This window comes from Streptomyces sp. NPDC107538 (assembly GCF_055657445.1).
The window spans coordinates 113,382-171,052 of the sequence record NZ_JBVKAY010000009.1 but is presented as its reverse complement, the minus strand read 5'-3'; the positions used below and the strand labels follow the sequence as shown (position 1 = coordinate 171,052).

Below are 57,671 nucleotides of genomic sequence, written 5' to 3'. Positions count from 1 at the left end.
GCCACCAGGACCCGGCGTATCTGGCCCGGACGATCCGCGAACAGGCCGTGACCACCTGCCACTTCGTGCCCTCGATGCTCCAGGTGTTCCTCGCCGAGCCGCAGGCCGCCGGCGCAACCGGCCTGCGCCGGGTGTTCTGCTCCGGCGAGGCCCTGCCGCGCGAGGCGGTACGGGAGTTCGGGCGGCTGCTGCCGGGCGTGGAGCTGCACAACCTGTACGGCCCGACCGAGGCCGCCGTCGACGTGACGTACCACCCCTGCGACACCGGCGCCGACGGTCCCGTACCGATCGGGAAGGCCGTGTGGAACACCCGGCTGTACGTCCTCGACGCCGAGCTGCGGCCCGTCCCGGCCGGCGAGTCCGGGGAGCTGTACCTCGCGGGCGTCCAGCTGGCCACCGCCTACCTGGGGCGGCCGGAGATCACCGCCGACCGGTTCCTGGCCGACCCGTTCGGGCCGGCGGGGGAGCGGATGTACCGCACCGGCGACCTCGCGCGGTGGACGGCGGACGGCGAGGTCGAGTACCTCGGCCGCACCGACCACCAGATCAAGCTGCGCGGGCTGCGCATCGAGCTGGGCGAGATCGAGTCCGTGCTGCTGGCCCACCCGGCCGTACGGCAGGTCGCGGTCGTCGCCCACGAGGGCCGCCACCTGGTCGCCTACCTGGTGGCGGACGGGGTCGAGGCCGCCGAGCTGCGGGCCTCGGCCGCCGGGCGGCTGCCCGGGTTCATGGTCCCGGCGGCCTTCGTGTTCCTGGACGCGCTGCCGCTGTCGCCCAACGGCAAGCTCGACCGCAAGGCGCTGCCCGCGCCCGTCTTCGACGGCGGGGAGTACCGGGAGCCGCAGGGCGAGCGGGAGTCGATCCTCGCCGAGGTGTACGCCGAAGTGCTGGGCCTGGACCGGGTCGGCGCCGACGACGACTTCCTCACCGTCGGCGGTGACTCGCTCCGCTCGCTCAAGGTGATCGCGCTGGCCCGCGCCCGCGGCCTGGAGATCACCCAGCGGCAGGTGCTCACCCACCGCACCGTGGCCCGGCTCGCCCCGCACGCCGGCACCGCCGCGCCCACACCGTCGTACGAGGAGTACGAGGAGGTGTCGGGGCCGCTGGTGTCGCTGAACGACGAGGACCTGGCGGCCTTCCGCGAACGCCACCCGGGCCTGTCGGACGTCTGGCCGCTGACGCCGATGCAGTCCGGAATGCTGTTCGAGTCGATGCTCAGCGACGGCGACGGCGACGGCGACAGCGACAGCGACGGCCACAGCGGCAGCGGCAGCGGCAAAGGCAACGGCAAAGGCAACGGCCACGACACCTACCGCATGCAGTCGGTGTTCACCTTCGCCGGCCGCGTCGAGCCCGCCCGGATGCGGGCCGCCGGACAGGCCCTGCTCGACCGGCACTCCGCGCTGCGGGCGGCCTTCGCCCCCGACGCGTCCGGCGATCTGGTCCAGCTGGTGGTGGACGGCGTCGAACTCCCCTGGCGGGAGCTGGACTTCAGGACCCTGGTGCCCGAGGACCGGGACACGGCCCTGGAACGTCTCCTCGCCGAGGACCGGGCCGAGCCCTTCGACCTCGCCGTCCCGCCGCTGCTGCGGATGACGCTCGTCCGGCTGGGCGCCGAGCAGGCCGCGGTCGTCCTCACCCTGCACCACGCCCTGCTCGACGGCTGGTCCGAGCCGGTCCTCGCCCAGGACCTGCTCCGCCTGTACGCGACCGGGGGCGACCCCGCGGCCGTCCCGCCGGTCCGCGGTTTCCGCGACCATCTCGCCTGGCTGGCCCGGCAGGACGAGCCGGGCGCGGCCCGTGCCTGGGCCGCCGAACTGGCCGGTGTGGACCGGCCCACCCTGCTCGGCGGCTCGGCGTTGGCCCGCGAGGAGCTGTCCGGCTCCGAGGCCGCCACGGCGGAGGTGCCGCTCACCGGCGAGGACGCCGAGCGGCTCGTACGGCGGGCCGCCGGCCTGGGCGTCACCCTCGGCACGCTCGTCCAGGGCGCCTGGGCCGTCACCCTCGGCCGGCTCACCGGACGCGACGACGTGCTGTTCGGCGCCACCGTCTCCGGCCGGCCGCCGGGGCTGCCCGGGGTCGAGTCGATGGTCGGGCTGTTCATCAACACCCTGCCGGTACGCGTGCGGTACACCCCCGAGGACGGTCTCGGCACCCTGCTGGCGGGCCTCCAGGAACGGCAGACCGCGCTGCTCGACCACCACCACCAGTCCCTGAGCGGTCTGTACGAGGCCACCGGACTGGGCGCCCTCTTCGACACCCTCCTCGTCCACCAGGCGTTCCCGGTCGACGAGTCCGGCCTCGCCGAGGCCTCCGCCGCCGCCCGCCTCACCCTCACCGGGACGCGCTCGCTCGGCGGCTCCAACTACCCGCTGACGCTGATCGCCGAGGGAGGGACAGGGGCCCGGCTGCGCCTGACGTTCCAGTACCTGCCGGCCGTCTTCGACGAGGACACCGCCGGCCGGATCGCCACCGGCCTGGGCACGGTACTGCGGGCCCTGGCCGACGACCCGGCCCGTCCGGTGGGCTCGCTGGACCTGGGCGCACCGATCGTCGCCGACGAGGCAGCCGGCGCGCCGGAGCCGGTGGCACCCACCGGACAGGCGTCCACCAAGGACACGGCCCCCCTCACCCCCCAACAGCAGTCCCTGTGCGCCCTGTTCGGGGACGTCCTCGGCGTCGAGCCCGACCGGATCGGCGTCCACGACAACTTCTTCAACCTGGGCGTGACCTCGCTGCTGGCCACCCGGCTCAAGAGCCGGATCCGCAAGCAGCTCGGCGCCGAGGTCTCCATCAAGACGATCTTCTCCAGCCCGACGGTCGCCCAGCTCGCCGACCATCTCGCCGCCGCCCCCGCGTCACCCGGATCCGCCGGATCTCCCGGATCCCCCGCGTCCAGCCCGAGCAGGCCCCGTCTGCGCAGAATGAACAAGGAGTAGTCCGAAGTGATCCCGTTGTCGTTTGCCCAGCGTCGGCTCTGGTTCATCGACCGCTTCGAGGGCCCCTCTGCCACCTACAACGTGCCCCTCGCCCTGCACCTCACGGGCGAGCTGGACACCCGCGCGCTCACCGCCTCGATCCGCGATGTGATCGGCCGCCACGAGAGCCTGCGCACGATCCTCTACGACGAGGACGGCGTCCCCTACCAGCGAATACTTCCGCCGGAGGAGGTCCGGCCCGACATCCCCGTGGTGGACGTCGAGCCCGGCCGGCTCTCCGAGGCGATCGCCGAGGCCGTCTCGTACACCTTCGATCTCTACGCCGAGATCCCCGTGCGTGCCCGGATCCTGCGCCAGGCCCCGGACCGGCACGTCCTGCTGCTGCTCTTCCACCACATCGCCGCCGACGGCGAGTCGGGCGCCCCGCTGCTGCGGGACCTGAGTCTCGCCTACACCGCCCGGCGCGTGGGCCGGGCCCCGGAGTTCCCCGAACTCCCCGTGCAGTACGCCGACTACGTGCTCTGGCAGCGCGAACTCCTCGGCGACGAGAAGGACCCCGACAGTCTGGTCTCCCGCCAGCTCGCGCACTGGGAGGGCGAACTCGCGGGCCTGGCGCAGCCGTTGCAGCTGCCCGTCGACCGCACCCGCCCCTCGGTGGCCAGCCATCGCGGTGACACCGTCGAGTTCACGCTGGAGCCCGAACTCCTCGCCCAGGTCGAGGAGCTGGCGACCGAGCGCGGGCTGAGCGTGTCGATGGTGCTGCAGTCCGTCCTGGCGGTCCTGCTCCAGCAGCTCGGCGGCGGCGACGACATCCCGATCGGCTCCCCGATCGCCGGCCGGGGCGACGAGGAACTCGCGGACCTGGTCGGCTTCTTCGTCAACACCTGGGTGCTGCGCGTCCGCCTCGACTCCAACCCCACGTTCGAGGACGTCCTGGAGCAGGTCCGCGAGCGGGCCCTGAACGCCTACGACAACCAGGACGCCCCCTTCGAGATGCTGGTGGACCGGCTCAGCCCCGAGCGCTCCACCGCCTACAACCCGCTGTTCCAGGTGCTGTTCGCCTGGCAGAACCTCACCCGCCCCGAGGTCGACCTGCCCGGCCTCGAAGCCCGGCTCGACTTCGAGCAGCTCGACACGAAGACCTCCAAGTTCGACCTGGAGTTCAACATCGCCCGGCACCACGACGGGCAGGGCGCGCGCGGCACCATCGAGTACGCCCTCGACCTGTTCGACCGGTCCACGGCCGAGGCCGTCGGCGCCCGCTTCGTCCGCGTCCTGCGGCAGCTGATGGCGGACCCGGCCCTGCCGGTCGGCGCCGTCGACACCCTGGACCCGGCCGAGCGCATGCGCCTCCTCGTCGACCTGAACGCCACCGCCGAGCCGATCCCGGCGGTCACCCTGGCCCGGCTGGTCGAGGAGCAGGCCGCCCTCGCCCCCGACGCCGAGGCGGTCGTGCACGAGGGCACCTCGCTGACGTACGGCGAACTCGACGCCCGCGCCAACCAGTTGGCCCATGTCCTCGCCGAGCGGGGGGTGGGCCCGGAGACGGTCGTCGCCGTCGCCCTGCCCCGCACCCTCGACCTGCCCGTGGCCCTGCTGGCCGTGCTGAAGGCGGGCGGCGCCTATCTGCCGATCGACCCCAAGTACCCGAGCCACCGCCTGGAGTACATCCTCGGCGAGGCCCGCCCGCAGCTGATCGTGACCGACTCCGACACCGTCGACGTCCTGCCGGAGACGGACGCCCCGAAGCTGTACCTCGACACGCTCGACCTCACCGGACGGCCGACGGAGACCCCCGACGCCGGCACCCACCCGGACAACCTCGCGTACGTCATGTACACCTCGGGCTCCACCGGCACCCCCAAGGGCGTCGCGCTGACCCATCACACCCTCGTCAACGGGGTGCTCCAGCTCGCCGAGACCGTCGACCTGGGCAAGGACTCCCGGACCCTCGCGGGCACCTCCGTCAACTTCGACGTCTCGGTGTTCGAGATCTTCACCACGCTCACCCACGGCGGCACCGTCGAACTCGTCCGGGACGTCCTCGTCCTCGGCGAGCGCGCGGCCCGGGGCGAGGGCTGGACCGGCACCCTCATCAGCACCGTCCCGTCCGTCTTCGCCGAGCTGATGGACCAGATCGCGGGCACCACGACCGTCGACACGCTCGTCTTCGCCGGCGAGGCCCTGTCCTCGACCCTGGCCGCCCGCGTCCGCGAGGCGTTCCCGGGGGTACGAGTCGTCAACGCGTACGGCCAGACCGAGAGCTTCTACGCCACCGCGTTCGCCATCGACGACAGCCGGCAGTGGCACGGCGAGGGCAGCGCGCCCATCGGCACCCCGCTGGGCAACATGCGCGTCTACGTCCTCGGCCCCGGCCTCACCCCGGTTCCGCAGGGTGTGGCGGGCGAGCTGTACGTCGCCGGCCAGGTGGCGCGCGGCTACCACGGCCGTGCCGAGCTGACGGCCGACCGTTTCGTGGCCGACCCGTTCGGCGAGCCCGGCTCCCGGATGTACCGCACGGGCGACCTCGCGCGCTGGAGCGCCGAAGGCCGCCTGGAGTACCTCGGCCGCGGCGACAACCAGGTCAAGGTGCGCGGCTTCCGCATCGAGCCCGGCGAGGTCGAGGCCGCGCTGACCGCCCACCCCGGCATCGCCCAGGCCGCGGTCGTGGCCCGGACCCACGGCACCACCAAACAGCTCGTCGGGTACGTCGTGCCCGCCTACAGCAGCGACTCCGCGAGCACCGACCTCCGGGCGGGCGTCGAGACGGCCGAGCTGCGCGCCTTCGTGGCCCGGCGGCTGCCCGACTTCATGGTCCCCTCCGCCTTCGTCGTCCTCGACCGGCTCCCGCTCGCCCCCAACGGCAAGCTCGACCGCAAGGCGCTGCCCGAACCGGAGTTCACCGGAGGGGAGTACCGGGCGCCCGGCAACGAGCGCGAGCGGATCCTCGCCGAGGTGTACGCCGAGGTGCTGGGCCTCGAACGGGTCGGCGTCGACGACGACTTCTTCGCGGTCGGCGGCGACTCCATCCGCTCCATCCAGGTCGTCTCCCGCGCCCGCGCCCAGGGCGTCGAGGTCACCCCCCGGCAGATCTTCGAGCACCGTACGGCGGCGGAGCTGGCGTCCGTCGTCACCGAACAGTCAGCGGCCTCCGTCGTCCTGGAGGAGTACGAGGGCGGCGGCACCGGCACGTTCCCGCTGCTGCCGATCGCCGAGTACATGCTCGAACTCGGCGGCTCCCACGACCGCTTCTCGATGGCCGTCCTCGCCGAACTGCCCGTCGGTATCGACCGCGCCGGACTCGTCGCCACCCTGAACGCCGTCCTCGACCGGCACGACGTGCTCCGCGCCCGCCTCGACGGCCACCGCCTCTCGGTGCCCGCGCCGGGCACGGTGGACGCGGGCCCGCTGCTGCGCCGGGTCGGCTACGACGGCGTGTGGGACGAGACCTGCGACGCCCGGGTGGCCGCCGAACTCGACGCCGCGACCGGCCGGCTGGACCCGGCCGCCGGGATCATGGCCCAGTTCGTGTGGTTCGACCCGGCCGACTCCGGAACCCCCGGGCGGCTCGTCCTCGCCCTCCACCACCTGGTCGTCGACGGCGTCTCCTGGCGCATCCTGCTCCCCGACCTCGCCGCCGCCTGGCAGCAGGTCCGCGACACGGGACGCGCGAAGCTGCCGGCCACCGGCACCTCCGTACGCCGCTGGACGCACGCCCTGATCGAGGAGGCCAACTCGCCCGAGCGGCAGACCGAGCTGGGCCTGTGGAAGCGGATCCTCGACGGCCCCGACCCGCTCCTCGGCCGCCGCCCGCTGGACCCGGCCGTCGACACCCGGGGCTCCCTGGACTTCGTCCGCGTCCAGCTCCCCGCCGACACCACCGAGGCCCTGCTCACCAGGGTCCCGGCCGCGTTCCACGGCGGCGTCAACGACGGCCTCCTCGCCGCCCTCGCCCTCGCCGTCGCCAAGTGGCGGCGCGCCCGCGGCGTCTACGAGCCCTCGACCCTCCTCAAACTGGAGGGCCACGGCCGCGAACAGGACACCGTCCCCGGCGCCGACCTCTCCTCCACGATCGGCTGGTTCACCAGCCTGTTCCCGGTCCGGCTGGATGTGGCGGGCATCGACTTGGACGAGGCCTTCGCGGGCGGCGCAGCCGTCGGCGGCGCGGTCAAGGCCATCAAGGAGCAACTGCTGTCGATCCCGGACAAGGGTTTGGGCTACGGCTTGCTGCGTTACCTGAACGAGAGCGCCCCGAAGGGGCGCGGGGAACTGCGCGACCAGCCACAATCAGCCCGCACCCAACAGACGGCAGGCCAGATCGGTTTCAACTACCTAGGCCGCTTCTCCACAGCCGACATGCCCGAAAACCTCCGCGGCCTCGGCTTCACCCAACTCTCCGAACTCTCCGCCCCCCTGGACGCCGACATGCCCGCCATGTCCGCCCTGGAGATCAACTCCCTGGTCATCGACACAGAAAACGGCGCCCAACTGGACGCCAGCATCGGCTTCCCCGCCACCCTCTTCGCCAAGGAGGACGTGGAAGAACTGGTCGCCCTCTGGTTCGCGGCCCTGGAGGCCCTGGCCCAGCACACCGCCCACGAGAACGCCGGCGGCCTCACCCCCTCCGACCTCCCCCTCGTCCAGGTCACCCAGCAGGACATCGAACGCTGGGAGCAGTCGTACCCGGGTCTCGCCGACGTCTGGCCGCTCACCGCACTCCAGTCCGGCCTGCTGTTCCACACGATGCTGAACGACGGCTCCTGGGACGCCTACCAGATGCAGATGTCGTTCCACGTCACCGGCCAGGTCGACGCGGACCGCATGCGCACGGCGGGCCAGGCGCTCCTGGACCGGCACCCGAACCTGCGGGCCGCGTTCGTCACCGACTCCTCCGGCCGCCAGGTCCAGGCGGTGATCGACGGCGTCGATCTCCCGTGGCGGGAGATCGACCTGACCCCCCTCCCCGAGGCCGAACGGGACGAGGCCTTCGAACGCTTCCTCGCCGAGGACCATGCCGCGGCCTTCGACCCGGCCGTCCCGCCGATGCTGCGCATGACCCTGGTCCGGATGACCGGCGAGACCTCCGAGCTGGTCCTCACCGCCAACCACGTCCTCTTCGACGGCTGGTCCTTCCCCCACCTGATGAAGGACCTCCTCCACCTGTACGGCTCCGGCGGCGACCCCGCCGTCCTGCCGAGGGTCCGCGGCTTCAAGGACTTCCTCGGCTGGCTCGCCCGCCAAGACCACGAGGCGTCCGCACAGGCCTGGGCCCGGGAGCTGGAGGGCGTCGAGGAGCCCACCCTGCTGGTGCGGGGCGGCGCCCCGGCGACCGGCAGCCACGGCATCGGCTCGGTCGACGTCCCGCTGCCGCTCGACGAGGTCCGCGCGCTCACCCGGCGCGCCGCCGAGCTGGGCGTCACCGTCAACACCCTGGTGCAGGGCGCCTGGGCGGTCCTCCTGGGCCGGCTCACCGGACGGCAGGACGTCGTCTTCGGCGCGACCGTCTCCGGCCGGCCCCACGCGGTCCCGGACGTCGACTCGATGGTCGGCCTGTTCATCAACACCCTGCCCGTCCGCGTCGAGTACGCCCCTGGCGACTCCCTCGCCGACGTGCTGACCCGGCTCCAGCGGCGGCAGGCCGCGCTGCTCGACCACCACCACCGGGGCCTGGGCGAGATCCAGCGGACCACCGGACTCAGCACCCTCTTCGACACCCTGGTCGTCTTCGAGTCCTACCCCGTCGACCGGGCCGGCCTCGACGAGGCCAACGCGGCGGCCGGGATCGCCTTCACCACCATCCGCCCCTCCACGGGCACCCACTACCCGCTCACCGTCATGGCGGACGCGGACCCGCATCTGCGGCTCGCCCTGCAGTTCCAGGAGCACGTCCTCGACCGGGCGACCGTCGAGGCGTTCGCGGCCCGACTCGCCCTCGTCCTGCGGCAGTTGGCGGACGACCCGACGCTGCCGATCGGCCTGGTCGACCTCCTGGAACCGGCCGAGCACGAGCGGCTGCTGGAGCTGAGCGGCTCCACCGCGCCCACCCCGGAGACCACCGTCACCCGGCTCTTCGAGCAGCGGGCCGCCGCCGCCCCGGACGCGGTCGCGCTCCTCTTCGAGGGCGCGCGCATGACGTACGAGCGGCTCGACGCCCGTGCAAACCGGCTGGCCCATGTCCTCGCCGAGCGGGGGGTGGGCCCGGAGACGGTCGTCGCCGTCTCCCTGCCGCGCACGCCCGAACTGGCGGTCGCCCTGCTGGCGGTGCTGAAGGCGGGCGGCGCCTATCTGCCGATCGACCCCAAGTACCCGAGCCACCGCCTGGAGTACATCCTCGGCGAGGCCCGGCCGACCCTGGTCCTGACCGACTCCGGGACGGCGGCCGTGCTGCCGGAGACGGACGCGCCGACGCTGTACCTCGACGAACTCGACCTCACGACCGGGCCCACGACGGCCCCCGGCGTCACCGTCCACCCGGGCAACCTCGCCTACGTGATGTACACCTCCGGCTCCTCCGGCACCCCCAAGGGCGTCGCGATCACCCACTCCGCGCTGGTCAACGGCGTCCACGGGCTCGCCGACCGCCTGGGCATCCGGGCGGGCTCGAAGGTGCTGGCCGGGACCTCGATCAACTTCGACGTCTCCGCGTTCGAGCTGTTCACCACGCTCGTCCACGGCGGCACGGCGGAGATCGTCCGGGACGTCCTGGTCCTCGGCGAACGCGACCACTGGGACGGCACGGTCATCAGCACCGTCCCGTCCGCCTTCGCGGAACTCCTCGACCAGATCGCCGACCGGACCGCCATGGAGACGGTCGTCTTCGCCGGCGAGGCCCTGCCCTCGGCCCTGGTCTCCCGGGTCCGCGAGGCCTTCCCCGGCGTCCGCGTCGTCAACGCCTACGGACAGACGGAGAGCTTCTACGCGACCACGTTCGACGCGGCCGGCTGGGACGGCACGGGCGGCGCGCCCGTCGGCACCCCGCTGCCCAACATGCGGGCGTACGTGCTCGGTTCGGGCCTCACGCCCGTCCCGCCGGGCGCGGTGGGCGAGCTGTACGTCGCCGGGAACCTCGCCCGGGGCTACCGGGGCCGCCCGGACCTGACCGCCGACCGTTTCGTGGCCGACCCGTTCGGCGAGCCCGGCTCCCGGATGTACCGCACGGGCGACCTGGCCCGCTGGAACGCCGACGGGCAGATCGAGTACGTCGGCCGCGGTGACGTCCAGGTCAAGGTGCGCGGCTTCCGGATCGAGCCCGGCGAGGTCGAGGCCGCCCTCGCCACCCACCCGGGCGTCGGCCAGACCGCGGTGATCGCCCGCGAGGGGCGCGGCACCAACGCCGGCAAGGTCCTCGTGGCGTACGTCGTGCCCGCTTCCGGGACGGCCACGGACCAGGTGGACACCGAGGAGCTGGCGGCCTTCGCGGCCCGCGCCCTGCCCGAGTTCATGGTCCCGGCCGCCTATGTGGTCCTCGACCGGCTGCCGCTGATGCCCAACGGCAAGCTCGACCGGGCCGCGCTGCCCGCGCCCGAGTTCGCCGGGGTGCCCTACCGCGCGCCGCGCACCAAGCGGGAGGAGATCCTCGCCCGGCTGTACGGGGAGGTCCTCGGGGTGCACGAGGTCGGCATCGACGACAACTTCTTCGACCTGGGCGGCCACTCGCTGCTCGCCACCCGGCTGATCAGCCGTATCCGCACCGAACTGCGCGTGGAGATCCCGATCAAGGTGGTCTTCGGCTCCCCGACGGTCGCCGAACTCACCGCCCGGCTCTCCTCCGGCGACACCGTCCGCACCCCGCTGCGGCGGGTCCGTGAACGCCCCGAGCGGCTGCCGCTGTCGTTCGCCCAGCGCCGGCTGTGGTTCATCGACCGCTTCGAGGGCCCCTCGGCGACGTACAACATCCCGATGGCGCTGCGGCTCACCGGCGACCTGGACACCGAGGCGCTGGCCGAGGCGATCCGGGACGTCGTGACCCGGCACGAGAGCCTGCGGACCGTGTACCGGGCGGCCGAGGACGGGACGGCGTACCAAGTCGTCCTGAAACCGGGCGAGTTCACCCTGCCCGTGCCCGTCGTCGAGGTGGCGCCGGACGAGGTGCCGGCCGCCGTGGAACGGGCGGCGGGCCACCACTTCGACCTGGCCGCCGACATCCCCGTCCGGGCCGGCGTGCTGCGCTGCGGGCCGGGCGAGCACGTCCTGACCCTGCTCATCCACCACATCGCCGGTGACGGCGAGTCCATGGCCCCGCTGATCAGGGACATCTCCACCGCGTACGCGGCCCGCCGCGAGGGCCTGGCCCCCGAGTTCGCCGAACTCCCGGTCCAGTACGCCGACTACACGCTCTGGCAGCGGGACCTGCTCGGCGACGCCACCGACCCGGACAGCCCGCTGGCCGCCCAGTCGGCGTACTGGCGACGCGAGTTGGCCGCCGTACCGCAGCCGCTGCGGCTGCCCGTCGACCGGCCGCGCCCGCCGAAGGCGAGCTACCGGGGCGAGATGCTGGACTTCTCGATCGACGACGACCTGCTGGTCGCCGTGGAGAAGCTGGCCCGCGAGCACGACGTGACCGTGTCCATGATCATGCAGTCGGTGCTGGCCGTGCTCCTGCACCAGCTCGGCGGCGGCGACGACATCCCGATCGGCTCCCCGATCGCCGGCCGCACCGACGAGGCCCTCGCCGACCAGGTCGGGTTCTTCGTCAACACCTGGGTGCTGCGCGCCGAACTCTCCGCCGACCCCACCTTCGAGGAACTGATCGCCCAGGTCCGCGACAAGGCCTTGGCCGCGTACGCCAACCAGGACGCGCCCTTCGAGCGGCTGGTGGAACTGCTCAACCCCGAGCGGTCCACGGCCTACCACCCGCTGTTCCAGGTGATGTTCGCCTGGCAGAACTTCGCGCAGGCCGACTTCGACCTGCCGGGCCTGACCGTCGCCTACGTCCCGACGCCCACCGGCACCGCCAAGTTCGACCTGTTCTTCAACCTCACCGAGGTCACCGGCCCGGACGGACGCGAGGTCGAGGGCCTGCTGGAGTTCGCCACCGACCTCTTCGACCGCGAGACGGCCGAGCGGATCGCCGACCGCTTCGTCCGGGTGCTGCGCCAGCTCGTCGCCGCCCCGGCGGCCCGCGTCGGCGCGGTGGACCTCCTCGACGAGGCCGAGCGCGACAGGGTCCTGCACCGCCTCAACGACACCGCCGAGCCGACCCCGCGGGTCACGCTCACCGAACTCGTCGAGAAGCAGGTCGCGGCCACCCCGGACGCGGTCGCCATCGTCTCCGGCGACACGACCCTCGCGTACTGGGAGCTGAACGCCCGCGCCAACCGGCTCGCCCGCGAGCTGGCCGCCCACGGCGTCGGCCCCGAGACCCTGGTCGCGGTGGCCCTGCCGCGCACCGCCGAACTGCCGGTCGCCCTCCTCGCCGTCCTGAAGGCGGGCGGCGCCTACCTCCCCATCGACCCCAAGTACCCGAGCCACCGCCTCGACCACATCCTCACGGAGGGAGCCCCCACCCTCGTCCTGACCGACTCCGAGACGGTCTCCGTACTCCCGGAGACGGACGTCCCGAAGCTCTACGTCGACGACCTGGACCTCACCGACCGCTCGCCCGACAACCTGCCGGTCACCGCCCACCCGCAGAACCTGGCGTACGTCATGTACACCTCGGGCTCGACCGGTGTGCCCAAGGGCGTCTCCCTCAGCCACCACACCGTCGTCAACGGCGTCCTGCGGCTCATCCCGAGGACCGGCGTCCGCAAGGGCTCACGCATCCTCGCGGGTACCTCGGTCAACTTCGACGTCTCGGTGTTCGAACTGTTCACCACACTGAGCGTCGGCGGCAGCGCCGAGATCGTCCGGGACGTCCTCGTCCTCGGCGAACGCGACACCTGGAACGGCACGATGATCTCCACCGTGCCGTCGGCCTTCACCGAACTCCTCGACCAGCTCGCCGACCGGCTCACCGTGGAGACCGTCGTCTTCGCCGGCGAGGCCCTGCCCACCACCCTGGTGGAGCGGATGCGCGAGCGGATCCCGGGCGTCCGCGTCATCAACGCCTACGGCCAGACCGAGTCGTTCTACGCCACCACCTTCACCGCCGACGGCTCCGGCGGCGGCACCGGCAGCGCACCCCTCGGCACCCCGCTCGGCAACATGCGGGCCTACGTCCTCGGCCCCGGCTTCACCCCGGCCCCCGTCGGCGTCACCGGCGAGCTGTACATCGCCGGCGACATCGCCCGCGGCTACCGGGGCCGCCCCGACCTGACCGCCGAGCGGTTCGTGGCCGACCCGTTCGGCCCGCCCGGCTCCCGGATGTACCGCACGGGCGACCTGGCCCGCTGGAACGCCGACGGGCAGCTGGAGTACGCCGGCCGGGCCGACTCCCAGGTCAAGGTGCGGGGCTTCCGCATCGAACCCGGCGAGGTCGAGGCCGCGATCACCGCGCACCCCGGCGTCGACCGCGCGGCCGTCGTCGTGCGCGAGCACGGCACCAGCAAGCAGCTCGTCGGCTACGTGGTCCCCGTGGACGCGGGCTCCGGCCCCGGCGGCGCCCAGGGCCTCGGGGACACCGACTTCGACCTCACCGCCGGGCTCACCACCCGCGACCTGCGCTCCTTCGTCGCCGAACGGCTGCCGGAGTTCATGGTCCCGGCCGCCTTCGTGGTCATCGAGCGGCTGCCGCTCGCCCCGAACGGCAAGCTCGACACCAGGGCCCTGCCCGAACCGGAGTTCACCGGCGGTGAGTACCGGGCGCCCCGGACCGCCGAGGAGGAGATCCTCGCCGGTGTGTACGCCGACGTCCTGGGCCACGCCCGCGTCGGGGTCGACGACGACTTCTTCGCCGTCGGCGGCGACTCCATCCGCTCCATCCAGGTCGTCACCCGGGCCCGCGCCCAGGGCGTCGAGGTCACCCCGCGCGAGATCTTCGAACACCGCACGGTCGCCGAACTCGCCCTGGTCGCCCGCACCACCGGCACCGCCGAACTCCTGGAGGAGTTCGAGGGCGGCGGCACCGGCACCCTCCCGCTGCTCCCGGTCGCCCGGTACATGCTGGAACTGGGCGGCGACTTCGACCGCTTCTCCATGTCCCTCCCGCTGGAACTGCCCCTCGGCATCGACCGGGCCGGCCTCACCGCCACCCTGGACGCGGTCTTCGACCGGCATGACCTGCTCAGGTCACGGCTGACCGGGGAGAGCCTGGAGGTCGGCCCCACCGGGTCCACCGACACGGCCTCGCTGATCCGCCGGGTCGCGTGCGACGGGACCTGGGACGAGCAGTGGCTCCGCACGGCGGCCGCCGAACTCGACGAGGCGACGGGCCGGTTGGACCCGGCCGCCGGAATCATGGCCCAGTTCGTATGGTTCGACCCGGCCGACCCCGCGATCCCGGGCCGCCTCCTCATCGCCCTGCACCACCTGGTCGTCGACGGCGTCTCCTGGCGCATCCTGCTCCCCGACCTCGCCGAGGCCTGGAAGCAGGTCGACGCGGACGGCACCGCGGAACTCCCGGCCGTCGGCACCTCCGTACGCCGCTGGACGCACGCCCTGATCGAGGAGGCCAACTCACCCGAGCGGACGGCCGAGCTGGAGCTGTGGCGGGGCATCCTCGACGGCCCCGACCCCGACCTGGGCGCACGCCCCCTCGACCCGGCGCTGGACACCCGCTCCACCCTCGACCACCTCTCCGTCCGCCTCCCGGTCGCGGTCACCGAGGCCCTGCTCACCAAGGTCCCGGCCGCGTTCCACGGCGGCGTCAACGACGGCCTCCTCGCCGCCCTCGCCCTCGCCGTCGCCCGGTGGCGCCGGGGCAGGGGCCTGGACGAACCGTCCACCCTGGTCCGCCTCGAAGGCCACGGCCGCGAACAGGACATCGTCCCCGGCGCGGACCTCTCCTCCACGGTCGGCTGGTTCACCAGCATGTACCCGGTCCGCCTGGACACCACGGGCCACGACCTGGACGAGGCCTTCGAGGGAGGCGAGGCAACAGGCGCAGTGGTCAAGGCCATCAAGGAGCAACTGCTAGCGATCCCGGACAAGGGCCTGGGCTACGGCCTGCTGCGTTACCTGAACGAGGAAACAAGGCCCGAGCTGGCGCCCCGTCAGGGGCGCGGGGAACTGCGCGACCAGCCACGAACAACCGGCACCCAACAGACGGCCGGCCAGATCGGTTTCAACTACCTGGGCCGCTTCTCCACAGCCGACATGCCCGAAGAACTCAGGGGCCTAGGCTGGACCCAACTCCCCGCCGAAGGCCTGACCGCCGACCTCGGCGAGATGTCCGCCATGACCACCATCGAGATCAACTCGGCGGTCATAGACACCGAACTAGGCGCCCAACTGGACGCCAACGTCGGCTTCCCCACAGGCATCCTCACCCGCACCGAGGTCCAGGACCTCATGGCCCTCTGGTCGGACGCCCTGCACGCGATCACCACCCACGTCACCGAGAACCCGGAAGCCGGCGGCCTCACCCCCTCCGACCTCCCCCTCGTCCAGGTCACCCAGCAGGACATCGAACTCTGGGAGCGGACGTACCCCGGCCTCACCGACGTCTGGCCGCTGACCGCACTCCAGTCCGGCCTGCTCTTCCAGTCCCTCCTGGACGACGGCGCCGCCCATGACGCCTACCAGATGCAGATCGCGTTCCATGTCTCCGGCCGCGTGGACCCGGAGCGGATGCGGGCCGCGGGCCAGGCCGTCCTGGACCGCCACCCGAACCTGCGGGTCGCGTTCGTGACGGACTCGGCCGGGCAACAGGTCCAGGCGGTCGTGGACGGCGTACGCCTCCCCTGGCGGGAGGTCGACCTGCGCGAACTCCCGGAGCCCGAGCGGGAGGAGGCCTTCGAGCGGTTCCTCGCCGAGGACCACACCGCCCACTTCGACCCGGCCGCCCCACCGCTGCTGCGGCTGTCGCTGGTCCGGATGACCGACGACCGCTCCGAACTGGTCCTCACGGCCCACCACGTACTGTTCGACGGCTGGTCCTTCCCGATCCTCATGCAGGACCTGCTCCACCTGTACGGCTCCGCCGGCGACCCGGCCGTCCTGCCCCGCACCCGCGGCTTCAAGGACTTCCTCACCTGGCTGTCCCGGCAGGACGAGACCGAGACCGCCCGCGCCTGGGCGGCGGAACTGGACGGCGTCACCGAACCCACCCTCCTCGCCCCGCACGCCACGGACGGCGGCGACCACGGCGGCGGCGACCACGGCGAAGCCGCCGGCGTCGGCCAGCTCGACATACGGCTCCCGCTGGACGAGGCCCGCGCCCTCAACCGCCGCGCCGCCGAACTCGGTGTCACCGTCAACACGCTCGTCCAGGGCGCCTGGGCGGTGCTGCTGAGCCGGTCGACGAACCGCCAGGACGTCGTCTTCGGCGCGACCGTCTCCGGCCGGCCGCCGACGGTGACGGACGTCGACTCGATGGTCGGGCTCTTCATCAACACCCTGCCCGTCCGGGTCGAACACGGCCCCGGCGACACCCTCGCCGACCTGCTCACCGGCCTCCAGCGCCGCCAGGCCAAGCTGCTCGACCACCATCACCACGGGCTCAGCGAGATCCACCGCACCACCGGTCTGAGCACGCTCTTCGACACCCTCGTGGTCTTCGAGTCCTTCCCGGTGGACAAGGAGGGCATCGACTCCGCCAACAGCGCGGCCGGGATCGCCTTCACCGGCATCCGCCCCTTCTCCGGCACGCACTACCCGCTGACGGTGATGGCCGCCGCCGACCCGCACCTCCAACTCGTCCTCCAGTACCAGCAGGGCGTCTTCGACCGGGAGACCGTCGAGACGCTGGGCGGGCGGCTCGTGCGGATCCTGCGGCAGATCGCGGCCGACCCGTCGGTGCCGGTCGGCCGCCTGGACCTCCTCGAACCGGCCGAGCACGAGAGGCTGGCCGGACTGAGCGGTACGGCCGCGGACACCCCCGCGACCACCGTCGCCGCCCTGGTCGAACGCCAGACGGCCCGCACCCCGGACGCGCCCGCCGTCGAGGACGGCGACACGACGCTCACGTACGCGGAGCTGAACGCGGCGGCCAACCGGCTCGCCCGGGAACTCGTCGCCCACGGCATCGGCCCGGAGACGGTCGTCGCGGTGGCCCTGCCCCGCACCGCCGGCCTGGCGGTCTCCCTGCTGGCGGTGCTGAAGGCGGGCGGCGCCTATCTGCCGATCGACCCCAAGTACCCGAGCCACCGCCTGGAGTACATCCTCGGCGAGGCCCGGCCCCAGCTGGTCCTCACCGACTCCGCGACCCTCTCCGTCCTGCCCCCGACGACCGTGCCGAAGCTGTACGTCGACGAGCTGGTCCTGCCGGCCGACGACACCGACCTCGGCCGCCCGACGGGCCCGCAGAACCTCGCCTACGTGATGTACACCTCCGGCTCCACGGGCACCCCGAAGGGCGTCGCGATCACCCACGCCAACGTGGTCAACGGCGTACTGCGGCTGGCCGGTCCGGTGGGCATGGCCCCCGGACGCCGGATGCTCGCCGGCACCTCGGTCAACTTCGACGTCTCGGTGTTCGAACTGTTCACCACGCTCGCCCACGGCGGCACCGTCGAGATCGTCCGCGACGTGCTCGCCCTGGGGGAGCGGGACGGCTGGCAGGGCTCCGTCATCAGCACGGTCCCGTCCGTCTTCGCCGAACTCGTCGACCAGCTCGCCGGCACCACCTCCGTGGACACGCTGGTCTTCGCCGGCGAGGCCCTCACGGCCGGACTCCTGCGCCGGGTGCGCGAGGCCTTCCCCGGGGTGCGCGTGGTCAACGCGTACGGCCAGACGGAGAGCTTCTACGCGACCGTCGCCCCGGTCGGGGACACGGGTGGGGCGAGCACGGCCAGCGCCCCGATCGGCGCCCCGCTCGCCAACATGCGGGCCTACGTGCTCGGTTCGGGCCTCACGCCCGTGCCACCGGGCGCGGTGGGGGAGCTGTACGTCGCCGGCAGCATCGCCCGCGGCTACCGGGGGCGACCCGACCTGACCGCCGACCGCTTCGTGGCCGACCCGTTCGGCCCGCCCGGCTCCCGGATGTACCGCACGGGCGACCTGGCCCGCTGGAACGCCGACGGGCAACTGGAGTACGCCGGCCGCGGTGACGTCCAGGTCAAGGTGCGCGGCTTCCGCGTGGAGCCGGGCGAGGTGGAGGCGGCCCTGACGGCCCACCCGGCCGTCGACCGGGCGGCGGTCGTCGCCCGGCCCCACGGCAACGACAAACGGCTCGTCGCCTACGTCGTGGCCGCACCCGGCACCGAACCCGACACCGACGAACTGTCCGCGTACACCGCCGGGCGGCTGCCGGAGTTCATGGTCCCCGCCGCCTTCGTCCACCTCGACCGGCTGCCGCTCGCCCCGAACGGCAAACTCGACCACCGGGCGCTGCCCGAACCGGAGTTCACCGGCGAGGCCTACCGGGCGCCCCGCACGGCCCGGGAGGAGACCCTCGCGGCCCTCTTCGCGGAGGTCCTCGGCCTGGAGAAGGTCGGCGTCGACGACGACTTCTTCGCCCTCGGCGGCCACTCGCTCCTCGCGGCCCGGCTCGTCAGCCGCGTCCGCAGGGAACTGGACCCCGCGCTGCCCATGCGGGCGGTGTTCCAGGCGCCCACGGTGGCGAGGCTCGCCGCGTACGGCACCCGGACCGTACGGGAGGACACCGACCCGTTCGCCCGCGTCCTGACCGTCAAGGCCGACGGCGACCGCGAACCCCTGTGGTTCGTCCACCTCACCGGCGGACTCGCCTGGCCCTACCTGTCCTTCGCGGGCCACCTCCCCGCCGACCGGCCGGCGTACGGCATCCAGTCGCCCGCGTGGTCCGCGCCGGCGAACGGGAATTCCGCGGCGTCGAATTCACCGACGGCCCAAGCGAATTCACTGCCGGATTCGCTGGAATCCCTGGTGACGGAATACGTGGACGAGATAGTCTCTCTTCAGAACGAAGGGCCGTATCACCTCATCGGCTGGTCCTTCGGCGGGGCGGTCGTCCACGCGATGGCCGCGGAACTCCAGCGCAGGGGACATGAAGTCGCCCTTCTCGGCCTGCTCGACGCGGCCCCGGGCGGTCACTTCGCGAACAACCCGGATCTCGAACTGTCCCAGGTGCGCGAACTCCTCGGCGAATTCGGCGGGGCGGACCAGGAAGACCTCCTGGAGAAGTCGTCCGCGCTCGTGGTCCACCATGTCGAGCTGCTGAAGAGGCACACCCCGTCGGTCTACGACGGCGACGTCCTCTTCTTCAACGCGACGCTGAACCCCGAGGCGCCCTACACGGACCAGTGGACGCCGTACGTCACCGGTGAACTGACCGCGTACGACGTGCACAGCACCCACCACGAGATGTGCCTTCCGGCGCACGCCGCCGGAATGGCGGAAGTCATCGGCCACAAGCTCGACGAGCTCGACAAGGCCCGGGACGGCAAACCGTCCTGACCCCTTCGCGGGGCCCCCACCCACCGGCCCCGCGAACCCGTCCCCGGGGCGAACCCACAAGGAATGCCCCGGGGACGGAAAAACCCTCCGAAGCGCCTTCCGAAGCGGAGGACGGAAAACCCTCCGAAGCGCCGAGAATTGGTAGGTCCGAGAATGTTCGTTCCCGATCCGTACCGGGAGCCGGACGGCTCGTGGATGACCGAGCTGATCCGCCTCAACCCCTTCGCCCTGCTGGTCTCCAACGGCCCCGCCGACGCCGACCCGTACGCCACCCACCTCCCCGTGCTCCGCGACCCGGAGTGGACCGGCGAGTGGACCGAGAACCTGGCCGGCGGCCGGCTCATCGGCCACATGAACCGGGAGAACCCCCACTGGACGGCCCTGGAGACCGGCACCCCCGTGCTCATCACGTTCACCGGCCCGCACGCCTATGTGTCGCCCACGGTGTACGACATCACCCCCGCCGCACCCACCTGGGACTTCACCTCCGTCCATGTCCACGGCGTCTTCCACAAGATCGAGGCCGCCGCCCCCGGCGAGGACTCGCTGGAGGTCTGCAAGGACACCGTGAAGGCCTACGAGCGCGATTTCGGCGCCGCCAAGGCCTGGGACATGTCCCGGTCCATCGACTACTTCGCGACGATCCTGCCCGCGGTGGGCGCTTTCCGTGTCGAGATCACCGGCGCGGAGGGGATGTTCAAGCTCAGCCAGGAACAGGACGAGGAGATCCGCGACCGGGTCCGCGAGGACTTCGCCCTCCGCGACTCCACCCAGTACCGCGAGACGGCCGGCCTCATGGACCGCATGGAGAAGACGGGCACGATCAAGGGCTGCCCGGTCCACCACTGAGTTCAACTGTCCGACCGCCACCGTCGTTGACGCCCCAAAAAGACGCAACGTACCTTTCCAGCACACCACTTGCGGGAGAATTCATGGAAGCTCACACCGAAGCGTTCGAGGTCGTGGGAATAGGATTCGGGCCGTCCAACCTGTCGCTCGCCATCGCTCTCGAGGAGCAGCGCGGAAAGGACGAGAACCCGCTCACCGCGGCGTTCTTCGAGAAGCAGCCCTCCCTCGGCTGGCACCGCAACATGCTGCTGCCCGACACGAAGATGCAGATCTCCTTCCTGAAGGACCTGGCGACCTTCCGCAACCCGGCCTCCCAGTGGAGTTTCATCGCCTATCTGCACGCTGCGGGCCGCCTCGCCCAGTTCGTGAACAACCAGGACTTCTTCCCCACCCGGAACGAATTCCACGACTATCTCGACTGGGCGGAATCGAGTTTCTCGGACCGCGTCACCTACAACAGCGAGGTGAGCGCGGTCCACCTTCCCGAGGGGCACACCGGCGGCCCCGTCGACACCGTGCGCGTCGAGGTACGGGACAACGGCCCGCGCGGCGGCACCCGTCTCGTCGAGGCCCGCAACCTGGTCGTCTCCACCGGCCTGGTCCCCACGATGCCCACCGGCATCGACCGCGGCGCCCGCGTCTGGCACAGCTCCGAGTTCCTCGGCCGCTTCAACACCCTCGACAAGGACCGCGTCCGCCGCTTCGCCGTCGTCGGCGCCGGCCAGAGCGCCGCCGAGATCACCCGGTACGTCTACGACACCGTCCCGCACGCCGAGGTCTACGCGATCATGCCGTCGTACGGCTACTCGATCGCCGACGACACCCCCTACGCCAACCGCATCTTCGACGCCGACGCCGTCGACGACTACTACGGCGGCACCGACCGCACCCGGGAGTCGTTCTGGCGCTACCACCGCAACACCAACTACGGCGTCGCCGACGACGAGGTCATCCGCGACCTCTACCAGCGCGCGTACGACGACGAGGTCGCCCGGATCAAGCGCCTGCACCTGCTCAACCTCTCCCGGGTCCAGACCGTCGAACAGACCACCGACGGGGCCCGGCTCACGATGCACTCCGTCCGGGACGACTCCACGTACGGCCTCGACGTCGACGCGATCGTCTTCGCCACGGGCTACGACGCCATGGACCCGACGCCGCTGCTGGGCGAGCTGGCGGCGCACTGCCTGCGCGACGAGCAGGGCCGGCTGCGGGTCGAACGCGACTACCGCCTCGTCACCTCGCCGGACCTCAACGTCGGCATCTACCTCCAGGGCGGCACCGAGCACACCCACGGCCTCGCCTCCGCGCTGCTGTCCAACATCGCCATCCGCAGCGGCGAGATAGCCGACGCCATCGCGATGGACCTGGCGGCCCGCCAGCACGCCCCGGCCGGTTCGAGCATCGGCTGATCAGTCAACCACTTCACGAACCAAGGGAGTTGAACCCGAGATGAGCACCAATCCGTTCGACGACGCCAACGGCACGTTCCACGTCCTCGTCAACGACGAGGAGCAGCACTCGCTGTGGCCGGCCTTCGCCCCGGTCCCGGCGGGCTGGCGGGCGGTGTTCGGCGAGGCGGGCCGGCCGGAGTGCCTGGAGTACATCGAGCGGCACTGGACCGACCTGCGGCCCAAGAGCCTCCGCGAGGCCATGGCCGCCGTATGAGCGCCCGCCGCGAGGGCGTCCTTCCCCGCCCTCGTGTGACGTCGCGCCGCCGGACACCCCTCCGGCCGGCGGCGCGGCGCCGCGGGGAGCGCACCGCCACCCGCCGCCGGTATCTGATGTGCCAGCCGTACCCGTTCGACGCGGTGGAGGCCGACCGGCCCTGGACCGACCGGACCTCCGCGCCCCTGACCTCCCGGCGGGCCCTGATGCAGTGGGGCCGCCTGTACAGCCTCTACCTGTCCCTCGGCCACGACGTCCGCCTCATCGGACCGCTGCCCGGACTGCCGGACGCGGTCCGCGCGGCGGCGACGGCGACGGTGGTCGACGGGCGGGTGCTGGGGGCGCGGCGGGGCGGTCCGGCGGGGGAGCCGGCGTATCTGGACTGGTTCCGCGCGCACGGGTTCACCGAGGTGCGGGGTGCGGTGTACGCCAACGAGGGGGCCCGGGACCATCTGGCCACCGGTCGCTGGCTGCTCGCCGGGCGTCGGCTGGGCAGCCCGCCCGAGGCGCACCGGGAGGCGCTCGACTACTTCCGGCGGCCGCTGATCAGCCTGGAGCTGGCCGATCCCCGCTTCGGTCGTCTCGACACCGCGCTGTCCGTCCTGGACGGCGACGAGATCATGTACTGCCCCGCCGCGTTCTCCGAGGTCAGCCGGGATGTTCTGGCCGGTCTCTTCCCCGACGCGCTCCTCGTCGACGAGGCCGACGCGGTCGGCTCGGCGCCGGGCCTGAACGCGGTCAGCGACGGCCTCCACGTGATCCTGCCGGAGGCGGCGCAGGGGGTCATGGACCAGCTCCGCCACCGGGGGTTCCGCCCCATCGGAATGGACCTCTCGGAACTGGTGCGCGACGACGGCGGCGTCCGATCCTGCACGCTGGAGCTGGGACCGGGCGCGTCATAGCTCGGGGGTGCGGGTCGCTTTGGCGGGTGCGGGTGAGTGGGGCTTCTCGCGCAGTTCCCCGCGCCCCTGAAAAACAGGGGCTGCGCCCCATGCTTTTCAGGCCCGCAGGGGCCTGTGTCCTTTAGGGGCGCGGGGAACTGCGCGAGCAACCACGACGCACCCGCACCCGCCAACGCACCGCACCCCCCGAGCTCTCCCGCAAAACACACCGAGGGCCGCGCCCCCACCGCGCGGCCCTCACCCATGTCCACCCACACCCCACCCCCAACCCCGAACAGTTGAACGCAATAGGAAACATACCGCTGTCCCGGTATGTTTCAAGCCATCCGGTCGGCCCGGCCGTCGGCGGACACCACGTCCCATGGATGGAGACACCATGTCGCAGGAAGTCCTCAGCCTGACCTCGAAGTTCGTCAGCACCCCCGGCGGCTTCACCGCCCTGCGCGAGCAGGCCCCCCTCGTCCGCGTCACCCTCCCGGACGTCGAGACCCCGGTCTGGCTGCTCACCCGCTACGAGGACGCCAAAGCGGCCCTCACCGACCCCCGGTTCGTCCGGGACAGCGCCAAACTCCCCGGCCAGGACGGCCCGAGCATCGCCGACCAGATGATCGAGGCGTACGGCCTCCCCGCGGAGTACCGCGACTACCTCGGCATCCTCGTGCTCGCCGACGGCGAGGACCACACCCGGATGCGCACCCTGATCACCCGCGCCTTCACGGCCCGCCGTATCAACGCCCTGCGCCCGAAGATCGAGAAGATCACCGAGGACCTGTACGCGGAGATGGCCGCCCGCGGCGAGTCCGACCTGCTGGAGAGCCTCAGCCACCCGCTGGCCGGCTTCGGGGTCTGCGAACTCATCGGCGTGGACGCGGCCGACCAGCCCCGCATCTGCGCCTGGATCCGCGACTACATCTCCGGCGACCCGGAGCGCTTCATCCCGGCCCTCAAGGGCATGGTCGAGCACTGCAAGCAGCTCATCGAGGAGCGCACCGCCGCGCCCTCGGACGACCTGATCTCCGAGCTGATCCGGGTGAGCCAGGAGGAGGGCGACTTCGGCGAGACCGAGATCATCGCCATCTTCCTGCTGCTGATCAACACGGGGATCATGCCGCCCGCCCACTTCATCGCGGACGCGATCCTCGCCCTGCTCGACCACCCCGACCAGCTCGCCCGGCTGCGCGAGGAGCCCGAGCTGCTGGCCGGCCGCGCGGTCCCCGAACTCCTCCGCTTCACCACGCCCGTGCCGATCGGCGCCCCCCTGTACGCCACCGAGGACATGGAGTTCGCGGGGATGCCCGTCCGGCAGGGCGAGGCGGTGACGACCGCGCTGCTCGGCGTCAACCACGACCCGCAGGAGTTCCCGGACGGCGCCGACAAGCTCGACATCGGCCGTGAACTCGGGCGCGGGGTGGGCCACATGGCCTTCGGACACGGCCCGCACTTCTGCATCGGCGCCGCCCTCGCCCGTCTCCAGGCCGAGGTGGTCCTGGACATCCTGTTCGTCCGCAACGACGGCCTGACCCTCGCCGTGGACCGCGAGGCCCTGGAGTACGTGGCCATGCCGGGCGACGGCATCCACCTGGTCTCCCTGCCGGTCCGCCTCTGACCCCACCGGGCCCCCGCACTCCCGCCCGGCCCCTCCCCGCACTCCCGCCCGGCCCCTCCCCGCGCCTCCCCGCGCGGCCCTTGCCCGCCTCCCGGCCTCCCCTGCCCCCTCTCCCCGCGCCTCCCCGCGCGGCCCTTGCCCGCCTCCCGGCCTCCCCTGCCCCCTCTCCACGCGCCTCTCCACGCGCCTCTCCAGGCGTCTCTCCCGCGCGCCCCTCTCCTCCCCGCCTCCCCCTCCTCCGCCCCCTCCCGCGCGGCCAACTCTGGACTGGACGCCCGCCCTTGGACGATCCTTGACGGACAGTCGTGGGGGCCGGGTTCACCTCCCTCGGACCTTCCCGTACACCCCGTACCCCTTGCGCACCTCGATGCGCATCCCGATCGACGGCCCGCCCGGAGCGGGCCGTTCGGTCATGTACGGGCTCCCCGGGGCGGTACCCGGCTCGTCCACCCAGACCCGAGAGGAGACGAGCCATGGCCGACGCGGTGCTGCCCGACCCGGTCCTGATCGTGCTGCTGGGCGCGGCCGGCAGCGGCAAGAACGCGCTCACCGGAGCCTGGCCGCCGAGCGCGGTGCTGGAACTGGACGAGTTCCGGGAGCGGATCTGTGACGACCCGGTCGACCAGGACGCGACCGGCGAGGCCGTGCACGTCCTGGGGGAGGTGCTGGAGGCGCGGCTGGCCCGCCGGCTGACCACGGTCGTCGACGCGGACGCCCCCGACCGCGCGGTGCGCGCGAAACTGCTCGACATCGCGGGCCGGCACCGCGTCCCGGCCGCCGCGCTCATCCTGACCACCCCGCTGGAGACCTGTCTGGAGCGCAACGCCCGGCGCCCGCCGGAACGCCGCGTCCCCGACGAGGTCGTACGCCTCCAGTACGCGGAGACGGTCGACGCCACCCCCGATCTGCCGGCGGAGGGGTTCGGCTATGTCGAGGCGGTGTACGGGGGGCCGTTGCGGCTGGTGGGCTGAGCCGGCCGGTGAACGGGGACGGGGGCGGGGCGGTGACATCGCGCAGATGTCGCCGCCCCGCCCCCGTCCCCCTTTTTCACCCCCCTTACTTGTCATGAACATGCTGAAACCCCTTGTTGGGCCGCTCCGCCGCCGGTTACAACGGCAATCCGTGCCGAACCGGGAGGGGTCATGACAGTGCGAGCAGCCGTAGCCGGAGCGAGCGGTTATGCGGGAGGTGAGCTTCTCCGCCTGCTACTCGGGCACCCCGAGGTGGAGATCGGCGCCCTGACGGGGAACTCGAACGCGGGGCAGCTGCTGGGCGGTCTCCAGCCGCATCTGCCGCCGCTGGCCGGCCGGGTGCTGGAGCCGACGACGACACAGGTGCTGGCCGGACACGACGTCGTGTTCCTCGCCCTGCCGCACGGCCAGTCGGCGGCCGTCGCCGCGGAACTGGGCCCGGACGTCCTGGTGGTGGACTGCGGAGCCGACTTCCGGCTGCGCCGCGCCGGCGACTGGGAGCGCTTCTACGGCTCCCCGCACGCCGGCACCTGGCCCTACGGCCTGCCCGAACTGCCGGGAGCCCGCGCGGAGTTGCGCCGTACGAACCGGATCGCGGTGCCCGGCTGCTACCCGACCGCCGTCTCGCTCGCCCTGTTCCCCGCGTACGCCGCCCACCTCGCCGAGAGCGAGGCCGTGGTCGTCGCAGCCTCCGGGACCTCCGGCGCGGGCAAGGCCGCCAAGCCGCACCTGCTCGGCTCCGAGGTCATGGGGTCGATGAGCCCGTACGGCGTGGGTGGTGAACACCGGCACACCCCTGAAATGATGCAGAACCTGAGCGCCGCCGCGGGGGAGCCGGTCTCCGTCTCCTTCACCCCGACCCTGGCGCCCATGCCCCGCGGCATCCTCGCCACCTGCAGCGCGAAGGCGAAGCCGGGGGTCACCGCCGACGACGTACGGACCGCGTACGAGAAGGCACTGCACGACGAACCGTTCGTCCAGCTGCTGCCCGAGGGGCAGTGGCCCGCCACGTCCGCCGTGTACGGGTCGAACGCGGCACAGATCCAGGTCGCCCTCGACACCTCGGCCGGCCGGATCATCGCGATCAGCGCCATCGACAACCTCACCAAGGGCACCGCGGGGGGTGCCGTCCAGAGCATGAACGTCGCCCTCGGGTTCCCCGAGGACCTGGGGCTTTCCACGATCGGAGTCGCACCATGAGCGTCACCGCAGCGAAAGGGTTCACGGCGGCGGGCGTCGTCGCCGGGATCAAACAGAACGGCAGTCCGGACCTCGCCCTCGTGGTCAACCAGGGTCCGCGGTCGGCCGCCGCCGGTGTCTTCACCTCCAACCGCGTCCAGGCCGCTCCCGTCCGGTGGACCCGCGAGGCACTGGCGGACGGCCACATATCCGCGGTCGTCCTCAACTCCGGCGGCGCCAACGCCTGCACGGGCCCCGAGGGCGACCAGGACACCCGTGCCACCGCCCGGCGGACCGCGGAACTCCTCGGCCTCGCCGACGGGGAGGTGGCCGTCGCCTCGACCGGACTCATCGGCGTACGGCTGCCGATGGACAAGCTGCTCGCGGGCGTCGGGACGGCCGCCGCCCAACTCTCGCCGGACGGCGGTGAGCGGGCCGCCGTCGCCATCAAGACCACCGACACCGTGCACAAGACGGCCGTGTACGAGGGCGCCGGCTGGACGGTCGGCGGCATGGCCAAGGGCGCCGGCATGCTCGCCCCCGGCCTCGCCACCATGCTGGCCGTCCTCACCACCGACGCCGACGTACCGAGCACCGTCCTCGGGCAGGCCCTGCGCGGCGCCACCCGGACCACCTTCGACCGTGTCGACTCCGACGGCTGCATGTCGACCAACGACACGGTGCTGCTGCTCGCCTCCGGCGCCGCCGAAGTCACCCCGGACGCCGAGGAGTTCGCCGAGGCCGTACGCGCCGTCTGCGCCGACCTCGCCCGGCAGCTCATCGGCGACGCCGAGGGCGCGAGCAAGGACATCCGGATCGAGGTGGTCGGCGCGGACAGCGAGAGCGACGCGGTCGAGGTGGGCCGCACGATCGCCCGCAACAACCTCCTCAAGTGCGCCGTCCACGGCGAGGACCCCAACTGGGGCCGGGTGCTCTCCGCGATCGGCACCACCGCCGCCGTCTTCGACCCCGACCGGCTGAACGTCGCCATCAACGACGTCTGGGTGTGCAAGAGCGGCTCGGTCGGCGACGACCGCGCCCTGGTCGACATGAGCGGCCGCGAGGTGCGCATCACCGCCGACCTCGCCGCCGGCACCGAGTCCGCCGTGATCTGGGCCAACGACCTGACCGCCCAGTACGTCCACGAGAACAGCGAGTACTCGTCGTGACCACACTCATCGAAACCGGCACCGACGCCGGACCCGACGACCATCTGACCCCCACCGGCCTGGCCGCCGACCGCAGACAGAAGGCGCTGCCCAAGGCCCACGCGCTCGTCGAGGCACTGCCGTGGATGGCCCGCCACCAGGGCAAGACCATCGTCATCAAGTTCGGCGGCAACGCCATGGTCGACCAGGCCCTCAAGGCGGCCTTCGCCCAGGACATCCTGTTCCTGCGGCACGCCGGCCTGAACCCCGTCGTGGTGCACGGCGGCGGCCCGCAGATCAGCGCCCAGCTCGAACGCCTCGGCCTGAAGTCCCACTTCACCGGCGGTCTGCGGGTCACCACCGACGAGACCATGGACGTCGTCCGCATGGTCCTCGCCGGCCAGGTGCAGCGCGAACTCGTCGGGTTGCTCAACGAGCACGGGCCGCACGCCGTCGGGATGACCGGCGAGGACGCCCGGCTGATGACCGCCGTGAAGTGCTACGCCGACGTCGACGGCGAACCCGTCGACATCGGCCGGGTCGGCGAGGTCGCCACCGTCGACGCCGGCGTGGTCCAGGCCCTCATCGACAACGGGCGCATCCCCGTCATCTCCTCCATCGCCCGCAGCTCCGACGCCAAGGACGCGGCCGGCGGCGGGGTCTTCAACGTCAACGCGGACACGGCCGCCGCCGCCCTGGCCGCCGCGCTCGGCGCCGAGATGCTGCTCATCCTCACCGACGTCGAGGGCCTCTACGCCGACTGGCCGCACAGCGAGGAGGTCATCCCGAGGCTCAGCGCGAGCGAACTGCGCGATCTGCTGCCCGGCCTGGCCAGCGGCATGATCCCCAAGATGGAGGGCTGTCTGCACGCCGTCAGCAACGGGGTGCGCACCGCCCGCGTCATCGACGGCCGCGTCAAGCACTCCATCCTGCTGGAGATCTTCACCAACGAGGGCATCGGCACGATGGTCGTGCCGGACGAGACCCGCTCCACGATCCGACGGGAGGCAGTCGCATGAGCGGCGATACGAACGGCCCCGGGGACCTCACCCGCCGCTGGCAGGGCGCCCTGATGGACAACTTCGGCACCCCCCGCCTGTCGTTGGCGCGCGGCGCGGGCACCCGGGTGTGGGACACGGACGGCAACGAGTACCTGGACCTCCTGGCCGGCATCGCCGTCAACTCCCTCGGCCACGCGCACCCCGCGATCCTGCGGGCCCTGACCGAACAGGCGGCGTCCCTCGGCCACATCTCCAACTTCTTCATGGCCGAACCGACCATCGCCCTGGCGGAACGCCTGCTGGCGCTGTCCGGCCGCGCGGGCCGGGTGTACTTCTCCAACTCCGGCGCCGAGGCCAACGAGGCCGCGTTCAAGATCGGCCGCCTGACGGGCCGTTCGCACATGGTCGCCACGCTCGGCGGCTTCCACGGCCGCACGATGGGCGCCCTGTCCCTGACCGGCCAGCCCGCCAAGCGCGCCCCGTTCGCCCCCCTCCCGGGCCCGGTCGACTTCGTCCCGTACGGCGACACGGACGCCCTGCGAGCGACGGTCACCGAGGACACCGCGCTGCTGGTGCTGGAACCCATCCAGGGCGAGAACGGAGTGGTGACCCCGCCCCCCGGCTATCTGCGGGCGGCCCGGGAGATCACCGAGGCCACCGGCACCCTGCTGGTCCTGGACGAGGTGCAGACCGGCATCGGCCGTACCGGCCACTGGTTCGCGGCGCAGGCCGAGGGCGTCGAGGCGGATGTGACCACGCTGGCCAAGGGCCTCGGCGGCGGACTGCCCATCGGCGCGACCCTGGCCCACGGCCGCGCGGCCGACCTGCTCATCCCCGGCTCCCACGGCTCCACGTTCAGCGGCAACCCGGTCGTCTGCGCGGCGGCCCTCGCGGTCCTGGACACGATCGAGAAGGACGGCCTGCTGGCCCAGGTCAAACACGTCGGCGACCACCTGCGCACCGGCATCGAGTCCCTCGCCCACCCCTCGATCTCCGAAGTCCGCGGCGAGGGCCTGCTGTTGGGCATAGCCCTACGGGACCCCGTGGCCGCCCGCGTCCAACACACGGCCCAACAGGCGGGTTTCCTCCTCAACGCCGCCACCCCGGACGTCATCCGCCTGGCCCCACCCCTGATCCTCTCGGAAAAGGACGCGACCGAGTTCCTGACCGCACTCCCGTCGATCCTGAACGCGACCCGGTAAACGACGACGACGCGCCCCCTCCATTGAATGGCGGCGCAGCCGCCTTCAAGGGGCGCGGGGAACTGCGCGACCAGCCCCATCCAACCCGCACCCGCCAACGAAACCGCACCCCCCGACCCAGTAGGCACAGCCCAAAAACCGACGGCGGGGCTCCAAGGACCACCCAAGGAGCCCCGCCGCCGTCATGACCTCACACCACCGTCAGCGAACCCCCACCACCTCCGGCACATCCTTCTCCGCGTCCACAGGCGGAGCCTCCCCCTTGCCCGCCCCCTTCATCAGGAACAGCGCCAACACAGCCGCCCCCACAACCCCCGCCGCCCCGACCGTGAAGCTGCTGGACACCGCCCCCGTGAACGCGTCCAGGACGGAGTCCAACAGCCCCGCGTCCTTCGTCCGCGCGGCCTCGGCGAGCCCGCCCCCGACGGACTCCCGCGCCACCTCCGTCGCCGACGCCGGCATCTGCGAGGTGTACGTACTGGACAGCACCGCCCCCAGCACGGCCACACCGAACGCCGCCCCCGCCTGCTGAATGGTGTCGTTGAGAGCCGACCCCACCCCCGCGTGCTCCTGCGGCACCGCACTCATCAGCGCGGCGATGGCGGCCGGCATCGCCAGCCCCGCCCCCGCGCCCATCAGCGTCATCGCCACCGACAGCGTCCCGAAGCCGTCCCCCGAGGACAGCGTCGACAGCGTGGCGAACCCGGCCGCGATGACCAGGAGTCCGCTGACGGCGAGCGCCCGGTTGCCGATCTTCTTGGCCAGCGCCGCGCCGACGCCGTTGAAGACGAGGGAGGCGACGGCGGCCGGCATGAAGGCCAGACCCGTCTTGGTGGGGGAGTAGCCCATCACCAGCTGGAGGTACTGCGTGAGGACCAGCATCAGCCCGCCGTTGGCGAACGTCAGCAGGACCAGCGAGAAGCTCGCTCCGGTGAACACCCGGTTCTTGAACAGGGAGATGGGGATCATCGGCGAGTCGATCCGGGTCTCCCAGATCCCGAAACCGACCAGGGCCACCACGCTCACGACGGCCGCCGCCAGGGTGGTCGGGTGGGTGAGGCCGTCCTTCGGCCACTCGTTGATCGTCCAGACCAGCGCGGTCATCCCGACCACCGACAGCACGGTGCCCAGCGGGTCGGGCTTGCGCCACGGCCCCTTGGACTCCGGCATCAGCACCAGCGCCGAGACGATCGCGAGCAGGGCGATCGGGATGTTGATGAGGAAGACCGCACCCCACCAGAAGTGGGCGATGAGCACACCGCCGAAGACGGGCCCGCCGACCAGACCGATCATGGCCACCGCGCTCCACGCGCCGATCGCCTTGGGCCGCTCGTCCTCGTCGAAGACGGTGATGAGGATCGACAGCGTGCTCGGCATCAGCAGGGCGCCGCCGATGCCCATCAGCACCCGGGCGAGGATCAGTGTCTCCGCGCTGCCGGCCCAGGTGGCCAGGACCGAAGCGACCCCGAAGACCGCCAGGCCGATGATCATGACCTTGCGACGGCCGTACCGGTCCGACAGGCTTCCCGCCGTCAGCAGCAGACCGGCGAAGACCAGCATGTACGACTCCAGGATCCACTGGATGTCCTGGGCGCTCGCGTTCAGGTCCTCGGCGATCGGCGGCACCGCCACCGTCAGCACCATGTTGTCGATGACCAGCACCAGCGTGCTGAGGCACAACACGATCAGGATCAGCCAGCGGCGCGGATGACGTGCGTTGACGTCGACTTCCATGACGAAACCTTTCGAACAGAGATGTGGGGCTGCTCCGGAGTTCAATAAAACCAGCAACGCGGTTTGTTATCCAGTCGATTTCGCGCCGCGGCGCTCTCGCTGTGCGGTGTGCCGGTAGTCGAACACTGTACGTGGCGCGTACAGTGTGCGCAACCCCGTACGACGTTCCGTCGGACCGGTAGGCTGATGCGCGAGACGAGGAGGAGTCCGCATGCCCGAGAAGCAGTCCAAGACGCAGCCCGAGGCGCAGCCGGAGAGGCAGCCCGAGGCGCAGCCGGAAAAGCGGTCCGGAGGACGGCCCCAAGGACGGCCCCAAGGGCGGTCCGAGGCGCGGGTGATCCAGTCCGTGTGGACCCGCCCGCAGCGCCAGAAGCGCGAACAGCCTGTGCTGAACAGGGATGTCATCGTGGCGGAGGCCGTGCGGCTGCTGGATGAGGAGGGCGCCGCCGCGCTGAGCATGCGCCGCCTCGGCACCCGGCTGAACGCGGGCGCGACCTCGATGTACTCGTACGTGGCGAGCAAGGACGAGCTGATCGAGCTGGTCGTCGACCATGTCTACGGCGAGATGGAGGTGCCCGGCCCCGACGCCGCCGCGAACTGGCGTGCCGCGGCGGCCCGTTGCGCGCACGGTGTTCGTTCGACGATCTTGCGCCACGCCTGGATCGCCCCGATGCTGGGCGAGGTGGGTGTCTCCCTGGGGCCGAACTCGATGCGGCTCACGGAGGGGATGCTCGCCATGCTGGAGGAGGCGGGCTTCGACCTGGAGCAGGCCGACCACGTGGTGCGGATCCTCTTCGCGTACGTGCTGGGCATGACCACCAGCGAGGCCGCCTGGCTCACGATGCTCGCCCGCAGCGGGCAGAGCCAGGAGGACTGGACGCGCAAGGTGTGGCCGGCCGTCGAGCAGGCCACCCGCGACTATCCGCACCTCCGCCGGCGCTACGCCGCACAGGGGGGCGGCCGTTCGTCCGAGGTCCTGGTGGACAACTTCACCTACGGGCTCGACTGGGTCCTCGACGGACTCGCGGCCCGCCTCGACCGGAGTTCCGCGCAGGGCTGACCCCGGGCCCGGCCCGCGCTCCCGGCCAACCGTCCACGGCGATCCGTACCGGCCGTGGACGGTTTTTCATTGGCCGGTAATGAACGCCGTACGGACTTGCGCACACTGTGCGCAGTTCGTACAGTGTTCCTCACGACGCACACCACACCCACCCCCCGAAGGACACGCCATGGCGAAGAAGACGCAGGGTCCGCAGGACGCACAGGGCTCGCAGGGCTCGCGGTGGAACGACCTCCGCACCTGGAACGCGACCGGCAGCTGGGAGGCCAGCGACAGCTGGGGCCTGACCGGGACCTGGACGATGGACGGCGCCTCCGGCACCTGGGGCGGCGCGACCGGCACCTTCGGCAGGGCGAACCCGGCTGAGGCACCGCGCCCCCCGGCCGCCCCGCAGCCCACCGCGGCCCCCGCCCCGGAGGCCGGGACCCCCGCCGCCGAAGCCGCGGCCCCCACCGCCGACGTCATCGAACTCGCCACCGGCCGCCGGATCGACCTCGGCCACTGGCAGCACCGCCTCGACGAGCTGCGGGAGACGCACGACGTGCCCGGCGCGACCCTCGCCTTCGTGATCGACGACGAGGTCCAGGAGCTGGCCAGCGGTGTCCTCAACCGGCAGACCGAGGTGGAGGCCACCACCGACTCCGTCTTCCAGCTCGGCTCGATCGCCAAGGTCTACACGGCCGCCCTGATCATGCAGCTGGCCGAGTCCGGCGAACTCGACCTGGACGCCCCCGTGGTCAGCGTCCTGCCGGAGTTCGCGACCATCGACCCCGAGGCCACCAAGGTCATCACCAGCCGCATGCTCCTCTCCCACACCAGCGGCCTGACCTGCGACTTCCACCTCGACACCGGGCGCGGCGACGACAGCCTGGCCAAGTACGTCGAGGCCGCCAAGGGCGTGGCGATGGACTGTCCGCCGGGCACGGCCGTGTCGTACAGCGGCATCGGGTACGTGGTGCTCGGCCGCGTGGTCGAGGTGCTGACCGGCACCACCTGGGACCAGGCCCTCAAGGACCGGCTGCTCACCCCGCTCGGCCTGACGCACACCATGACGCTCCCCGAGGAGGTCCTGCCGTTCCGCGCGGCGATGGGGCATCTCACCGGGCCGGACGGTGAGCAGGCGCTCGCCCCGGCCTGGGACCTCATGCCGCGCGCCGCGGGCCCGGCCGCCCGGGTCTGCGCCACCGCCGGCGATCTGGTCCGCTTCGCCAAGCTGCATCTCGACGCGGGCAAGGCGGCCGACGGCACCCCGCTCCTCGGCCCCGACTCGGTCGCCGCGATGCAGCACCGCGAGACCGATGTCCCCGACAAGTGGACCGTGAGCGCCGACGGCTGGGGCCTCGGCTGGACCCTCTACGACTGGGACGGCGTCCCCGGCTTCGGCCACGACGGCGCCTCCATCGGCCAGTACGCCTACCTCCGCGTGGTGCCGGGCACGGGCGTGGCCGTCGCGCTCCTGACCAACGGCGGCGGCTCCCGCCTCCTCTACGCCGACCTCATGCGCGAACTCCTCGCCGACCTCGCCGACGTCACCATGCCCGCCCCCTTCGCCCCCGCCGAGCAGCCGCCCACCGTCGACATCACCCCCTGGGCCGGCACCTACAAGCGCGAGGGCGTCCTCATCACCGTCTCCGAGCGCGACGGCAAACCCCACCTCGTCTACGCCTTCGTCGACGGCATGGCCGGCTACTCCCCGGACCTCGAAATGGACCTCGTCCCCCTCACCGACACCGTCTTCGCCGGCGCCGGCGGCGGCGCCTCCTTCACCGAGGACTGGATGCCGGTCGTCTTCACCACCACCCCCGACGGCACCCGCTACGCCTACATCGGCATGAGGGCGGCCCCGAAGACGGCGTAAGCGGTCGTCCGGGGGGTCTTGCTGGGGGTCTTCCTGGGGAGAGCAGGGGGCGCAGCCCCCGCTCTCCCCAGGGGCGCGGGGAACTGCGCGACCAGCCCCCACCCACCCGCACCCGCCGAACCAACCGATCCCCCCGAGCTCACAGGCGAAGACACACACGAACGCCGGCCCCCAAGGGACCGGCGTTCACGCACACCCCCCACCCTCAAGCGGAGCGCTCCGGCACGGCAACCGGAGCCGACCGAATCCGGAACCGCTTCAGCAACGGCATCTCCACGAACGTGTACGACAGCCACCCCGCCAGCACCGACAACGCCAGCACGAACGGCAGCAGAGCGAAGAACGCCCCCGTCCCGAGCTGCCCGAAGTCACTGTCGAGCAGGTACCAGACGGTCACCTGCATGACGATCAGGTGCCACAGGAAGATCCCGCAGGAGTTCCGCCCCAGCCACACGATCGTCGGCCGCGCCAGCAACCGCTCGGGCCCACTGCCCTGCGCCAGCAGCAACGGCGCCGCGAGCCCGACCGCGATCACCATGTGGCAGACGTACTTGACCGCGGCCTCCTCCTTGGTGAGCGAGATCGACGCGATGCTGCCCGCCCACTCGGTGTTCGCCAGCGCGTACGCCACCGCCGCCGCGCCCCAGAAGGCCCACGGCCGCCCGCGCACGAGCTCCACGAAGGCGAGCCGCTGCCCGGTGCGCGCCTTCGCCGCGACCAGGGCGAGCAGCATGCCGGCCGCCAGGAACCCGAGGTAGCCGCGCAGCCACCACAGCGACGGCGGGCCCAGCGGACTGGACGGGCTGGTGGCGACCAGCCAGGTGAAGTCGGCGACGATCACCGCGGTGAGCAGCGCCCCGGCGAGCTTCAGGTTCTTGGTCGCCCGCAGCGCCTTGTGCAGCACGAACGCCACAACGGGCAGCGCGATGTAGTAGTGCACCTCGGTGGCGAGGCTCCAGGTCTGCGCCCAGTTGGTCATGCCCGGATCCGTGCGCAGGTCCGCCCAGTTCTGCACATGCTGCACGGTCAACAGCCGCAGGGTGCGCCAGCCGTCGCCGAGCTGCTCGCGGTTGAACACCAGCAGCGCGGTGATCATGAACAGCCAGTACGCCGGGAAGATCCGCAGGACGCGGTGCCAGAAGTAGTGCAGGGTGTTCGGCGCCTTGCGGCTGCCGAGCGCGGCGTCGGCCCAGGGGCGGTAGAGCAGATAGCCGCTGATGATCAGGAAGATCGGGATGGCCACCAGGAAGCCGGTCATCACCGGGGCGAAGGGGCCCGGCTTGCCGGTCTTGTCGATGAGCGCCCCGGTCCACTGCGCGAGATGCGCGACGAGCACCATCAGCGTGGCGACCGCCCGCAGCCCGTCCACCGCGGGCTCGAAGGTCCGTTCGGCCCGTACGGGGGATGCCCCGCCGCCGGCCGTGGCACTCGCCGGCGGTGCCGGTCGAGGTCTGTCCAGGGAAGTTGTCACGGCGAGGGCCTCTCGTCTCGGTGAGCGGTGCGGAAGATGCCGGGACGCTAACAAACCACTCACGCGGTTTTCCAGATTGGCGAAAAGTGGCCGGTCTCCCTCCGCTCGCGCTCACCCTGGCCTCGGAGGCTGTCGGCCAGGTGGGCTGCGGTGCGGGTAACTCCCGTTCTCTTACTGGGTGTTCAACTGTCCGTATCGATCGGACGGCGAACTGACTAAACCGCTCTCGCGGTTTGTTACGGTGGGCAAGTTTCCACGTTCCTCAGCGCCACCCCACCCACGCCATCCCACCCACGCCATCCCACCCACGTCACCCACCCAGCGAACCCGACAGGAGTCCCCTTCGCCGTGGCTACGTTCCTCTACAAACTTGGCCGACTCGCCTTCCGACGGCGAGGCCGGACGACACTGTTGTGGCTGCTGATCCTGGTCGGCGTCGGCTATGCCGCCTCCGCCGCCCCGGCCCCGCCCGCCGACACCTTCTCGATGCCGGGCACCGAGTCGCAGAAGGCCTTCGACCTGCTCAAGGAACGCTTCCCGGACGCGAGCGCGGACGGCGCCACCGCCCGCGTGGTCGTCCGCGCACCCGAGGGCAAGGTCTCCGACCCCGACCAGAAGGCCAAGGTCGAGCAGCTCCTCGCCGACCTGGCCGCCGCCCCCCTCGTGAAGGGCGTCGCCGACCCCTACCAGGCGGGCGCCGTCAGCGAGGACGGCACCACCGCCTACGCGACCGTCCTCTACGAGGTCGCCGCCACCGAACTGACCGACAAGGCGAAGGACGCCCTCACCGAGGCCACCGCCGACGCCCGCAAGAGCGGACTGACCGTCGAGGCGGGCGGTGACGCCGTCGCGGTGGAGGCCGCCAAGAACAACGCCGAGTCCCTCGGCATCCTCGTCTCCGCCGTCGTCCTGCTGCTGACCTTCGGCTCCATGATCGCCGCCGGGATGTCCCTGCTGACCGCCGTCATCGGCGTCGGCGTCGGCATCTGCGGCATCACCGCGCTCGGCAGCACCCTCGGCCTGTCCAGTACGACGTCCACGCTGGCCCTGATGATCGGCCTGGCCGTCGGCATCGACTACGCCCTGTTCATCGTCTCCCGTTACCGCTCCGAGACGGCCGAGGGCCACTCCCGCGAGGAGGCCGCCGGACGCGCCATCGGCACCGCCGGTTCCGCCGTCGTCTTCGCGGGCCTGACCGTCATCGTCGCCCTCGCCGGTCTCGCCGTCGTCGACATCCCGATGCTCACCAAGATGGGACTCGCCGCGGCCGGCACGGTCGCCGTCGCCGTCCTCATCGCGATCACCTTCGTCCCCGCGCTCCTCGCCTACGCCCCCGTGAAGGTGCTGCCCCGCCGCGAGCGCCACCTCTACTCCGGCAAGCCCCTCAGCGCCCGCCGGCAGCGCAAGGCCGCCAAGCGCGCCGCGAAGGCCCGGCCCAACCTCGGCTCACGCTGGGCCTCCTGGGTGCTGCGCCGCCCGGTCGCCGTCCTGCTCCTCGGCGTCGTCGGCCTCGGCACGCTCGCCGTACCCGCCGCGAGCCTGGAGCTGGGGCTGCCCGGCGAGGGCACGATGGCCGAGGACACCACCCAGCGCAAGGCGTACGACATGCTGTCGGACTCCTTCGGCGCCGGCTTCAACGGCCCGCTGCTCATCACGGTCGAGGCGAAGGACGCGAAGACGGCCGCCGAACGGGTCGGCGCGGATCTGGCCGAACAGCCCGGTGTCGCCTCCGTCAGCCCCGCCACCGTCAACAAGGCGGGCGACACGGCGATGGTGAACGTCATCCCCACGACGGGCCCGACGGACGAACGCACCGAGAAGCTCGTCCACTCCATCCGCGACACCGCCACCGGGTTCGAGTCGAAGTTCGGCGCGACCGTCCTGGTCACCGGCCAGACCGCGCTGTTCATCGACTTCTCCCAGACCCTCGACGACGCGATGGTCCCGTACCTGGCCCTGGTCGTCGGACTCGCCTTCATCCTGCTCGTCCTGGTCTTCCGCTCCCTCCTGGTCCCGCTCAAGGCGGCCCTCGGCTTCCTGCTGTCGGTGACCGCGGCACTCGGTGCCGTCGTGGCCGTCTTCCAGTGGGGCTGGCTCAAGGACGTCTTCGGCATCGACCAGCCCGGACCGATCATGAGCACCATGCCGATCTTCATGATCGGCGTGGTCTTCGGCCTCGCCATGGACTACGAGGTCTTCCTCGTCACCCGCATGCGCGAGGCCTACGTCCACGGCGAGCGCCCCGAGCAGGCGATCGTCACCGGCTTCCGGCACGGCGGCCGCGTGGTCTCCGCCGCCGCGATCATCATGGCCAGCGTCTTCTCCGGCTTCATCCTCGACGCCAACGACTTCGTCAAGATGATCGGCTTCGGCCTCGCCGTAGCCGTCCTCCTGGACGCCTTCATCGTCCGCATGGCCATCGTCCCAGCCATCCTGGCCCTCCTAGGCCGCTCCGCCTGGTGGCTCCCCCGCCCCCTGAACACCGCCCTCCCCAACCTGGACGTAGAGGGCGCCAACCTCACCACCCCCCACCCCACCCCCCACCAACACACCCCCCGAAAACACTCCCTGGTCAACTGACCCCCCTCACCCACCGCCTCCAGGCCCGCAGGGGCCTGGTCTTTCAGGGGCGCGGGGAACTGCGCGAGAACCCCCACCGGGCCTGCACTCGCCCACGCACCCCGCGCCCCACCCACCGCCTCCAGGCCCCCAGGGCCGCGGCCTTCCAGGCCCGCAGGGGCCTGGTCTTTTCAGGGGCGCGGGGAACTGCGCGAGAACCCCCACCGGACCCGCACCCGCCCACGCACCCCGCCCCCCACCCACCGCCTCCCCCCGCAGGACATCGAACTATCCGCGGAGTCGGGCGCTGCGCCGGACCGGGGCCGAGGTCGTGGTGGTCCGCAGGGACGCGCTGCCACGTACGACCAGCGGAAAGGCGCGCCGGCAGACCTGCCACAACCTCTACGCGGCCGACGAGCTGGGCGCTCTCGCCGACCGAGGAGCCCGCCGAGCGGATTTCTCGTCCGGGGTGGGGCGGACACGGCCGTCGGGTAATTTGAGGCCTGCCCCACCCCCCCCGTCAAAGCGCAGCCAATGTGGCGTCTTCCTCACCGGCGGACCCTCCTCGTCGTGAGAGCAACGTTCCTTACCGGTCACCGGGTGCCACAGAACAGGAAACGCGCTCTCCCTACCTTCGGGACTCATCACCCCTCATCACCGCATCGCAACACCTGAGCCCGGAGAACGTGGAGGCGTCATGACAGCCCCGAGCACTGCCCCCGCATCGAGCAGGGGAGGCCGCTGGATCGAGCACTGGGATCCGGAGAACGAGGCCTTCTGGAACGAGACCGGCGAGAAGGTAGCCCGCCGCAACCTCCTCTTCTCGGTCCTCTCGGAGCACATCGGCTTCTCCATCTGGACCGTGTGGTCGGTGATGGTGCTGTTCATGGGCCCCGAGTACGGGCTCACCCCGGCCGACAAGTTCTTCATCGTCTCGATGGCCACCCTGGTCGGCGCCGTCGTCCGCATCCCGTACACCTTCGCGGTCGCGCTCTTCGGCGGACGCAACTGGACGGTCGTCTCCGCGAGCCTGCTGCTCATCCCGACGGTGGCCGCGTTCCTGGTGATGGAGCCGGGCACCTCGTTCAACACGTTCCTGGTCTGCGCGATGCTCGCCGGCATCGGCGGCGGCAACTTCGCCTCCTCCATGACCAACATCAACGCCTTCTTCCCGCTGCGGAAGAAGGGCTGGGCGCTCGGCCTGAACGCGGGCGGCGGCAACATCGGCGTCCCGGTCGTCCAGCTCATCGGCCTCGCCGTCATCGGCGCGGGCGGCGGCCCGCGCGTCCTGCTGGGCGTCTACATCCCCTTCATCGTGATCGCCGCCGCCCTGGCCTGGCTCAAGATGGACAACATCGCCTCGCTGAAGAACGACACCGGCGCCGCCAAGGACGCCGTCAAGGACGCCCACACCTGGATCATGTCCTTCCTCTACATCGGCACCTTCGGCTCGTTCATCGGCTACAGCTTCGCCTTCGGCCTCGTCCTGCAGACCCAGTTCGGCCGTACGCCGCTGCAGTCCGCGTACGTCACCTTCATCGGCCCGCTCCTCGGCTCGCTGATCCGCCCCGTCGGCGGCGCGCTCGCCGACAAGTACGGCGGCGCGAAGATCACCCTGTGGAACTACGTCGCCATGGCCGGCGCCACCGGGGTCATCGTCATCGCCTCCATGCAGAAGTCGCTCCCCCTCTTCACCACCGCCTTCATCGCGCTCTTCGTCCTCAGCGGCCTCGGCAACGGCTCCACCTTCAAGATGATCCCGGGCATCTTCCAGGCCAAGGCCCTCGCCAAGGGCCTGGAGGGCGAGGAGGCCGCCGCCTGCGGACGACGCCTCTCCGGCGCCTCCATGGGCATCATCGGCGCGGTCGGCGCGGTCGGCGGCCTCGGCATCAACCTGGCCTTCCGCCAGTCCTTCCTCACGGTCGGCTCCGGAACCGGCGCCTTCGTCACCTTCCTCGCCTTCTACGGCCTCTGCTTCGCGGTGACCTGGGCCGTATACCTTCGCCGCCCGGCCTCGAACGCCTCAGCGACGACGGCCGCGACGGAGTCGAAGCCGCAGCTCAGCTATGCCGAGGTGTGACATCGCCCATGCCGTGACACGTGTGACGTAACACCAGCGACATCAACCCGAACCGAGCCTGTCACGCACCGTTGACAGGCTCGTTCGGCATGTGGGAGCACCAATCGGTGTACCCGCACGCACAGAGCTTCGACTGAGTGCAACGACTCGACTGCGGGACGAGAGCCATGTACGACGAACAGCAGCGACCCGAGCGATCAGATCGAGCCGATCGACCAGACAGGACGGTTCTGATGGATCGGACGGATCAGACGGATCAGGCGGCGCAGCCGGAACACGGGCCGCTCGCGGGATTCACCGTGGGCGTCACCGCCGCCCGCCGGGCCGACGAGCTGGGGGCACTTCTCCAGCGCCGCGGCGCCGCGGTCCTGCACGCCCCCGCCCTGCGCATCGTGCCGCTCTCCGACGACAGCGAACTCCTCGCCGCGACCAAGGACCTGCTCGACCAGGCACCCGACATCGTGGTGGCGACCACCGCCATCGGCTTCCGCGGCTGGATCGAGGCGGCGGACGGCTGGGGCCTGGGCGAGGCCCTCCTCGACCGGCTGCGCGGCGTCGAGGTCCTGGCCCGCGGCCCCAAGGTGAAGGGCGCGGTACGGGCCGCCGGCCTCACGGAGGAGTGGTCGCCGTCCTCCGAGTCCATGGCCGAGGTGCTCGACCGCCTGCTGGAACAGGGCGTCGAGAACCTCCGCATCGCCGTCCAGCTCCACGGCGAACCCCTCCCCGGTTTCGTGGAGTCACTGCGCGAGGCCGGAGCGGAGGTCGTCGGCGTCCCCGTCTACCGGTGGATGCCGCCCGAGGACATCACCCCCATGGACCGCCTCCTCGACGCCACGGTCGGCCGCGGCGTGGACGCCCTCACCTTCACCAGCGCCCCGGCCGCGGCGTCCCTCCTCACCCGCGCCGAGGACCGGGGCCTGCTCCCGGAACTCCTCAACGCCCTCAACCACGACGTCCTCCCCGCCTGCGTGGGCCCGGTGACGGCGCTCCCCCTCCAGGCCCACGGCGTGGACACGGTCCAGCCCGAACGCTTCCGCCTCGGCCCCCTCGTCCAGCTCCTCTGCCAGGAACTCCCCGGCCGCGCCCGCCACCTCCCCATCGCCGGCCACCGCGTGGAGATCCGCGGCCACGCCGTCCTGGTCGACGGCGCCCTCCGCCCCGTCCCCCCGGCCGGCATGTCCCTCCTCCGCGCCCTCTGCCGCCGCCCCGGCTGGGTCGTCCCCCGAGCCGACCTCCTCAAAGCCCTCCCCGGCGCCGGCCGAGACGAACACGCCGTAGAAACCGCCATGGCCCGCCTCCGCACGTCTCTCGGCACCCCGAAACTCATCCAGACGGTCGTCAAACGCGGCTACCGCCTGGCCCTGGACCCGGCGGCGGACACGAAGTACGACGCGTAGGGGGAGGAGGCGAGTCGCCCGGCTGAAGGTCGCGCAAAACCCCCACCTCGACCCGACCGCGAACGCCGAGCCGGAGCGGGGCAGGATGGTCCGATGAACCAAGAGACCGGTGACGGGACCGAGGCGGTCGCGGGCGAGCCGAAGCGGGGAAGTTTCCGGCTGGCGGCGTACGCCGTGTGCGTCGAAGACGGCCGAGTACTGCTCGCCCACCACGCGTCGGGCAACTGGACCCTGCCGGGCGGCAGGGTCGAGCACGCGGAGGACCCGTTCGACACGGTGATCCGGGAGGTGGCCGAAGAGACGGGCTGCGACGCGGTGGTCGAGCGCCTGTTGGGCGTGGACTCACGGGTGATCCCCGCGGCCGTGGCGCGTGCGGGGATCGAGCACCAGAACGTCGGGATCTTCTACCAGGTCCGGATCACCGGGGGCCGTCTCCGCCCTGAACCGAACGGCCAAACCGTGGAGTCGGTCTGGACCCCGATCCCCGAGGTCGCCCTGCTCCGCCGTTCGTCGCTGGTCGACATCGGCCTCGCCCTGGCACGGACCGTCCCGGAAACCGGCCATGTCGCCCCCGTACCGGTCGGCGGCCTGGTCCAACACTGAGACACCAGTGACACCGGCCCGGCCGCCCACGACAGCGTCACGACCGGGGCGAACAATTCCGGCCGGACCCCACCGAGTTCCACCCCCGGGTGCGGCCAGGCCCCCCAAGGGGTACGTACCCCACAGACGCACCCCCGCCCGCTCGTCCCCCAAGGCGGTGACAGGCACATGGCACACCCCACCCGCTTCGACTGCGGCCACCTCTGCCTGGACTTCCTCACCACCACCCACCCCGAGGAACACCTCGACTCCCCGGCCGCCCTGCGCACCTGGATCACCGAGGCCGCCCTGGTCCCCGAGCACACCCCCCTCGACCACATCACCCAGGACTGGCTGCCCGGCTTCAGAGAACTCCGCGGCCACATCGCCCAGTTGGTCCGCACCGCCGGCCCCGACCCCCGCCCCTTCGACCTCTCCCTGGCGAGAGTCAACGACCTGGCCCGAGCCGCCACCCCGGCGATCCGGGCCGTCCGCGCGGCCGACGGCACCCTCGCCCGCGCCCTGGACCAAGCCCCCGACCGTGCGTCCCTCCTAGCCCTCCTCGCCCGCGACACCGTGGAGTTGCTCACCGACCCGGCCGCCTGCGCGGGCCTGCGCGAGTGCGCCGGCGACAACTGCCCCGTCGTGTACGTCGACACCTCCCGCGGCCGACGCCGCCGCTGGTGCTCCAGCGAAATCTGCGGCAACCGCGAACGCGTAGCCCGCCACCGCCGCCGAGCGGCCCTGGCCCGCGCGTAGTTGGGACGGAAATGCGCATCCGCCCTACCCTGTCCCGCAGTTGGGCAAACCCCCGGTGGCCGTAAAGAAGCAGCAGTGCTGTTTTTCACACCGTTACTCGGAGATCTTCACAACTCCCGTCCGCAGGTGCCGGTTTAAGCGCGGATATGGACGAACTTGTCCCTCACCTGCCTCAACTTCCCCACATTGAATCGAGAAAGTTGTGGCTCAACTCTGAACACACAACTGATTACCTACGTATCCCGATGTGAGCGACCGACTGGGGGAACCCCCGGACACCGGAGGTAGCCGTGCGCAAGGATTCCGCTGTGGCCGATGAACGCCCGCACAGGGCACGACATCGCGCATCACAGCCCTCTGAGCCTGACGAGGAGCTGATGCGCGCGCTGTACCGCGAGCACGCTGGACCCTTGCTCGCGTACGTGCTGCGTCTGGTCGCGGGCGACCGCCAGCGTGCCGAGGACGTTGTGCAGGAAACTCTCATCAGGGCCTGGAAGAACGCCGGTCAGCTCAATCGAGCGACCGGATCGGTACGCCCCTGGCTGGTGACGGTCGCACGCCGCATCGTCATCGACGGCCACCGCAGCCGGCAGGCCCGGCCGCAGGAGGTCGACCCGTCGCCGCTGGAGGTCATCCCCGCGGAGGACGAGATCGACAAGGCGTTGTGGCTGATGACACTGTCGGACGCGCTGGACGACCTGACCCCTGCCCACAGGGAGGTCCTGGTCGAGACCTATTTCAAAGGGCGTACGGTCAATGAGGCGGCCGAGACGCTTGGCATCCCCAGTGGCACCGTCCGCTCCCGGGTGTTCTACGCCCTGCGGTCGATGAAGCTGGCTCTAGAGGAGCGCGGGGTGACGGCATGAGCAACATCTACGGGGGGTATGGACCGGGAATGCCCGGGTCTGTGCAAGGAGCCCAAGGTTCCGGTGACAACATCCATGAAACCGTCGGCGCGTACGCCCTCGGGATACTGGACGACACCGAGGCCACTCAGTTCGAGATGCATCTCGCCACGTGCGAGTGGTGCGGCCAGCAGCTGGACGAGCTGGCCGGTATGGAGCCGATGCTGGCCGCGCTCGCGGACCTGCCCGCGGCTCAGGGCACACCGGCGATCGGCGAGTCCCTGTCCGCGAAGCCGACCACCGGACTCGCGGACCGCCTGGTCGGCGAGGTCGTCCAGCACCGCGCGAAGAAGACCCGGCGCAACTTCTTCATGCTCGCGGCCGGTGTCGCCCTGATCGTCGGCGGCCCGACAGCGGTCTTCGCGACGACGGGCGGCGGCGGGGACGACACCCCCACGGCGGGCAACACCCTGTCCACCAGCCCGGCCAAGGACGCGTTCCTGGGCATGAAGTCGGCGGACAAGGTCTCGGGCACCGACGCCTCCACCGCGGTCACCGCCACGGTCGGCATGGAGTCCAAGGCCTGGGGCACGCACGCGATCCTGGAGCTGAAGAACGTCAAGGGTCCGGAGAAGTGCTCGCTCATCGCCGTCGGCAAGAACGGCGAGCGTGAGACGGTCACCTCCTGGTCCGTCCCGGAGCAGGGCTACGGCATCAAGGACGCCGCGACCGCCGCGGCCAAGGACCCGCTCTACACCCAGGGCGGCGCCGCCTTCACCCCGGACGAGATCGACCACTTCGAGATCCTGACCTTCAGCGGGAAGAAGCTCGTCTCGGTCAAGGCGTGACGCGTCGCGCCGAAACGGACACGCTCACGGCGAACAGCGGACGGACCCCGGTCGGGCACATAGCCTGACGGGGTCCTTTTCGCGTACGGTGGACGGCTGCCCAGCACGTCAGAAGGGGGCCCGGGTGGCCGCTCAGGTTCAGCAGGAAACGCTCGACTCCGCTCACGACTCGGTGCGTGAGAAGGAGATCGGCGTAGAACAGGAACATCTGGACCGGGTGTACCGGCGCCTTGAGGAGAAGATCCACGAGGCCGAGTTCCTGATGAACGACGCGGCCAAGCGTGGTCAGGTCGGCACCCCCGGCGCGCTCGCCGAGCGGGACGCCCAGGTCTTCCGGGCGGGCATCCACCTCAACCGGCTCAACAACGAGTTCGAGGACTTCCTCTTCGGCCGGATCGACCTGCTCCTCGGCAAGGACGGCAAGAAGGGCCCGGACGGCGCGTACACCGCCGTCGAACCCGCCGAGGGCGCGGTGCGCCCCGACAACACCGCCGACATCGCCGAGACCCTGCACATCGGCCGGATCGGCGTCCTGGACTCGGAGTACGCCCCGCTGGTCATCGACTGGCGGGCCCCGGCCGCCGCCCCCTTCTACCGCTCGACCCCGGTCGAGCCCGGCCGTGTCGTACGCCGCAGAGTCATCCGCTCCAAGGGCCGCAAGGTGCTCGGCGTCGAGGACGACCTGATGCGCCCCGAGCTGACGGCCCGTCTCGACGGCGGTGAGCTGCCCGTCATCGGCGACGGCGCCCTGATGGCCGCGCTCGGGCAGGCCCGCAGCCACACCATGCGCGACATCGTCGCCTCCATCCAGGCCGAACAGGACCTGGTGATCCGCGCCCCCGCCGCCTCCGTGACCTACGTCGAGGGCGGCCCGGGAACGGGAAAGACCGCCGTCGCCCTGCACCGCGCCGCGTACCTGCTCTACCAGGACCGGCGCCGGTACGCGGGCGGCATCCTGATCGTCTCCCCGACCCCTCTCCTGGTCGCCTACACCGAGGGCGTCCTGCCCTCCCTCGGCGAGGAGGGCCAGGTCGCCATCCGCGCCATCGGCTCCCTGGTCGACGGCGCCGAGGCCACGCTGTACGACTCCCCGGCCGTGGCCCGCGCCAAGGGCTCGTACCGCATGCTCAAGGTGCTGCGGAAGGCCGCCCGGGGCGCGCTGGAATCGAGCGAGGCACCCACCCGCCTGCGGGTCGTCGCCTTCGGCCGCCGCCTCGAACTGGAGGCCCCCGACCTGGACCGCGTCCGCCGCAACGCGCTCAGCGGCACGGCCCCCGTCAACCTGCTGCGCCCGCGCGCCCGCAAGCTCCTCCTGGACGCCCTGTGGGACCGCTCCGGCGCGGCCGGCCGGCACAGCGACCCGGAACTGGCCGCCGAACTGCGCTCCTCCTTCGACGAGGACATCACCACCGAGGACGACTTCATCGCCTTCCTCGACGCCTGGTGGCCCGAGCTGACCCCGCGCGGAGTCCTGTCGGCCATGGCCGACGAACGCCGCCTCGGCCGCTGGGCCCGGCGCATCCTCAACCCGGGCGAGGTCCGCCGGGTCGCCCGCTCCCTGAAACGGGACGGCCTCTCGGTCCACGACGTCGCCGTGCTCGACGAACTCCAGGCGATCCTCGGCCTCCCGTCCCGCCCCCGCAAGAAACGCGAGTACGACCCCCTGGACCAGCTCACGGGCCTGGAGGAGCTGATGCCCGTACGCGAGGAGACCCAGCGGGAGCGGGCCGAGCGGCTGGCGCAGGAGCGCACCGAGTACGCGCACGTCATCGTCGACGAGGCGCAGGACCTCACGCCGATGCAGTGGCGGATGGTGGGCCGCCGCGGCCGCCACGCCACCTGGACGGTCGTCGGCGACCCCGCCCAGTCCTCCTGGTCCGACCCGGACGAGGCGGCCGAGGCCCGTGACGAGGCCCTGGGCAGCCGCCCACGCCGCCGCTTCACCCTCACGGTCAACTACCGCAACCCCGCCGAGATCGCCGAACTGGCGGCGAAGGTGCTGGCCCTGGCCATGCCCGGCTCGGAATCCCCCTCGGCGGTCCGCTCCACCGGCGTCGAACCCCGCTTCGTCACCGCCGCCCGCGACACCCTCGCCCGCACGGTCCGCGCCGAGGCCGCCCGTCTCCTCGACCTCGTCGACGGCACGGTCGGCGTCGTCGTCGCCATGAACCGCCGCGACGAGGCCGCCCGCTGGCTGTCCGGCCTCGGCGACCGCGTGGTGGCCCTCGGCAGCCTGGAGGCCAAGGGCCTGGAGTACGACGCCACGGTCGTAGTCTCCCCGGCGGAGATCGCCGACGAGTCCCCGGCGGGTTTGCGTGTGCTGTACGTCGCCCTCACCCGAGCGACCCAGCAACTGACGGTCGTATCGGCGGACCGGGACGACCCGGACGCGAACGGTGTCCCCGACCTGCTGCGGGACTGAGAGGAAAAGCAGGGGGCGCAGCCCCTGCTTTTCAGGGGCGCGGGGAACTGCGCGAGCAACCACGAATCACCCGCACCCGCCGACGCACCAACAACTCCCCGAACCCCTAGGCGCCTGTTAGCCTTGGGAGCGGCACCGGCTCGATCCAAGCCCCCGGGCCCAACCTTCGTCGCTACGAGCGACCACTTGCCGCGAGGCGAGCATGGCGGGTCGGTGCCACTGAACGAGAAGGAACGCAAGAGGTCCACGTCACCTGTGACGTGGACCTCTTCGCGTTGAGAACAAAACGTTCATAACCCTCGGCGGCTAACGCCTACCCGGCGGTAGGTGCGACGATCGGACGGCAAAACGCAGCAAACGCAGTAGCAGAAGTACGCGAAAGCAGAGGAAGTCGGCCATGGCAACGGCGCCCAGCGTCTCCTACTCGATGACGGTCCGGCTGGAGGTGCCCGCGAGCGGAACCGCGGTCTCCCAGCTCACCGGAGCCGTCGAGTCCCACGGAGGCTCGGTGACCGGCCTCGACGTGACCGCATCCGGCCACGAGAAGCTCCGCATCGACGTCACCATCGCCGCCACCTCCACGGCGCACGCCGACGAGATCGTCGAGCAGCTGCGCCACATCGAGGGCGTCACGCTGGGCAAGGTCTCCGACCGTACGTTCCTGATGCACCTCGGTGGCAAGATCGAGATGGCGTCGAAGCACCCCATCCGCAACCGTGACGACCTCTCGATGATCTACACCCCGGGCGTGGCCCGTGTCTGCATGGCGATCGCCGAGAACCCCGAGGACGCCCGCCGCCTCACCATCAAGCGCAACTCCGTTGCGGTCGTGACGGACGGCTCCGCCGTACTGGGCCTCGGCAACATCGGCCCCAAGGCCGCGCTGCCCGTGATGGAGGGCAAGGCGGCCCTCTTCAAGCGGTTCGCCGGCATCGACGCCTGGCCGCTCTGCCTGGACACCCAGGACACCGACGCGATCGTCGAGATCGTCAAGGCCATCGCCCCCGGCTTCGCGGGCATCAACCTGGAGGACATCTCCGCGCCCCGCTGCTTCGAGATCGAGGCCCGGCTGCGCGAGGCCCTCGACATCCCCGTCTTCCACGACGACCAGCACGGCACCGCGATCGTCGTCCTCGCCGCCCTCACCAACGCACTTCGCGTCGCGGGCAAGGCCATTGGGGACATTCGCGTCGTCATGTCGGGCGCCGGCGCGGCCGGTACGGCCATCCTCAAGCTGCTGATCGCCGCCGGTGTGAAGAACGCCGTCGTCGCCGACATCCACGGTGTCGTGCACTGCGACCGCGCCGACCTGGTCGACGCCGCCGCCGACTCGCCGCTGCGCTGGATCGCCGACAACACCAACCCCGAGGGCCTCACGGGCACCCTCAAGGAGGCCGTGCGCGGCGCCGACGTCTTCATCGGCGTCTCCGCCCCGAACGTCATCGACGGCGACGACGTGGCCGCCATGGCCGACGACGCCATTGTGTTCGCGCTCGCGAACCCCGACCCCGAGGTCGACCCCGCCGTCGCCCGGCAGACGGCGGCCGTCGTGGCCACCGGCCGCTCCGACTTCCCGAACCAGATCAACAACGTGCTGGTCTTCCCGGGTGTCTTCCGCGGCCTCCTCGACGCCCAGTCCCGGACCGTCAACACGGAGATGATGCTCGCCGCGGCGACCGCGCTCGCGAACGTCGTCACCGAGGACGAGCTGAACCCGAACTACATCATCCCGAGCGTCTTCAACGACAAGGTCGCGGGCGCGGTCGCCGGGGCGGTCCGCGAGGCCGCGAAGGCGGCGGCCTCGGCCTGAGCCCCGCTGTGACGGTGGCCACGGCCCGCCCCCTCGGCGCGTCGCGGGGCCGGAGGGCTTGTGCCGCCCTTTAGTGTGGCGGCCAAGCTCAGGCCTGCCACGACTCCCAAGGGTGTTCATATGACTCCCAGGGGTGTTCGTGTGACTCCCAGGGGTGCTGGATTGGCTTTCCCGCCGCAGGTGAGTGCAGGATGCGTTTCTGGGCGCGAGGGTCTGACGACGGACCCGGGTCCGCCTCAACGGCAAGAAGAACACGGGAGTAACAACATGAACCGCAGTGAGCTGGTGGCCGCGCTGGCCGACCGCGCCGAGGTGACCCGCAAGGACGCCGACGCCGTGCTGGCCGCGTTCGCTGAGACTGTCGGCGACATCGTCTCCAAGGGCGACGAGAAGGTCACCATCCCCGGCTTCCTGACCTTCGAGCGCACCCACCGTGCCGCTCGCACCGCTCGCAACCCGCAGACCGGCGACCCGATCCAGATCCCGGCCGGCTACAGCGTGAAGGTCTCCGCGGGCAGCAAGCTCAAGGAAGCGGCCAAGGGCAAGTAACCTTGCCGGCCGTCTCTCACGGGATGGTGCACGGCGCGTAGAACGCCTGATGGGGGCGGCACCTCGTGTTCCAGGTGCCGCCCCCATCGTCGTGCGCGCCGGTGCGCCCCGCCGTCGTGGCGGGGCGCACCGGTACCGCTAGCCGAGCGCCTTGCCCGGCAGCTCGACCTTCGCGCCCAGCTCCACGAGCTTCTCCATGAAGTTCTCGTAGCCGCGGTTGATCAGCTCGATGCCGTGGACCCGGGAGGTGCCCTGGGCCGCGAGGGCGGCGATCAGGTACGAGAAGCCGCCGCGGAGGTCAGGGATGACCAGGTCGGCGCCCTGCAGCCGGGTGGGGCCGGAGACGACCGCCGAGTGCAGGAAGTTGCGCTGGCCGAAGCGGCAGTCAGAGCCGCCCAGGCACTCGCGGTAGAGCTGGATGTGCGCGCCCATCTGGTTCAGCGCGGACGTGAAGCCGAGACGGGACTCGTAGACCGTCTCGTGGACGATCGACAGGCCGGTGGCCTGCGTCAGGGCCACGACCAGGGGCTGCTGCCAGTCGGTCTGGAAGCCGGGGTGGACGTCCGTCTCCAGCGCGATCGACTTCAGCTGGCCGCCCGGGTGCCAGAAGCGGATGCCCTCGTCGTCGATCTCGAAGGCGCCGCCCACCTTGCGGTAGGTGTTCAGGAACGTCATCATCGAGCGCTGCTGGGCGCCCCGGATGTAGATGTCGCCCTCGGTCGCCAGCGCGGCGGACGCCCAGGAGGCGGCCTCCAGGCGGTCCGGGAGCGCCTTGTGGTTGTAGCCGCCGAGCGAGTCCACACCGGTGATGCGGATCGTGCGGTCGGTGTCCATCGCGATGATGGCGCCCATCTTCTGCAGGACGCAGATCAGGTCCTCGATCTCCGGCTCGATCGCCGCGTTCGAGAGCTCCGTCACGCCCTCCGCCAGGACGGCGGTCAGCAGCACCTGCTCCGTCGCGCCCACGGACGGGTACGGCAGCTGGATCTTCGTGCCCCGCAGCCGTCGCGGCGCCTCCAGGTACTGGCCGTCCTCCCGCTTCTCGATCTTCGCGCCGAACTGCCGCAGCACCTCGAAGTGGAAGTCGATCGGCCGGCCGCCGATGTCGCAGCCGCCGAGGCCGGGGATGAAGGCGTGGCCGAGGCGGTGCAGGAGCGGGCCGCAGAACAGGATCGGGATGCGGCTCGAACCCGCGTGGGCGTCGATGTCGGCGACGTTCGCGCTCTCCACGTTCGTCGGGTCCATCACCAGCTCGCCCGGCTCGTCACCCGGGCGGACCGTTACGCCGTGCAGCTGCAGCAGCCCGCGCACCACCCGTACGTCGCGGATGTCGGGCACATTGCGCAGCCGGCTCGGACCGCTGCCGAGCAGCGCGGCGACCATGGCCTTGGGTACGAGGTTCTTCGCACCGCGGACACGGATCTCGCCACTGAGCGGGGTGCCGCCGTGTACAAGCAGTACGTCGTCAGAGCCGTTGACGGTCATGGATCTCGCGTTCCGTGGAGTTGGGCAGAGGCGTGTGCGGCCGTGTGCGGACGGCCGACGGACCCGTTGTGCGGGGGTCGGCGCGGCGCGAGCCGGAGAGCTAGCGTAATCGCCGCCCACCCCCCTTCCGTAAGCCCAAGTACTTCTCAGCCACGTCATGGGTTTGCCACAACACGAACCGTTCACCACCGGCCACACGGGGTCACCGCCACGGTCGTGCGCGGGGTTCGCACCGGTGTGCCCGCCCGTCTCCCACCACCACCCTGCCGGAGACCCTGCGGGCCGCTGGCCTGGATTCATGGCTGCGCGCACTCCACTCCGCGGATTGGCTCCCCTTACCCGGGCGGGATGCGGGATCATGTCTGGCATGACCGAGGTGTCCTCGCTCACAGGGCGGCTGCTCGTGGCCACGCCCGCCCTGGCGGACCCGAACTTCGACCGCGCTGTCGTGCTGCTCCTCGACCACGACGAGAAGGGCTCGCTCGGCGTGGTCCTCAACCGGCCCACCCCGGTGGACGTCGGCGACATCCTGGAGGGCTGGGCCGACCTCGCCGGCGAACCCGGCGTCGTCTTCCAGGGCGGCCCGGTGCAGCTGGACTCCGCCCTGGGGGTCGCGGTGATCCCCGGCGGCGCCTCAGCGGACCGGGCGCCGCTCGGCTGGCGGCGCGTGCACGGCGCGATCGGCCTCGTCGACCTGGAGGCCCCGCCGGAGCTGCTGGCCTCCGCGCTCGGCTCGCTGCGGATCTTCGCCGGGTACGCGGGCTGGGGGCCGGGCCAGTTGGAGGACGAACTGGTGGAGGGGGCCTGGTACGTCGTCGAGTCCGAACCCGGCGACGTCTCCTCGCCCTGCCCCGAGAGACTCTGGCGCGAGGTCCTGCGCCGCCAGCGCAGCGACCTCGCGATGGTGGCCACCTACCCGGACGACCCTTCGCTCAACTGATGCCTGTGAGCTTCAGTACCCTTGGCGTCATGAGCACTCTTGAGCCCGAGCGCGGTACTGGTACGGGGACCCTCGTCGAGCCGACGCCGCAGACGTCGCACGGCGACGGCGACCACGAGCGCTTCGCCCACTACGTCCAGAAGGACAAGATCATGGCGAGCGCGCTCGACGGCACGCCCGTCGTGGCGTTGTGCGGCAAGGTGTGGGTCCCGGGCCGCGACCCCAAGAAGTACCCCGTGTGCCCCATGTGCAAGGAGATCTTCGAATCCCTGGGCGCGGGCGGCGACGACAAGGGCGACGGCAAGAAGTAGGCGCGGGGCGCGATCAGCTCGGGAGCGCGTGTTTCGTCGGCGGGTGCGGGTGAGTGGGGGCTGTTCGCGCAGTTCCCCGCGCCCCTGAAAAGCAAGGGGTGCCCCCCGGTCTTTCAGGGGCGCGGGGAACTGCGCGAGCAACCACGAACCACCCGCACCCGCCGACGAACGGGCGCTCCCGAGCTCTGTCGCGCCCGTTGGCCTGAACCGCGTTGCACAGAACGCTTCGCCGGATCACAAGGTGGTTGAGACCTCTTGTGGTCATGTCCATGTACTCCCTAGCCTCCGGTGTGTTGTACAGAGCAGAACGCCCGTTGCAGAGAATGCAACACTCCGCTCCCCCTCCGGAGGAACAACTTCATGAAGCTCGCCGCCAGACTCCTCGCCCCCATAGCGGCCCTCACCCTCGCGGGGCTGACCGCCTGCGCCCCGCAGACCTCGGACAACTCCTCCTCCGGGGAGGACGAGAAGACCGGCACCCTCCGCGTCTGGCTCTTCCAGGAAGTGAGCAACGAGCCGAAGCAGAAGGTCGTCGACAAGGTCGTCTCCGCCTTCGAGAAGGCGCACGACGGCGCGAAGGTCAAGATCGAGTACATCCCCGTCGAGACCCGCGCCCAGCGCATCAAGGCCGCCTTCAACGACCCGAAGAGCGCCCCCGACCTCATCGAGTACGGCAACACCGACACGGCCGGCTACGTCAAGGACGGCGGACTCGCCGACGTCACCGCCGACTTCAACGCCTGGTCCGAGTCCAAGGACTCCGACCCCACCGCCAAGACCTCCGTGACGGTCGACGGGAAGATCTACGGGGCGCCCTTCTTCGTGGGCGTACGCGCGCTGTACTACCGCACCGACGTCTTCGAGGAGCTGGGTCTCGAAGTCCCGAAGACCCTGGACGAGTTGACCGCCACGGCCAAGCAGATCCGCGCCGCCAAGCCCGACCTGTACGGCCTCGTCGTCGGCGGCGCCTACACCTACGGCGCGATGCCGTTCGTCTGGGCCAACGGCGGCGAGATAGCCGAGGGCAAGGGCGGCTCGTACTCCTCCACCATCGACAGCGCCGCCGCCCAGAAGGGCATCACGGCCTACACCTCGCTCTTCGGCGACGACAACTGCCCCGCCGCCAAGTGCGCGAGCATGGGCGGCAACGACACGGTCACCGCCTTCGCGGCCGGCAAGGCGGGCATGGCGATCGGCGGCGACTTCAGCCACGCGGCCGTGGAGGCCGGCAAGGTCAAGGGCAAGTACGCGGTCGTACCGCTGCCGGGGGTGAAGTCCGGCTCGGTCGCCCCGGCGTTCGCGGGCGGCAACAACGTAGGCGTCCTGAAGAGCACCACGCACCGCACCCTCGCCGTCGACCTGATGAAGCGGCTGGCGTCCAAGGAGACGCAGGGCGAACTCTTCGACGCCATGGGCTTCCTACCGACGTACACCGACGTTCGGGCCGAGGCGGCCAAGGAGGAGCCGTTCATCGAGCCGTTCGTGAAGACGCTGTCCTCCGGGACGAAGTTCGTGCCCGTCTCGCCGGCCTGGGCGCAGATCGACGCGTCGCTGGTGCTGCCGACGATGTTCCAGGAAGTCGTCAGCGGCAAGAAGGACGTGGCCGGGGCGTCGAAGGACGCGGCGAAGCAGATGAACGATGCGTTCAGCTCCGCTGGTTGAGCGGGGGGCGCCAGAGGGGGTGGGGGGTGCTGAGCGTCGGCGGGTGCGGGTACGTCGTGGCTTGTCGCGCAGTTCCCCGCGCCCCTATAGGGGCGCGACACCCTGGCTTTATCTCGCCCCGGCGCTTGTGGTCCTTGGCGGGCTGCTTCTCTACCCCATCTATCAGCTCGGGCTGATCTCGCTCTTCGAGTACACGCAGGCGCAGGTCAGTGGTGGGGAACCGGCCACGTTCCAGGGGGTCGGGAACTATGCCGAGCTGTTCGGGGACGGGCAGTTCTGGCGGGTGCTGCTGGCCACGGTCGTGTTCGCGGGAGCCTGTGTGGTGTCCACGCTCGCCGTGGGGTGCGCGCTCGCCGTGCTGCTGACACGAGTACGGGCCCTGCCGCGGCTCGCGCTGATGCTGGCGGCGCTCGGCGCGTGGGCGACCCCGGCGATCACCGGCTCCACGGTGTGGCTGCTGCTGTTCGACCCGGACTTCGGCCCGGTCAACCGGATCCTGGGACTGGGCGACCACTCCTGGACGTACGGGCGGTACAGCGCCTTCTTCCTCGTGCTGCTGGAAGTGGTCTGGTGTTCCTTCCCGTTCGTGATGGTGACCGTCTACGCCGGGATCCGCTCCGTGCCCTCCGAGGTCCTGGAGGCGGCGGCCCTGGACGGTGCCTCGCAGTGGCGGATCTGGCGGTCGGTCCTCGCGCCGATGCTCCGCCCGATCCTGGTCGTCGTCACCATTCAGTCGATCATCTGGGACTTCAAGGTCTTCACCCAGATCTATGTGATGACGGGCGGCGGCGGTATCGCCGGCCAGAACCTCGTCCTGAACGTGTACGCCTACCAGAAGGCCTTCGCGTCGTCGCAGTACAGCCTCGGTTCCGCGATCGGTGTGGTGATGCTGGTGATTCTGCTGGCGGTCACCCTGGTGTATTTGCGACTGCTGCGCAGGCAAGGGGAGGAGCTGTGAATTCACCGGGTTTCGTACGGCGGCCCTGGCGGCTCGCGGCGGAGGCATCGGCGCTGGTCATCGCGGTGGTGGTGGCGTTCCCGCTTTACTGGATGGCGCTCAGCGCGTTCAAGCCGGCGGGGGAGATCGAGTCGACCGAGCCCCGGCCCTGGACGCTCGCGCCGACCCTGGATTCCTTCCGCCGGGTGTTCGGGCAGCAGGAATTCGGCCGCTACTTCCTCAACAGCCTTGTCGTCGCCTGCACGGTGGTGGTCGTCTCCGCGCTGATCGCGTTTCTCGCGGCGACGGCGGTCACCCGATTCCGCTTCCGATTCCGGACCACCCTGCTGATCATGTTCCTGGTCGCGCAGATGGTGCCCGTGGAGGCGCTCACCATCCCGCTCTTCTTCCAGATGCGGGACTTCGGCCAACTCAACACGCTGGGCGCGCTGATCCTGCCGCACATCGCCTTCTCGCTGCCGTTCGCGATCTGGATGCTGCGGGGGTTCGTGAAGGCCGTACCGGAGGCGCTGGAGGAGGCGGCCTACCTCGACGGGGCGAGCCGATCCCGCTTTCTCTGGCAGATCCTTTTCCCGCTGGTCTTCCCGGGGTTGGTGGCGACCAGTGTCTTCTCCTTCATCTCGGCCTGGAACGACTTCCTGTTCGCCAAGTCGTTCATCATCAGCGACACCTCCCAGTCGACCCTGCCGATGGCCCTTCTGGTGTTCTACAAGCCGGAGGATCCGGACTGGGGCGGCGTGATGGCGGCGTCCACGGTGATGACCGTTCCGGTGCTGATCTTCTTCGTACTCGTACAGCGGCGACTGGTCTCCGGACTGGGCGGCGCGGTGAAGGACTGACGTGAGTGCACTGATTCCCGCGCCCCGCGCCCTGCGCGCCGATTCCGGCGAGGTACGGCTGACGGCGCGCTCCCGGCTCTACGCCGGTGACGGGACCGAAGGCGTCGGCCACTGGCTGCGCACCGTCCTCCGGGAGGCCACCGGCCTGCCGCTGCGCGAGGGCCGGGAACTCGACGACACCGATCCGGACGGCATCGGGCTCCAACTGGACCCCGGGCTCGGCCCCGAGGAGTACCGCCTCGTCAGCGACCCGTCCGGTGTCCTCGTCGAGGGCGGGAGCGCGGCAGGTGTCTTCTGGGGCGCCCAGACGCTGCGGCAACTGCTCGGCCCCGACGCGTACCGCCGGGCCCCGCTCGGGCGCGACCGTACCTGGGCCGTGCCGCACGTCACCGTCGAGGACTCGCCCCGCTTCCCCTGGCGCGGCCTCATGCTCGACGTGGCCCGCCACTTCCTCCCCAAGGACCAGGTGCTGCGCTCTCTCGATCTGATGGCCGCGCACAAACTCAACGTCCTCCACTTCCACCTGACGGACGACCAGGGCTGGCGGATCGAGATCGCGAGGTATCCCCGGCTGACCGAGGTGGGTTCCTGGCGGGCGCGTACGAAATTCGGCCACCGGGCGTCACCGCTGTGGGAGGAGAAACCGCACGGGGGGTTCTACACCCAGGACGACATCCGCGAGATCGTCGCCTACGCGGCCGAACGGCATATCACCGTGGTCCCCGAGATCGACGTCCCGGGACACAGCCAGGCCGCCATCGCCGCGTATCCGGAACTCGGCAACACCGATGTCATCGACACGACCTCCCTCACCGTCTGGGACACCTGGGGCGTCAACAAGAACGTACTCGCCCCCACTGACGCCACCCTGCGCTTCTACGAGGGGGTGTTCGAGGAGGTCCTGGAGTTGTTTCCGTCGGTCTTCGTGCACATCGGCGGCGACGAGTGCCCCAAGGACCAGTGGCGGGAGTCGGCCACCGCGCAGGGGCGCATCCGGGAGCTGGGGCTCGCGGACGAGGACGAGTTGCAGTCGTGGTTCGTCCGGCACTTCGACAACTGGCTGACCGCGCGCGGGCGTCGCCTGATCGGATGGGACGAGATCCTGGAAGGCGGTCTCGCGCCGGGGGCGGCCGTGTCGTCCTGGCGGGGCTACGCGGGCGGCATCACGGCGGCCCGCGCGGGCCACGACGTGGTCATGTGCCCCGAGCAGCAGGTCTATCTGGACCACCGTCAGGACGGCGGCCCCGACGAGCCGGTGCCCATCGGCTTCGTGCGCACCCTGGAGGACGTCTTCCGGTTCGAGCCGGTTCCACCGGAGTTGACGCCGGAGGAGGCACGCCATGTGCTCGGCACCCAGGCCAATGTCTGGACCGAGGTGATGGAGGACCCCGCGCGCGTGGACTACCAGACCTTCCCGCGCCTGGCGGCCTTCGCCGAGGTGGCCTGGAGCCGGCTGCCGGAACCCGCCGCACGGGACTTCGCCGGCTTCGAACGCCGGATGACGGCCCACTACGCGCGACTTGACGCCCTGGGGGTCGGTTATCGGCCGCCTTCCGGGCCGCGTCCGTGGCAGCGGCGGCCCGGTGTGCTCGGACGCCCGATCGAGGGGGCGCCCCCGAAC

At 71.2% G+C, this 57,671-nt stretch carries 32 protein-coding genes and 1 pseudogene (2 of these 33 cut by a window edge); 30 read left to right on the top strand and 3 right to left on the bottom strand.

All coding sequences use genetic code 11. The features are described 5' to 3' along the window. The 12 genes and pseudogenes from ACZ7MG_RS29850 to ACZ7MG_RS29795 form a co-directional block, all read left to right on the top strand. Positions 1 to 2,939 (top strand): annotated as a pseudogene (locus ACZ7MG_RS29850) (amino acid adenylation domain-containing protein); its annotated part reaches 658 nt to the left of the window's first position; the annotation flags it as partial. 6 nt (positions 2,940 to 2,945) lie between these two features. Beyond that, positions 2,946 to 19,355, top strand: a complete 16,410-nt coding sequence (locus tag ACZ7MG_RS29845; RefSeq protein ID WP_471393047.1) for an amino acid adenylation domain-containing protein — start codon at positions 2,946 to 2,948, stop codon at positions 19,353 to 19,355. Positions 19,356 to 19,508: 153 nt separating this feature from the next. Continuing rightward, on the top strand, positions 19,509 to 20,204 hold the full coding sequence (locus ACZ7MG_RS29840) for an FMN-binding negative transcriptional regulator (RefSeq protein ID WP_471393050.1): 696 nt from the start codon (positions 19,509 to 19,511) through the stop codon (positions 20,202 to 20,204). 83 nt (positions 20,205 to 20,287) lie between these two features. Continuing rightward, complete coding sequence (locus tag ACZ7MG_RS29835; protein ID WP_471393053.1) at positions 20,288 to 21,616, top strand: lysine N(6)-hydroxylase/L-ornithine N(5)-oxygenase family protein; 1,329 nt, start codon at positions 20,288 to 20,290, stop codon at positions 21,614 to 21,616. Positions 21,617 to 21,656: 40 nt separating this feature from the next. Next, complete coding sequence (locus ACZ7MG_RS29830; protein ID WP_086755833.1) at positions 21,657 to 21,872, top strand: MbtH family protein; 216 nt, start codon at positions 21,657 to 21,659, stop codon at positions 21,870 to 21,872. Then, positions 21,869 to 22,774: a dimethylarginine dimethylaminohydrolase family protein gene (locus tag ACZ7MG_RS29825; RefSeq protein WP_471393057.1), complete on the top strand. Its 906-nt coding sequence runs from the start codon at positions 21,869 to 21,871 to the stop codon at positions 22,772 to 22,774. Before ACZ7MG_RS29830 ends, ACZ7MG_RS29825 begins: the two co-directional genes overlap by 4 nt. Before the next feature lie 376 nt (positions 22,775 to 23,150). After that, the gene (locus ACZ7MG_RS29820) at positions 23,151 to 24,380 is read left to right on the top strand and encodes a cytochrome P450 (RefSeq protein WP_471393060.1); all 1,230 of its coding nucleotides are present in this window, start codon (positions 23,151 to 23,153) and stop codon (positions 24,378 to 24,380) included. 473 nt (positions 24,381 to 24,853) lie between these two features. Next, positions 24,854 to 25,351 (top strand): AAA family ATPase, encoded by a 498-nt coding sequence (locus ACZ7MG_RS29815; RefSeq protein WP_471393063.1) that lies wholly within the window; start codon positions 24,854 to 24,856, stop codon positions 25,349 to 25,351. A 171-nt stretch (positions 25,352 to 25,522) separates the two neighbouring features. Then, positions 25,523 to 26,551 (top strand): N-acetyl-gamma-glutamyl-phosphate reductase, encoded by a 1,029-nt coding sequence (gene argC / locus ACZ7MG_RS29810; RefSeq protein WP_471393066.1) that lies wholly within the window; start codon positions 25,523 to 25,525, stop codon positions 26,549 to 26,551. After that, positions 26,548 to 27,699: a bifunctional glutamate N-acetyltransferase/amino-acid acetyltransferase ArgJ gene (argJ, locus tag ACZ7MG_RS29805; RefSeq protein ID WP_471393068.1), complete on the top strand. Its 1,152-nt coding sequence runs from the start codon at positions 26,548 to 26,550 to the stop codon at positions 27,697 to 27,699. Before argC ends, argJ begins: the two co-directional genes overlap by 4 nt. Positions 27,700 to 27,743: 44 nt before the next feature. Beyond that, positions 27,744 to 28,697, top strand: coding sequence for an acetylglutamate kinase (argB, locus tag ACZ7MG_RS29800; RefSeq protein ID WP_471393376.1), 954 nt, complete (start codon positions 27,744 to 27,746; stop codon positions 28,695 to 28,697). Then, positions 28,694 to 29,881: an acetylornithine transaminase gene (locus tag ACZ7MG_RS29795; protein WP_471393071.1), complete on the top strand. Its 1,188-nt coding sequence runs from the start codon at positions 28,694 to 28,696 to the stop codon at positions 29,879 to 29,881. The genes argB and ACZ7MG_RS29795 overlap by 4 nt, the downstream gene beginning before the upstream one ends. Before the next feature lie 201 nt (positions 29,882 to 30,082). Here ACZ7MG_RS29795 and ACZ7MG_RS29790 read toward each other — a convergent pair whose 3' ends face one another. Continuing rightward, entirely contained in the window at positions 30,083 to 31,615 is a 1,533-nt protein-coding gene (locus ACZ7MG_RS29790; protein WP_471393074.1) for an MFS transporter, read from the bottom strand. A gap of 211 nt (positions 31,616 to 31,826) precedes the next feature. Between ACZ7MG_RS29790 and ACZ7MG_RS29785 the strand changes: the two genes are divergently transcribed. Both ACZ7MG_RS29785 and ACZ7MG_RS29780 read left to right on the top strand, forming a co-directional pair. Continuing rightward, complete coding sequence (locus tag ACZ7MG_RS29785; RefSeq protein WP_471393077.1) at positions 31,827 to 32,675, top strand: TetR/AcrR family transcriptional regulator; 849 nt, start codon at positions 31,827 to 31,829, stop codon at positions 32,673 to 32,675. Positions 32,676 to 32,844: 169 nt separating this feature from the next. Next, on the top strand, positions 32,845 to 34,533 hold the full coding sequence (locus ACZ7MG_RS29780) for a serine hydrolase domain-containing protein (protein WP_471393080.1): 1,689 nt from the start codon (positions 32,845 to 32,847) through the stop codon (positions 34,531 to 34,533). Between the two features lie 205 nt (positions 34,534 to 34,738). Here ACZ7MG_RS29780 and ACZ7MG_RS29775 read toward each other — a convergent pair whose 3' ends face one another. After that, complete coding sequence (locus ACZ7MG_RS29775) at positions 34,739 to 36,004, bottom strand: acyltransferase family protein (protein WP_471393082.1); 1,266 nt, start codon at positions 36,002 to 36,004, stop codon at positions 34,739 to 34,741. 348 nt (positions 36,005 to 36,352) lie between these two features. Here ACZ7MG_RS29775 and ACZ7MG_RS29770 point away from each other — a divergent pair, with 348 nt between their 5' ends. From ACZ7MG_RS29770 to ACZ7MG_RS29725, 10 genes are all read left to right on the top strand, one after another. Next, positions 36,353 to 38,584: an MMPL family transporter gene (locus ACZ7MG_RS29770; protein ID WP_471393085.1), complete on the top strand. Its 2,232-nt coding sequence runs from the start codon at positions 36,353 to 36,355 to the stop codon at positions 38,582 to 38,584. Between the two features lie 676 nt (positions 38,585 to 39,260). Then, positions 39,261 to 40,643, top strand: a complete 1,383-nt coding sequence (locus ACZ7MG_RS29765) for a nitrate/nitrite transporter (RefSeq protein WP_471393088.1) — start codon at positions 39,261 to 39,263, stop codon at positions 40,641 to 40,643. Positions 40,644 to 40,876: 233 nt separating this feature from the next. Beyond that, a complete protein-coding gene (locus ACZ7MG_RS29760) occupies positions 40,877 to 42,040 on the top strand; it encodes a uroporphyrinogen-III synthase (RefSeq protein WP_471393091.1) in 1,164 nt (387 codons plus the stop codon). Between the two features lie 93 nt (positions 42,041 to 42,133). After that, entirely contained in the window at positions 42,134 to 42,643 is a 510-nt protein-coding gene (locus ACZ7MG_RS29755) for an NUDIX hydrolase (protein WP_471393094.1), read from the top strand. A 168-nt stretch (positions 42,644 to 42,811) separates the two neighbouring features. Next, positions 42,812 to 43,381 (top strand): CGNR zinc finger domain-containing protein, encoded by a 570-nt coding sequence (locus ACZ7MG_RS29750; RefSeq protein WP_471393097.1) that lies wholly within the window; start codon positions 42,812 to 42,814, stop codon positions 43,379 to 43,381. Between the two features lie 290 nt (positions 43,382 to 43,671). Continuing rightward, positions 43,672 to 44,247 (top strand): sigma-70 family RNA polymerase sigma factor, encoded by a 576-nt coding sequence (locus ACZ7MG_RS29745; RefSeq protein WP_013003188.1) that lies wholly within the window; start codon positions 43,672 to 43,674, stop codon positions 44,245 to 44,247. 29 nt (positions 44,248 to 44,276) lie between these two features. Then, entirely contained in the window at positions 44,277 to 45,074 is a 798-nt protein-coding gene (locus ACZ7MG_RS29740) for an anti-sigma factor family protein (protein WP_471393101.1), read from the top strand. A 124-nt stretch (positions 45,075 to 45,198) separates the two neighbouring features. Continuing rightward, a complete protein-coding gene (locus tag ACZ7MG_RS29735) occupies positions 45,199 to 47,496 on the top strand; it encodes a HelD family protein (RefSeq protein WP_471393104.1) in 2,298 nt (765 codons plus the stop codon). Between the two features lie 397 nt (positions 47,497 to 47,893). Then, complete coding sequence (locus ACZ7MG_RS29730) at positions 47,894 to 49,306, top strand: NAD-dependent malic enzyme (protein ID WP_471393107.1); 1,413 nt, start codon at positions 47,894 to 47,896, stop codon at positions 49,304 to 49,306. Between the two features lie 267 nt (positions 49,307 to 49,573). Further along, positions 49,574 to 49,855 (top strand): HU family DNA-binding protein, encoded by a 282-nt coding sequence (locus ACZ7MG_RS29725; protein WP_152169247.1) that lies wholly within the window; start codon positions 49,574 to 49,576, stop codon positions 49,853 to 49,855. 138 nt (positions 49,856 to 49,993) lie between these two features. On the opposite strand, the gene murA is transcribed toward ACZ7MG_RS29725, so the two are convergent. Continuing rightward, positions 49,994 to 51,340: a UDP-N-acetylglucosamine 1-carboxyvinyltransferase gene (gene murA, locus ACZ7MG_RS29720; RefSeq protein ID WP_471393111.1), complete on the bottom strand. Its 1,347-nt coding sequence runs from the start codon at positions 51,338 to 51,340 to the stop codon at positions 49,994 to 49,996. Positions 51,341 to 51,707: 367 nt separating this feature from the next. Here murA and ACZ7MG_RS29715 point away from each other — a divergent pair, with 367 nt between their 5' ends. The 6 genes from ACZ7MG_RS29715 to ACZ7MG_RS29690 all read left to right on the top strand — a co-directional run. Beyond that, positions 51,708 to 52,280 (top strand): YqgE/AlgH family protein, encoded by a 573-nt coding sequence (locus ACZ7MG_RS29715; protein ID WP_471393113.1) that lies wholly within the window; start codon positions 51,708 to 51,710, stop codon positions 52,278 to 52,280. Positions 52,281 to 52,309: 29 nt separating this feature from the next. Further along, positions 52,310 to 52,591, top strand: coding sequence for a DUF3039 domain-containing protein (locus tag ACZ7MG_RS29710; RefSeq protein WP_086751254.1), 282 nt, complete (start codon positions 52,310 to 52,312; stop codon positions 52,589 to 52,591). A gap of 360 nt (positions 52,592 to 52,951) precedes the next feature. Then, on the top strand, positions 52,952 to 54,253 hold the full coding sequence (locus ACZ7MG_RS29705; RefSeq protein WP_471393115.1) for an extracellular solute-binding protein: 1,302 nt from the start codon (positions 52,952 to 52,954) through the stop codon (positions 54,251 to 54,253). Next, complete coding sequence (locus ACZ7MG_RS29700) at positions 54,231 to 55,211, top strand: carbohydrate ABC transporter permease (protein ID WP_471393118.1); 981 nt, start codon at positions 54,231 to 54,233, stop codon at positions 55,209 to 55,211. Before ACZ7MG_RS29705 ends, ACZ7MG_RS29700 begins: the two co-directional genes overlap by 23 nt. Further along, positions 55,208 to 56,050: a carbohydrate ABC transporter permease gene (locus ACZ7MG_RS29695; protein ID WP_471393121.1), complete on the top strand. Its 843-nt coding sequence runs from the start codon at positions 55,208 to 55,210 to the stop codon at positions 56,048 to 56,050. Before ACZ7MG_RS29700 ends, ACZ7MG_RS29695 begins: the two co-directional genes overlap by 4 nt. Before the next feature lies 1 nt (position 56,051). Then, positions 56,052 to 57,671 carry the 5' portion of a beta-N-acetylhexosaminidase gene (locus ACZ7MG_RS29690; protein WP_471393124.1) on the top strand. The gene runs 6 nt beyond the window's last position, so 1,620 of the gene's 1,626 nt are visible here — the first part of the coding sequence; it begins with the start codon at positions 56,052 to 56,054; its stop codon lies beyond the right edge, outside the window.

What these genes read in the sequence shown, in the direction of transcription:
- ACZ7MG_RS29840 (WP_471393050.1), top strand. Translation starts at nt 19,509, where the DNA reads ATGTTCGTTCCCGATCCGTACCGGGAGCCGGACGGCTCGTGGATGACC.
- ACZ7MG_RS29835 (WP_471393053.1), top strand. Translation starts at nt 20,288, where the DNA reads ATGGAAGCTCACACCGAAGCGTTCGAGGTCGTGGGAATAGGATTCGGG.
- ACZ7MG_RS29830 (WP_086755833.1), top strand. Translation starts at nt 21,657, where the DNA reads ATGAGCACCAATCCGTTCGACGACGCCAACGGCACGTTCCACGTCCTC.
- ACZ7MG_RS29825 (WP_471393057.1), top strand. Translation starts at nt 21,869, where the DNA reads ATGAGCGCCCGCCGCGAGGGCGTCCTTCCCCGCCCTCGTGTGACGTCG.
- ACZ7MG_RS29820 (WP_471393060.1), top strand. Translation starts at nt 23,151, where the DNA reads ATGTCGCAGGAAGTCCTCAGCCTGACCTCGAAGTTCGTCAGCACCCCC.
- ACZ7MG_RS29815 (WP_471393063.1), top strand. Translation starts at nt 24,854, where the DNA reads ATGGCCGACGCGGTGCTGCCCGACCCGGTCCTGATCGTGCTGCTGGGC.
- argC (WP_471393066.1), top strand. Translation starts at nt 25,523, where the DNA reads ATGACAGTGCGAGCAGCCGTAGCCGGAGCGAGCGGTTATGCGGGAGGT.
- argJ (WP_471393068.1), top strand. Translation starts at nt 26,548, where the DNA reads ATGAGCGTCACCGCAGCGAAAGGGTTCACGGCGGCGGGCGTCGTCGCC.
- ACZ7MG_RS29795 (WP_471393071.1), top strand. Translation starts at nt 28,694, where the DNA reads ATGAGCGGCGATACGAACGGCCCCGGGGACCTCACCCGCCGCTGGCAG.
- ACZ7MG_RS29790 (WP_471393074.1), bottom strand. Translation starts at nt 31,615, where the DNA reads ATGGAAGTCGACGTCAACGCACGTCATCCGCGCCGCTGGCTGATCCTG.
- ACZ7MG_RS29785 (WP_471393077.1), top strand. Translation starts at nt 31,827, where the DNA reads ATGCCCGAGAAGCAGTCCAAGACGCAGCCCGAGGCGCAGCCGGAGAGG.
- ACZ7MG_RS29780 (WP_471393080.1), top strand. Translation starts at nt 32,845, where the DNA reads ATGGCGAAGAAGACGCAGGGTCCGCAGGACGCACAGGGCTCGCAGGGC.
- ACZ7MG_RS29765 (WP_471393088.1), top strand. Translation starts at nt 39,261, where the DNA reads ATGACAGCCCCGAGCACTGCCCCCGCATCGAGCAGGGGAGGCCGCTGG.
- ACZ7MG_RS29760 (WP_471393091.1), top strand. Translation starts at nt 40,877, where the DNA reads ATGGATCGGACGGATCAGACGGATCAGGCGGCGCAGCCGGAACACGGG.
- ACZ7MG_RS29755 (WP_471393094.1), top strand. Translation starts at nt 42,134, where the DNA reads ATGAACCAAGAGACCGGTGACGGGACCGAGGCGGTCGCGGGCGAGCCG.
- ACZ7MG_RS29750 (WP_471393097.1), top strand. Translation starts at nt 42,812, where the DNA reads ATGGCACACCCCACCCGCTTCGACTGCGGCCACCTCTGCCTGGACTTC.
- ACZ7MG_RS29740 (WP_471393101.1), top strand. Translation starts at nt 44,277, where the DNA reads ATGCCCGGGTCTGTGCAAGGAGCCCAAGGTTCCGGTGACAACATCCAT.
- ACZ7MG_RS29730 (WP_471393107.1), top strand. Translation starts at nt 47,894, where the DNA reads ATGGCAACGGCGCCCAGCGTCTCCTACTCGATGACGGTCCGGCTGGAG.
- ACZ7MG_RS29725 (WP_152169247.1), top strand. Translation starts at nt 49,574, where the DNA reads ATGAACCGCAGTGAGCTGGTGGCCGCGCTGGCCGACCGCGCCGAGGTG.
- murA (WP_471393111.1), bottom strand. Translation starts at nt 51,340, where the DNA reads ATGACCGTCAACGGCTCTGACGACGTACTGCTTGTACACGGCGGCACC.
- ACZ7MG_RS29715 (WP_471393113.1), top strand. Translation starts at nt 51,708, where the DNA reads ATGACCGAGGTGTCCTCGCTCACAGGGCGGCTGCTCGTGGCCACGCCC.
- ACZ7MG_RS29710 (WP_086751254.1), top strand. Translation starts at nt 52,310, where the DNA reads ATGAGCACTCTTGAGCCCGAGCGCGGTACTGGTACGGGGACCCTCGTC.
- ACZ7MG_RS29705 (WP_471393115.1), top strand. Translation starts at nt 52,952, where the DNA reads ATGAAGCTCGCCGCCAGACTCCTCGCCCCCATAGCGGCCCTCACCCTC.
- ACZ7MG_RS29700 (WP_471393118.1), top strand. Translation starts at nt 54,231, where the DNA reads ATGCGTTCAGCTCCGCTGGTTGAGCGGGGGGCGCCAGAGGGGGTGGGG.